This is a genomic window from Bartonella machadoae, from assembly GCF_022559585.1.
GTDB classification, from domain to species: domain Bacteria; phylum Pseudomonadota; class Alphaproteobacteria; order Rhizobiales; family Rhizobiaceae; genus Bartonella; species Bartonella machadoae.
The window spans coordinates 1,863,186-1,920,856 of the sequence record NZ_CP087114.1 but is presented as its reverse complement, the minus strand read 5'-3'; the positions used below and the strand labels follow the sequence as shown (position 1 = coordinate 1,920,856).

31 protein-coding genes and 6 pseudogenes (2 of these 37 cut by a window edge) are annotated in these 57,671 nt (G+C 38.6%); 14 read left to right on the top strand and 23 right to left on the bottom strand.

The genetic code is table 11. From position 1 onward, the window contains the following. The 3 genes from parA to LNM86_RS09065 all read left to right on the top strand — a co-directional run. A protein-coding gene (gene parA, locus LNM86_RS09075) for a ParA family partition ATPase (RefSeq protein WP_241437425.1) crosses the window boundary here: on the top strand, positions 1-11 show its 3' portion. It extends 619 nt beyond the left edge of the window; only the last 11 of its 630 coding nucleotides appear in the window; the start codon falls outside the window, past its left edge; it ends in the stop codon at positions 9-11. Further along, positions 8-238 (top strand): hypothetical protein, encoded by a 231-nt coding sequence (locus tag LNM86_RS09070; protein ID WP_241437424.1) that lies wholly within the window; start codon positions 8-10, stop codon positions 236-238. The genes parA and LNM86_RS09070 overlap by 4 nt, the downstream gene beginning before the upstream one ends. A gap of 3,002 nt (positions 239-3,240) precedes the next feature. Then, positions 3,241-3,642 carry a flagellar protein FlgN gene (locus LNM86_RS09065; protein WP_241437423.1) on the top strand — a complete coding sequence of 134 codons (402 nt, stop codon included), beginning with the start codon at positions 3,241-3,243 and terminating at the stop codon, positions 3,640-3,642. A gap of 446 nt (positions 3,643-4,088) precedes the next feature. On the opposite strand, the pseudogene LNM86_RS09060 reads toward LNM86_RS09065, so the two are convergent. The 7 genes and pseudogenes from LNM86_RS09060 to LNM86_RS09030 form a co-directional block, all read right to left on the bottom strand. Further along, a pseudogene (locus LNM86_RS09060) lies at positions 4,089-4,425 on the bottom strand (autotransporter outer membrane beta-barrel domain-containing protein); the annotation flags it as partial. A 30-nt stretch (positions 4,426-4,455) separates the two neighbouring features. Next, the gene (locus LNM86_RS09055) at positions 4,456-7,686 is read right to left on the bottom strand and encodes an autotransporter family protein (protein ID WP_372712431.1); all 3,231 of its coding nucleotides are present in this window, start codon (positions 7,684-7,686) and stop codon (positions 4,456-4,458) included. Between the two features lie 125 nt (positions 7,687-7,811). After that, a complete protein-coding gene (locus LNM86_RS09050) occupies positions 7,812-10,181 on the bottom strand; it encodes an autotransporter outer membrane beta-barrel domain-containing protein (RefSeq protein WP_241437422.1) in 2,370 nt (789 codons plus the stop codon). 163 nt (positions 10,182-10,344) lie between these two features. Beyond that, positions 10,345-12,681 carry an autotransporter family protein gene (locus LNM86_RS09045; RefSeq protein WP_241437421.1) on the bottom strand — a complete coding sequence of 779 codons (2,337 nt, stop codon included), beginning with the start codon at positions 12,679-12,681 and terminating at the stop codon, positions 10,345-10,347. A 675-nt stretch (positions 12,682-13,356) separates the two neighbouring features. Next, entirely contained in the window at positions 13,357-15,678 is a 2,322-nt protein-coding gene (locus tag LNM86_RS09040; RefSeq protein WP_241437420.1) for an autotransporter outer membrane beta-barrel domain-containing protein, read from the bottom strand. 919 nt (positions 15,679-16,597) lie between these two features. Continuing rightward, positions 16,598-16,798: pseudogene (locus LNM86_RS09035) on the bottom strand (autotransporter outer membrane beta-barrel domain-containing protein); the annotation flags it as partial. A 469-nt stretch (positions 16,799-17,267) separates the two neighbouring features. Continuing rightward, a complete protein-coding gene (locus LNM86_RS09030) occupies positions 17,268-20,564 on the bottom strand; it encodes an autotransporter outer membrane beta-barrel domain-containing protein (protein WP_372712456.1) in 3,297 nt (1,098 codons plus the stop codon). 1,562 nt (positions 20,565-22,126) lie between these two features. Here LNM86_RS09030 and LNM86_RS09025 point away from each other — a divergent pair. Both LNM86_RS09025 and LNM86_RS09020 read left to right on the top strand, forming a co-directional pair. Continuing rightward, positions 22,127-22,291 (top strand): annotated as a pseudogene (locus LNM86_RS09025) (phage late control D family protein); the annotation flags it as partial. Beyond that, entirely contained in the window at positions 22,270-23,742 is a 1,473-nt protein-coding gene (locus tag LNM86_RS09020; protein WP_241437418.1) for a replicative DNA helicase, read from the top strand. The pseudogene LNM86_RS09025 and the gene LNM86_RS09020, both read left to right, overlap by 22 nt. 375 nt (positions 23,743-24,117) lie before the next feature. Here the strand turns inward: LNM86_RS09020 and LNM86_RS09015 are convergent. The 8 genes and pseudogenes from LNM86_RS09015 to LNM86_RS08980 all read right to left on the bottom strand — a co-directional run. Beyond that, a pseudogene (locus tag LNM86_RS09015) lies at positions 24,118-24,297 on the bottom strand (hypothetical protein); the annotation flags it as partial. Between the two features lie 77 nt (positions 24,298-24,374). Continuing rightward, positions 24,375-25,058, bottom strand: a complete 684-nt coding sequence (locus tag LNM86_RS09010) for a hypothetical protein (RefSeq protein WP_241437417.1) — start codon at positions 25,056-25,058, stop codon at positions 24,375-24,377. 84 nt (positions 25,059-25,142) lie between these two features. Then, complete coding sequence (locus LNM86_RS09005; protein ID WP_241437416.1) at positions 25,143-25,853, bottom strand: nucleotidyltransferase family protein; 711 nt, start codon at positions 25,851-25,853, stop codon at positions 25,143-25,145. 1,505 nt (positions 25,854-27,358) lie between these two features. Continuing rightward, positions 27,359-32,347, bottom strand: a complete 4,989-nt coding sequence (locus LNM86_RS09000; protein ID WP_241437415.1) for a DEAD/DEAH box helicase — start codon at positions 32,345-32,347, stop codon at positions 27,359-27,361. Between the two features lie 641 nt (positions 32,348-32,988). Next, positions 32,989-34,602 carry a YfjI family protein gene (locus LNM86_RS08995; RefSeq protein WP_241437414.1) on the bottom strand — a complete coding sequence of 538 codons (1,614 nt, stop codon included), beginning with the start codon at positions 34,600-34,602 and terminating at the stop codon, positions 32,989-32,991. Next, positions 34,602-35,513 carry a DUF7146 domain-containing protein gene (locus LNM86_RS08990; RefSeq protein ID WP_241438973.1) on the bottom strand — a complete coding sequence of 304 codons (912 nt, stop codon included), beginning with the start codon at positions 35,511-35,513 and terminating at the stop codon, positions 34,602-34,604. The genes LNM86_RS08995 and LNM86_RS08990 overlap by 1 nt, the downstream gene beginning before the upstream one ends. Positions 35,514-35,614: 101 nt before the next feature. Beyond that, entirely contained in the window at positions 35,615-35,815 is a 201-nt protein-coding gene (locus tag LNM86_RS08985) for a helix-turn-helix transcriptional regulator (protein WP_241437413.1), read from the bottom strand. Between the two features lie 210 nt (positions 35,816-36,025). Continuing rightward, complete coding sequence (locus tag LNM86_RS08980; protein WP_241437412.1) at positions 36,026-37,201, bottom strand: tyrosine-type recombinase/integrase; 1,176 nt, start codon at positions 37,199-37,201, stop codon at positions 36,026-36,028. Between the two features lie 152 nt (positions 37,202-37,353). On the opposite strand from LNM86_RS08980, the pseudogene LNM86_RS12985 reads away from it, so the two are divergent. The 3 genes and pseudogenes from LNM86_RS12985 to LNM86_RS12980 all read left to right on the top strand — a co-directional run. Continuing rightward, positions 37,354-37,554, top strand: a pseudogene (locus LNM86_RS12985) (hypothetical protein); the annotation flags it as partial. A 284-nt stretch (positions 37,555-37,838) separates the two neighbouring features. Beyond that, positions 37,839-38,747, top strand: coding sequence for a cation diffusion facilitator family transporter (locus LNM86_RS08975; RefSeq protein WP_241437411.1), 909 nt, complete (start codon positions 37,839-37,841; stop codon positions 38,745-38,747). 262 nt (positions 38,748-39,009) lie between these two features. After that, positions 39,010-39,211 (top strand): annotated as a pseudogene (locus LNM86_RS12980) (integrase); the annotation flags it as partial. Positions 39,212-39,591: 380 nt separating this feature from the next. On the opposite strand, the gene LNM86_RS08970 reads toward LNM86_RS12980, so the two are convergent. From LNM86_RS08970 to LNM86_RS08950, 5 genes are all read right to left on the bottom strand, one after another. Continuing rightward, positions 39,592-40,494: a metallophosphoesterase family protein gene (locus LNM86_RS08970; protein WP_241437410.1), complete on the bottom strand. Its 903-nt coding sequence runs from the start codon at positions 40,492-40,494 to the stop codon at positions 39,592-39,594. Positions 40,495-40,771: 277 nt separating this feature from the next. Further along, the gene (locus LNM86_RS08965) at positions 40,772-42,868 is read right to left on the bottom strand and encodes a hypothetical protein (protein ID WP_241437409.1); all 2,097 of its coding nucleotides are present in this window, start codon (positions 42,866-42,868) and stop codon (positions 40,772-40,774) included. Beyond that, on the bottom strand, positions 42,865-45,672 hold the full coding sequence (locus LNM86_RS08960) for a DUF4159 domain-containing protein (RefSeq protein ID WP_241437408.1): 2,808 nt from the start codon (positions 45,670-45,672) through the stop codon (positions 42,865-42,867). Before LNM86_RS08960 ends, LNM86_RS08965 begins: the two co-directional genes overlap by 4 nt. Then, positions 45,669-46,580, bottom strand: coding sequence for a DUF58 domain-containing protein (locus LNM86_RS08955; RefSeq protein WP_241437407.1), 912 nt, complete (start codon positions 46,578-46,580; stop codon positions 45,669-45,671). The genes LNM86_RS08960 and LNM86_RS08955 overlap by 4 nt, the downstream gene beginning before the upstream one ends. A gap of 1 nt (position 46,581) precedes the next feature. Continuing rightward, positions 46,582-47,613 (bottom strand): AAA family ATPase, encoded by a 1,032-nt coding sequence (locus LNM86_RS08950; RefSeq protein ID WP_241437406.1) that lies wholly within the window; start codon positions 47,611-47,613, stop codon positions 46,582-46,584. Positions 47,614-47,872: 259 nt separating this feature from the next. Between LNM86_RS08950 and LNM86_RS08945 the strand changes: the two genes are divergently transcribed. Further along, a complete protein-coding gene (locus LNM86_RS08945) occupies positions 47,873-49,126 on the top strand; it encodes a CCA tRNA nucleotidyltransferase (RefSeq protein ID WP_241437405.1) in 1,254 nt (417 codons plus the stop codon). Between the two features lie 411 nt (positions 49,127-49,537). Here the strand turns inward: LNM86_RS08945 and LNM86_RS08940 are convergent, their stop codons facing one another. After that, on the bottom strand, positions 49,538-50,032 hold the full coding sequence (locus LNM86_RS08940) for a tRNA (cytidine(34)-2'-O)-methyltransferase (RefSeq protein WP_241437404.1): 495 nt from the start codon (positions 50,030-50,032) through the stop codon (positions 49,538-49,540). Between the two features lie 1,159 nt (positions 50,033-51,191). Between LNM86_RS08940 and petA the strand changes: the two genes are divergently transcribed. The 4 genes from petA (at position 51,192) to LNM86_RS08920 (ending at position 54,421) form a co-directional block, all read left to right on the top strand. Beyond that, complete coding sequence (gene petA / locus LNM86_RS08935; protein ID WP_241438972.1) at positions 51,192-51,740, top strand: ubiquinol-cytochrome c reductase iron-sulfur subunit; 549 nt, start codon at positions 51,192-51,194, stop codon at positions 51,738-51,740. A 4-nt stretch (positions 51,741-51,744) separates the two neighbouring features. Continuing rightward, complete coding sequence (locus tag LNM86_RS08930; protein WP_241437403.1) at positions 51,745-53,001, top strand: cytochrome b; 1,257 nt, start codon at positions 51,745-51,747, stop codon at positions 52,999-53,001. Further along, positions 52,995-53,873, top strand: a complete 879-nt coding sequence (locus LNM86_RS08925; protein WP_241437402.1) for a cytochrome c1 — start codon at positions 52,995-52,997, stop codon at positions 53,871-53,873. The genes LNM86_RS08930 and LNM86_RS08925 overlap by 7 nt, the downstream gene beginning before the upstream one ends. A 107-nt stretch (positions 53,874-53,980) precedes the next feature. After that, positions 53,981-54,421 (top strand): PRC-barrel domain-containing protein, encoded by a 441-nt coding sequence (locus LNM86_RS08920; protein WP_241437401.1) that lies wholly within the window; start codon positions 53,981-53,983, stop codon positions 54,419-54,421. Positions 54,422-54,526: 105 nt separating this feature from the next. On the opposite strand, the gene ychF is transcribed toward LNM86_RS08920, so the two are convergent. Then, on the bottom strand, positions 54,527-55,630 hold the full coding sequence (gene ychF / locus LNM86_RS08915) for a redox-regulated ATPase YchF (RefSeq protein ID WP_241437400.1): 1,104 nt from the start codon (positions 55,628-55,630) through the stop codon (positions 54,527-54,529). A 257-nt stretch (positions 55,631-55,887) separates the two neighbouring features. Here ychF and LNM86_RS08910 point away from each other — a divergent pair, with 257 nt between their 5' ends. Beyond that, the gene (locus LNM86_RS08910) at positions 55,888-56,628 is read left to right on the top strand and encodes a L,D-transpeptidase (RefSeq protein WP_241437399.1); all 741 of its coding nucleotides are present in this window, start codon (positions 55,888-55,890) and stop codon (positions 56,626-56,628) included. Positions 56,629-57,406: 778 nt separating this feature from the next. Here LNM86_RS08910 and pth read toward each other — a convergent pair. Beyond that, positions 57,407-57,671 carry the 3' portion of an aminoacyl-tRNA hydrolase gene (gene pth / locus LNM86_RS08905; RefSeq protein ID WP_241437398.1) on the bottom strand. The gene runs 317 nt beyond the window's last position, so only the last 265 of its 582 coding nucleotides appear in the window; its start codon lies off the right edge, out of view — the gene reads right to left on this strand; its stop codon occupies positions 57,407-57,409.

Genomic DNA, 57,671 nt, shown 5'->3' with positions numbered 1-57,671 from the left:
TAGCGCAATGAATAAAAAAATTAAGATTGGCACGAAGCCAACCCATAAATCAATTCCTTTAACAGCTGATGCATGGGTAGAAAGCCATAAAGATAAAAGGGACGGTGCTATGAAGCGTCTTACTATTGATGTTCCAGAAAGTTTACATCGCTTGATTAAGATGAGTTGTGCAAGTCGTGGAACAAAAATAGCAGATGAGGTGCGCGAATTGCTTTCACAAAAATACGGGAAATTATAAAAAGAGGGAACAATAAGTTGCCATTGATTGACTGTGGCTTTCTAAAAAGCAAAGAAGGTATAAATACAGGTCGAGTATCTGGTGATTGTATTTACACGGCTCTGTTTTTTGTATTGAAGGCTGGATTGTGTAAATTGCGTATTGTCTCATACTTTTTATGGGGATAGTGGATATAATATCGACCTCCTTATCGTGAGAGCGCCAATGTTAAGCGCTTTGTGAAAGGGAGCACTTTTGTATGGCCTAGATTCTTATACACTTTGCTTGCCATGAAGATTTTTTCCTTAAAGCGCATGATTATTAAACAACAAAAAGACGAGGAAGAATATCACCAGCTGTTATAAGCGCACTTTCAGTGTTGATAGAATGGATAACATGTAAAAATGTATCACATTTAAAATCTTTACAACTGTGTGTGACGATGCGTGTCATGAAACAGCTGAGAAAGTCTATTGATCAATGCATTTTAGATTATGCTGACAATTGCAAAATCAAATTGTGCATGTAAAATCAAGTTGTATCATTTTGTGCTGTTTAATGTGCAGGTGAATTTTAAGAGGGCGTATTTCTCTCTATCATATCGGAGAATTTTGTCCTTTAGAATGGTGAGAGAGGGCGCCTATGAGGCGATGCTCTTTCTATTTGCTTCTTATTTTCTTTGTATCAACCAAATGGAGAACAATAAAGTTGAATGTGATATTTAGAGAAGAATTTGCTTGTTGCGTTTAGAGATTTATTAAATGATTAACAGGTGTCATCTTTCTTTCTCAAAAATTCGTTTTTCATCAGATGGAATGGGAAGGGTTCTTCATTTTTTTAGGCAGAGAAAAAGCAGAGTCCTTGTTTGTTTCATTGCTATGGGTAATGGAAAGAGGTGTTGTTTTTTTGTCAAAACTTTCATGATTTTGTGCGTTTGGGCGTATAAGATCAATTTTAATGAACAAAATGCTAGCTTTTAGATGAAAGAATTCCTTTTATAGAAGGGAACAGATTTATATTTAAAAGATAAACACCTGTGTACGGCATAGATCTTTTCATAAGAAATCAATAAATTGCAGGTGGGTTGTTTTTTATTCTCAAGAGGGAGTGGAAGATGTAAAACTATTCTGAAAGGAATAAATATCATTTAATATTGATAATATATTGATTTTGAAGACAAATAATCGTTTTTATGATTTGTGTCATAACCCTAAAAATTGTAAAATTTTCTCATCTTAAGGCTTCTTATATTGAATTAAGGAAAATTATGTATCTGCATGTTGCAAGTGGGGTTGATGTGTAGATAAAAAATTCTAAGGGGTAAAAATGCCTATTATGAATCGTCGCAATACCAAGGGCTATTGCAAGATTGAGGGCTGGTAAATACAATGATAGATGCCGGCGTGCTCATTTACAAACGTAAAGATGACGGTGCATGCAGTAGCTTTTATGGTAGAACGTTCCCATCGAGCTTGATTTTGTTAAAAATGCGTGGGCAAGGCAAAGGTTAACATACGCAAGTTGAAAGTGACAGCTGGAATTGATGGAGAATTTATCTGCTATTTTAAAATTCTTTTTTCATTTTGTAAGAATTTGCAGCATTTATTTGCACAATTTACACAAAAGTTAAGAGAGCTCTTTCATGTATTCCTCTTAAAAAAGCCAAGGGGGTAAAAATATTAATAAAGTATTAATGATGACACTCAATGTCCAATTAAAACAGAGCAGTTTTTATGCTATCGACCATAAGAACCTCTTTTGTTCTTTGTGATATCAGTTTTGTGAAGTGTATAATGCTACAGTTTGTATGTATGGTGATACAAAATAGCTTATCAGCTTAAATTTGTTTCTTATGAATATTTGCAGTATTCTAGCGTTATGGGGCATGAAAAAGTGAAGCTTTGTTGTGTTCCTTCGTTTTTTATATGCTAAGTTCGTGTGCTAAAAATTCTTTTATACAGATTTTCTGATTGTTTCTACGCTATAATGCAATGGGCGCAAGTTGTTTTTTGTGAAGCAATAGCAATATGATCAGTGAAATAGAAGAACGGCTATAGAATGTCATTCTGAATTGGAAGCAAAAAAATTGATAGTAGAAGATTTGTTTGGCAGAGGAAGCTATTCTTTCTATAACTTTTTTGTTCGTATCGTTTAAAGATTCGAAGCGATATTCATAAACGTGCTTGATGTTATTGAGTGCAATAATCTACAAAAAGATGAATTGTTAATCAAATACGGAAAACATCAATATGGAGATGTTTTAAGAATTTATGGTGTTAAAAGACGATAGAACGGTGTTTTTTTAGAAGCTCTTGAAAGGGTTAAGAAAATCCTATATAGTCGCTTACTGCAAAGAAAAGCGAATGATAATTGAAAAGGGTAATCATTGATTATTTTAAATTATCTTTTTGATATTATCACGTGACTATGTTCAGAAAGTGTCTTTTGTGTGCTGTTGAGAATGCTGCTCGTATAAGCAGAAGAAGCCAAGTAAAAAAGGGTAATCTTTCTGAAAGAAACGCGCACTGGTTCTGTGAGTGCTAAAAAGCGTACAGATGTCAGGTGTAGAGTGAAATTGAAAAATGAGGAGGGCAAAAGTTGAAATCTTTAAGGAGCTTAACTCTTTATATTATATGCTAAAAAATTGTTGGCATCAGCACAATGTTGTTTTTTAACGCAATGTCGTTTTTTATTGAAGAGAGGCAGAATATATTTAAAGATTTCTGATATCCATCGCGCGTTGGTTTGAAAATTTGCCGCGTTTTGGCAAATGGGTATCGCGCTAATGGTGGTTTTGGAGCAAAGAAAAAGTATTTTCATATCATGCATATCATGCATTGAGAGAGAATGTGTTTCATACATTGAGAATTGAAGAGATATACGCTTTTAAGGATTATCGTGCTTTTTGTCGGGGCAATATTCGCACAATGAACGCAATTGAGTGTATCAACATTGAAGAGAAGCTGTTTGATCGCCCTTATTTGAGAACAAGATTGAACAATATTGTGGAAGGGGAAATAAAAATGTCTGTAATGCAATACGGTGATGATAGTTTTGCATCAAAAGCAAAGGTCTTGAATAATGATCTTATTGATCGTGAATGGGCAATGACAAAATTTGTAGCTGCTGTTAATGGGTTGGCACAAGTGGTCGATTATGAAAGCAATATGCTGGAAAGCAGTGGTATTCCAGATTATGAAGAAATAAATTTATGCAAAATACGTGGACTGCGTGATCTAAATAAATCTATGAGTGATATAAAACGCTACATGAATGAAGAGATTGTCAGTGAGGTCGAAAATTTATTATCCGATTTACAACAAAAATTAAATCGTAATAGCGAATTGCTGCAAAGCCATTTGACCGCAGTAAACAATCTTTCGCAAACTATGCAGGGTGCTGGTGGCATAAAAGAAACAGATTGATCAGATATCCATTTGGGTCAATGTTGGATTTGATAAAGCTTAGATATTCTCAGGGATAAAAAATGACAGAGCGTGTTGGTTTTGTCAGAGCTGTGGGGGTGACTTTTCAGTATTCTCATATTTGCTGTATAATTTCTTGCAATTGTGATTTTTATATTTTTCATTTTCATCGTGCAGAAAATTTATCCTTTACAATAAATTATTCCTGACAATAAAAAAGTGATTTGAGAGAGAAGGGCGGCAAAAACTTCAAAAATCCGGTATCTAAAGTGTATATTCCTCTTTTGTTGAATGAAAAAATCTTTCTCTGTTAGTGGATGCTTTTTAGCATTGTTATCGTTTTAGTATTGTTATGACAGTGTTTTGAGAAAAAGAAATTTAATAATAAAAAGCAGCACAAGTGCTGCTTTTTGCTTTTTTTACTAAAATTAATACTGATTTTTCTTTTAAAAATGGTAACGCACTCCACCAGAAAAACTGGTTCCAGAAACACCGGCTTTTTGAAGTTTTCGCCGATAGCTGATATCACCATGGAGAACAATATTCTCAGAGAGAAAGGCATTAACCCCAATACCTCCTTCAATGGAGGAACCGGTAGGGATCAAGATAGAATGCGTCCACAACCTTTATCGTTTCATTCTCACCAAAAGCTTTAAGAATATTCAATTTACCATAGAAAGAGAAGGCATTGGTTTCTTCAGTTTCTCCTTCTGTGGTGATAGCCTGTGTCAAACGTCCACCAATACGTACCAACCATTGACGTGGATTGTTCATATCAACTTCTTTGTACTAAAATTAATACTGGTTTTTCTTTTAAAAATAATAACGCACTCCACCAGAAAAACTGGTTCCAGAAACACCGGCTTTTTGAAGTTTCTGCCGATAGCTGATATCACCATGGAGAACAATATTCTCAGAGAGAAAGGCATTAACCCCAATGCCTCCTTCAATGGAGGAACCGGTAGGATCAAGATAGAAGGCATCCACAATCTTTATCGTTTCATTCTCACCAAAAGCTTTAAGAATATTCAATTTGCCATAGAAAGAGAAGGCATTGGTTTCTTCAGTTTCTTCTTCTGTGGTGATAGCCTGTGTCAAACGTCCACCAATACGTACCAACCATTGACGTGGATTGTTCATATCCACTTCTAAACCATTGGCATCTGAGAGTCTCTTGAAAAAGAGATTTTGATAAATCAATTGTGCTTGTGGTTCAAACACCAACCCCTTAGAACCCGTTGCTAATTGTTGACCAATGGTCGCAGAGACATTTAATGTTTCAGTTCCATCTAATTTTGCGGCATTGCCAACAAGAGCTGTGGTAATATTTCCTTTTACAGCTCCATAGGAAAGAAGTGCGTTTACGTATAGACCACTGCTGTGCTGGATGCCGCTATAAGCTGTAAGTGACCACTTATCAAGGGTTGTCTTTTCAGAATCTTCCATCCCCTTTGGTGTAAAAGCAAGCTTTCCATATGTCCCTAAAAGACCAACATGCGTCTGGATGTTTTCGCTTTCTAGTGCTGCCAAGACGACACCTAATTGCAAAGCAGTATAGTTCACATCCGCATCGTAGCCATAGTGTAGTGGATCACGGTTGGAAGATAAGGTGACTTTCTCACCATAAGAAGACAAGAAAAGAGCACCATTTTTATTGTTTTCGTTATTATTTCCTGCCTCAAACACAGTTAAACGCATATCGTTTAAAAATGTGTTTTGGTTGTTGACATCAGTCAATCCAGCAGAAAATAGAGCATTGGGCATGACCAAATAATTTGCAACCTGTGGCAAAAGCGCTCTAATCTTTTTATCCTTATCAAGATAGGCATTCTGCAATCGGAAATCCCAGAAATTTTGATCATTTTTTCCAAAGAGATTTTGGCTTGCATGAGATGTTCCCGGTTTATAGGCTGTGAGTGTGTATTTATAAGGCAAACCACCCATCGTCATATAATCTCCGGCTAACTTGAAGGAATTTTCATTTGCTTTTCCGGAAACTTGAATGATTGAAATCCCATGCGTTTCTGTAGGGAGCGAAGTCATGTGTTCTCCCCAAACAGAACGGCTATCGGCTCTTTTTTTATCCTTTTCCAAAAGATTAATATGAATCATGGTCGTGCCTGATACATCACCATTAATCATAATCCGATCGGTTTCTTGTTCCGTTACCGGAGAACTACCGCTCCATTTTGTGTTTACATGAATTGCTGTGGAACCTGTTGCACTATACACTGCTGGTATATCGGGATTTTTATCCTCTTGTTGTGCATTATAGCCTATAAAGAGAGTCTGGTAATGTCCCTCTTCTGGTTTTTCAAACATAATCGTGCTGTCTGTGAGGTTTAGCATAGAAAGGTTGGAATATGAATTTCGATTAACACCAAACTGCTCATAGACGGGTGAGTCTACGTCATTATCACTGTTTATAATATTTTTATTTGCCTTTAAAAGCCATGTGGTGTTGTCTTTTAGATCAAAGACTGTTTTGCTCGTTTCTAACGTTCTTACGCGTCCTTGCAAAAGGGAGTGATTGGCAGTTAACATAAGAGGAGAGGCAGGACCACTTTCATTTTTTAACAAAATATCAGCATGGATTTGTGAGTTTTTGAGGGTAACTTCATTTTTGATAGATGCGCTATAAGCACTGATACCTGTACCATGTTCAACACTAACCTTTGTATTCTCCAAGAATATTCTGTTAGCAACACCTTGCTCTTCTTTGCGGGCATTGGCTTTTTCTTCAGCATTATTTACATTTCTGGGTATGTAGAATAGATCATCTTTGAGAACGATACCATCAGCTTTATAACGGCCCGTAACATTTACGATCGATCCCTTCAGCTTTATTGTCCCATTTTGACTGATTAGACCAACTGTTTGTGCTGTTGCGACAATATCTGTAGCATCAATTGTTCCACCTTTTGATGTATCAAGTGCAACAAAATTTGCCGTCGCTGTTCCTCCTATCATCTTTAGGAGCGAATTTTCCCCTTCTACAATGATAGCAAAATTCTCATCGTAAATTTGAGGATTGTGCAGCGTTACAGTTTGACCATCTTGAACGCGGACTCCATGTTGAAAAATCTCAATTTGTTTTGGTTTTTCAGGCTGCTTTTCTGGTTGTTTTGGTAGCGGTTTTTCAAGTTCAGATTTTGCAGGTTTTTCTTGTACAGATGCTGGTTTCTCGGGTGTTGGTTGTACAGTTTCTCGCTGTAGAAGCACTGGTTTTTCAGAAACTGTTGGTGTTGGTGCTGAATTTTCCGGTATTGATTGTGGAGGTCTCGAAGGGAGTACTAAATCTTCTCCAGAGACAGGGGGTGTGGAATCAGATTTTACAGGTTTTTCTTGTATAGATGTTGGTTTCTCAGGTGTTGGTTGTACAGTTTCTCGCTGTAGAAGCTCTGGTTTTTCAGAAACTGTTGGTGCTGATGCTGAATTTTCTGGCATTGATTGTGGAGGTGTTGAAGGGGGTGTTGAATTTTCCCCAGAGACAGGGGGTGTGGAAGAAGAGAGAATTGGACGTCTTCTCGATTTTGCGCCTTCTTTTGTTGTCGGTTCTGTCGCTTCTTCTGAGAGGTTAGGTTTCGGTAGGTGTTGTTCTCTGCTTACCATGGAGTCAGTTTCACTATTTGGTTTTTCTGTACCGCTTCGAGCAAGTTGAGGCTCTGATCCAGAAGCAGAGGTCGTAGCAACAGTTGTCAAACTTGTAGATAGAGTTCCTTCTTTATGGCTTTGAGAAGAAGCTTTTTCAGTTTCTGTAGAAGGAGTTGCTGGTATTGCATTGCTTGTTGAATCTGTTGATCTCTTTCTTGAAGTTGTCGTTTCTGGAGATTCAAGTGTTCCAGTAGGAGGTACTGTCGTGGGAGATGGTCTGATTGCCGATATACCCTGTTCAGGGGGCGTTTTTAAGCTGTTAGAAGGAGGTTGTGGAGAGGAAAGCTTTTCGGTCGATGATGAAGGTATTACAGAGAGGGCATAGGAGAGGCTGGAAGAGTAAAAGAGAACGCTAGAAAGTGTGCAGAGTAAGAAGCTTTTTTTTATCATTGAATATATTCCTCAATATCGGCTGCCCCCTCTCTTAATTTTTTAACCCATTATGTTTCTTTTTAAATTGCAAAAAGAAAAATATAGGGCACGCGCTCTCTTTCAAGATGTGAATTAAAGTATTTTTAAAAACAATAACGCATTCCAGCAGAGATATTTATTCCAGATACGCCCGCCTTTTTGAGGGGATGTTGATAACTGATAGCGCCATGAAGCGCGATATTTTGCGATAAATACGCGTTCATACCCATCCCACCTTCAATTGCAGTTCCCATAGCAGTCGGTTGAGAACTTTCACTCCTTTCTATGGTCTTGTTATGTTCAAAAGTTTCAATAACGTATAATTTACCGTAAAAGGACACGGCATGACCTTTATTTTGTGTTAAACGGCCACCAATACGCAACAACCATTGAGAAGGATTGCTTTGGTTCATTTTCAAGCTATCGGTTTGTGAAAGCGTGTCAAAAGAGTGCCAAGGAGAAGGTTCGGAATGTGTGCCAAGCAGGAGATGTTGATAAACAAGCTGTGCTTGTGGTTCAAGGGTTATTCCTTGAAAATTGGTTGGTAATTTTTGACCAACGGTAGCAGAGACATTCACTGTTTTTGTGTCATTTGCTTTTTTCGTCTTTCCGATAAAGGCAGTGGTGATATTGCCTTTGAAAATTCCATAAGAGAGGAATATATTTGCATAGAGGCCACTGTCATGTTGGATGTTTCCATATGCGGTAAGGGACCACTTATCAACACTCGTTTTCTCAGCATCTGCTCGGTCTGTTGTGAGGAAAGCCAGTTTCCCGTATGCCCCCATAAGACCAAAACTTGTGGTGGTATTTTGATTTTCTCTTGCGGCTAATGTCACGCCTGCTTGTAAGGCCGCATAGCGAATGTCCGCATGAGCGTCATCTTGTGATGACTGAGGGTTGGCAAAGAGTTTCAGTTTGTTGCCATAAGTCAATAGAAAAATTCCCTTTTCTTTAAGATCTTTTGCTTCAAACATTGTTATTCGTATGTTGTCTAACAATGTGTTTTGCGCGTTTACATCGGCAAATCCAGCGGCGAACATCGCATCAGACATCACCAAAGAGCTTGTTATTTGTGGTGTGCGCGTTTTTTCTTCAGAAACATGAGAGCTATGCGATAAAGCTGCGGTTGCTTTATCGTCCATAAGCTTAGATGATTTTTCAGTATTCGCGGTGGTTTTGTTCGCAGATTCAACCTTTGAGGGCAAAGCCATAGAAGCTTCTGGTGAAGTTTTAAGAGTGGTTTTTGATGAAGAAGAAGGGGTGTTTTCACTTGGATCAATACCAACACTTGATTGGGCATTTTTATGCGTTTGAGGTTGTCTGGTATTTTGATGATCTGTGATCGGGGATGAATTTTCCTTATCCTTATGTTGTGGGGTATGAGTAGGATGGAATTGATTGACAGCACGTCCTTTTTCTGTGGTGGAGGTCATGAGAGGTGGTTGATGCTCTTTAGGTGAAGAAGAGGATAGTTGAGATTCTACTTCTCTCTCCATTTTTGTTGTCGTACCGGTGTTCAAAGCCTTTTTTACTTCTGCTCGTAAGGTATCGGAAAGCGCCTTGTTGTGTCCTTGTAAAGCGTTATCTGCTACTATTGCTTTATGGAGTATGTCGGCTTTCTTTTGCAGCTCATTCCAGTCGCGATTGTCTTGCCTTTCCCATTGTTTGCGCTCCGCATCAATACGTTGTTGCTTATAGGTATCGCGATTTACGGCACTTTGTAAAACATTCATAGCTGCATTGCTTTGTTGTCGTAAGGCGTCCTCTGCTGCTTTTAATTGGTTTTTATTGCGTTCGGCAAGTATTGCATTGGCAAGAAGCATGTGTTTTACATCTTGATTATATTGGTTAGCCATAGCACGGGCACGTGCATCACTGAGACTCTTTTGTAACGCATTTGTATGTGCACTAGAACCATACATACCGCTTCCCACAAAATGGCTATTAACTCTCTTTTCTACATCATCCATTCCTTCGCGAAGTTGCTGGCTGAAATACGAATTCTCTCCCATCATACCACCAGACGCTATCTTCTCAAGCTGTTCATTTGTTGCTCTTGGAATGCTATACAAAACCTCACGATTGGATTGTCTTGCCAAGGCGTTTGCATATGCATTGTCAAGTTCTTCCAACGCATTGGCATGTGCACCAGACCCACCACGACCAGCAGCAGTGTAATAGCTGTTAATTTGATCTCTCCTCCGATTGAATTCATTTTGAATTGCTTTCTTAAAATGGGGATTTTCTCCAACTGTAGCAAAAGAATGTGTCGTTTGATGGTTGTTTGTTACCGCTCTTGGGTTGTTGTTAAACCCCCCTTGCGGATATTGCCTTTGCGGATGATTGTATCCCGCGAGTGTATAGTGCGTTTGAGCATTTAAATGAGAGGCGGTGCTGGTATGTGTGAGGTTAAAATAACAAAAAAATAAAGCACAAGCGGTTGTACATAAAAATAAAGGTTTCTTATGCATAAAGATGCTCCTTAATCTATCGTCTTCTTTTTGATGAAAAGTGCATAATTTCTTGACGCATTATTTCTTGACGCATTACGCTTTTTCGTAATGCGTAAAACAGATACAGCGCTGTTTATCCTTCAGCGCTGCCTATAAGTTTAAAAAATTAGATTACATTTTTTTAAAAACGGTATTGTATTCCACCAGAGACACTTATTCCGGAGATGCCGGCTTTTTGGAGTTTCTGTAGGTAGTTAACATCGGCATGAAGTACAACATTTTGTGATAAATGTGCGTTAACACCAACACCACCTTCAAGTGAAGATCCCAGCGTATTGAGGTGGAAAGTATCACCAATCTGTATCGTGCCATTATCACCAAATGCCTTTAGGAAATTGAGTTTGCCATAGAAAGCAAAGGTGTTGTTTTTTTCAGCAGACATGATCTTTTGTGTTAAACGTCCACCAACCCGCACTAACCACTGATGAGGATTGCCCATATTGACTTCAAAACCATCAACATCGGAAAGCGTGCCAAACATGAGACGTTGATAAACAAGTTGTGCTTGTGGCTCAAAAACCAATCCTTCAACGCCCGTTGCCAATTTTTGTCCAACGGTAGCAGATGCACTCAATGTTTTGGTATTATCCACGTTTGCGGTGTTTCCAACGAGAGCGGTGGTGATGTTTCCCTTTAATGCTCCGTAGGAAAAGAAGGCATTGAGATGTGTGCCATTGTTATGCTGGAAGCTACCATATGCAGCAAGGGACCATTTATCCAGCGTGCTTTTTGCAGCGCCGTCCATATCTTTTGGCGTGAAAGCCAATTTGCCATATGTTCCCATAAGACCAAAATTCGTGGTGATCTCTTGATCTTCTATTGCTGCTAATGTTACGCCTGCTTGTAAGGCCGCATAGTGCATGTCCGCACCATAGCCATATTGCAATGGGTCACGGTTGGAAAACAAAGTGTTTTTATTTCCATAAGAAGAGAAATGAATTCCCTTGTTTTTGTTATTTCGCATTTCATCTGCTTTTGATCGCATATTGTCTAACAATGCATTCTGATTGTTTACATCAGCCATTCCAGCAGAGAAGAGCGCGCTTGGCATCACTAAATAGCTTGCTACTTGAGGAACAAGAGCGCGGATCTTTCCTTCATCATCAAGCGTGGCTTTTTGCAAGCGGAAATCCCAGAAATTTTTATCCTCTCCCAAGAAGCTTTCTGTAATATTCGCTTTTCCACGGCTAGATGTTGGTCCGTAGGCATTTAGCGTATATTTGTAAGGTAATCCACCCATTGTGACATAGCCATTTGCAAGCTTGAAGGCATTTTCATCGACCTTTCCAGACACTTGAACAAGCGAGAGACCATACATATTCATGGGGATGGAATGCTCTGTGTCTTTTATGCTCTCATCTTTTGAAAGGCTGGTGAAATGAATTTCTGTCGTACCGGATACATCGCCATAAACGAAAAGACGGTCCGTCTTTTGCTGTTCTTTTGGTTCTCCATCGCTCCATTTGGTGTTGAGGTAAATCTTTGCATCGCCCACTGCATTATAAACCGCTGCTCCATGAGGATTTTGCGCTTCTTGTGGCTCAGATTTTTCAGTTTGTGGCTTTCTTCCTACAATCAAGGTTTGATAATGATTGTGTGCCAGCGCATGTGGCGCATTAAATATGATAGAGCTATTATTAAGGTTGAGAACTGAAACGATTGATTGCGCTCGTTGCTTAATGTCAGGGAGTTTATAATTAAATAGACTAAAACCCTCCTCCACTTCAAAGAGACTAATTTTTAAATGCCACTTGCTGTTATTGTTTAGGGTAAAAACCGTTGTACTTTGAGGAAGTATTTTTGCTCTTCCTTCTATAATCGAGTTATCAATATCTAATGTAAAAGTAGTAGGTTGAGGCACAGTGAAGGGCGAAACTTCGTTTTTTAATAACATATCGGCACGAATTTCTGAGTTCTTAAGGTACACTGCATTAGCAACAGCTTTGGAATAATAAGGTCCGAGAATAGCTATACCGTCGTTTACAAGAAGTTTTGTATTGTTAAGAATCGCTTTGTTAACAACTCCTTCTCCTTCTTTTATTTCATCGTCTGGAATATAACCGAAATTGATACCATAGGCTTTGCTGTGGCCCATGACGTTTAATGTTGAATTCTCAATATGGATTATGCCGTTTGTGAGTGATAAACCACGCTCTTGAGCTTCTCCCACAATTCCTTTGGCATGAATTTGACCACCTGACTTTGCAGAAAGCAAATTAAAGCCTGAGTGCATTATTGAGTTTGTAATGGTAATATGACCTTTTTTAGCAACCACGGCATCATACTTACCATGAACAAAAACATTATGAAGGTTCTTCTCTTCTCCATTAGCTACTTGGACCGTAGAAATCTCAAGAGGTTGTCTATTTGCATAGGTTGGAGCAAAATGAGAAAAAATGAAAGTTCCAGCAATTGTACATAACAAAAAATTTTTCTTATAAATATATTTCTTACACATAGATATGCCTTTAGTATTTGGTATGCTTTGATGCTTACTTCATTCCCCTGATGGCGCAAGTACCCAGCCAGTTTTTATACCATTATGTTTTTATTGTAAATAACAAAACGAATATTATATTTGTAGTGTTCTCTATCGTTTAAAAATTGATCTTAGAAGAGCATTTAAAATAGAAAACGCAATGCAGTGAAGATGGGCTTTAGAAAACCTAGCTTGATAAGTATTTTTGTTTTAAAATGTTAAGAATCAAAATATTTTGCAATGATATTTGTTGCTTAAGGTTGTTGTTATGAAAGCTCTACAGAGTTTTTAGAGAAGATTTGTTGCGCGTTTACAAAAAGCTTTCAGTTAATTTGTTTGCATATAGAACTATTCATTATGGATTTTTTATGTAAAAAAGATAAAATATTTTGTATTTTTTATCAATATACAACAAGTTTTATTGAATCCATTCGGTTTTTATAAATCAAAAATGTTGCTTTCTAGAGACTTTGACAGGGATTGAGAGATAGAGAGCTTTGTTGCATTTGGTTTGAATGAAATTAATCCTTTCAAGAAAGTTGTATAGAAAGAACCGTTATTGATGGCTGTTGCCGAAAGATTGCAAAAAAAAGCAGTACATTCATACTGCTTTTTTATTAAAAGAATAGATTATAAGTGGTTTTTTGCTTTTTCTTAAAAACGGTATTGTATTCCACCAGAGACACTTATTCCGGAGATGCCGGCTTTTTGGAGTTTCTGTTGGTAGTTAACATCAGCATGAAGCGCGATATTTTGTGATAAATGTGCGTTTATACCAACACCACCTTCAAGTGAAGTCCCTAGCGTATTGAGGTGGAAAGTATCACCAATCTGTATCGTGCCATTATCACCAAATGCTTTTAGCAGATTGAGTTTGCCGTAGAAAGCAAAGGTGTTGTTTTTTTCAGCAGACATGATCCTTTGTGTTAAACGTCCACCAACCCGCACTAACCACTGATGGGGATTGCCCATATTGACTGCAAAACCATCAACATCGGAAAGCGTGCCAAACATGAGACGTTGATAAACAAGTTGTGCTTGTGGCTCGAAAGCCAATCCTTCAACGCCCATTGCCAATTTTTGTCCAACGGTAGCAGATGCACTCAATGTTTTGGTATTATCCACTTTTGCGGTGTTTCCAATAAGAGCGGTGGTGATATTTCCCTTTAAAGCCCCGTAGGAAAAGAAGGCATTGAGATGTGTGCCATTGTTATGCTGGAAGCTACCATATGCAGCAAGGGACCATTTATCCAGCGTGCTTTTTTCAGCGCCTTCCATATCTTTTGGCGTGAAAGCCAATTTGCCATATGTTCCCATAAGCCCAAAATTTGTCGTGATATCTTGATCTTCTATTGCTGCTAATGTCACACCTGCTTGTAAGGCCGCATAGTGCATGTCAGCACCATAGCCATATTGCAATGGATCACGGTTAGAAGACAATGTGCTCTTATTTCCATAAGAAGAGAAATGAATTCCCTTGTTTTTGTTATTTCGCATTTCACCTGCTTTTGATCGCATATTGTCTAACAATGTATTCTGATTGTTTACATCAGAAAATCCAGCAGAGAAGAGCGCGCTTGGCATCACTAAATAGCTTGCCACTTGAGGAACGAGGGCGCGGACCTTTCCTTCAGAATCAAGCGTGGCTTTTTGCAAGCGGAAATCCCAGAAATTTTTATCCTCTCCCAAGAAGCTTTCTGTAATATTCGCTTTTCCACGGCTAGATGTTGGTCCGTAGGCATTTAGCGTATATTTGTAAGGTAATCCACCCATTGTGACATAGCCATTTGCAAGCTTGAAGGCATTTTCATCGACCTTTCCAGACACTTGAACAAGCGAGAGACCATACATATTCATGGGGATGGAATGCTCTGTGTCTTTTATGCTCTCATCTTTTGAAAGGCTGGTGAAATGAATTTCTGTCGTACCGGATACATCGCCATAAACGAAAAGACGGTCCGTCTTTTGCTGTTCTTTTGGTTCTCCATCGCTCCATTTGGTGTTGAGGTAAATCTTTGCATCGCCCACTGCATTATAAACCGCTGCTCCATGAGGATTTTGCGCTTCTTGTGGCTCAGATTTTTCAGTTTGTGGCTTTCTTCCTACAATCAAGGTTTGATAATGATTGTGTGCCAGCGCATGTGGCGCATTAAATATGATAGAGCTATTATTAAGGTTGAGAACTGAAACGATTGATTGCGCTCGTTGCTTAATGTCAGGGAGTTTATAATTAAATAGACTAATTATGTCGTATTGACTTACATTTAAATACCATTTGCTATTGTTGTTTAAATTAAAAACAGTCGTATTTCCTGCTAAGGTGTTTGCTCTTCCTTCCATAGTTGAATTATCGGCGGTTAATACAAAAGTCATAGGATCTGAATCTGTTGCCTTTTTTATATTATTTTTTAACAATACATCAGAACGAATTTCTGAATTTCTAAGTTGAACTTCGGAAACAGATTTTGAATATGATGGTCCTAAAATACCGATACCATTTCTCACAAGAAGTTTTGTATTGTTAAGAATTGCCTTATTGATAACCTCTTCACCATCTTTCAGAGAAAGATCTAAAATGGTATGGAAAATAATACCGTGTTTTCTTTTGATTTCTATGAATGAATCTTCAATGTTAATGATACCGTTTGCAATTGATAGACCCGTATGCAAAGCATTGACTTTCACTTCTTTAGCATTAATACGTCCACCTTGTGATACAGAAAAAGCAAATGAACCTGAATGTATTGTTGAGTTCGTAATTGTGGCAATTGCTTTCTCAGAGGCGTTCACTGCGCTCAATTCATTGCGGATAAAAACGTTATTAAGAGTTTTTTCTTTTCCTTTTTCCATCCTAAACTCATTAATAATCTCAGGAGGTTGTCTATTTGCATAGGTTGGAGCAAAATGAGAAAAAATGAAAGTTCCAGCAATTGTACATAACAAAAAATTTTTCTTATAAATATATTTCTTACACATAGATATGCCTTTAGTATTTGGTATGCTTTGATGCTTACTTCATTCCCCTGATGGCGCAAGTACCCAGCCAGTTTTTATACCATTATGTTTTTATTGTAAATAACAAAACAAATTATATTTTATGGTGTTCTCTATGCTTTGAAGTTTTTCTTAAAAAGTTTTTTCATGATCATAAAGACGATATTTTTAAATATTTGGTACTGCCAAAAGCTTGTTGGTGTTAAAGATCTAAAGGATTGGAGCGTGAGATATTACTTTATGCACGACTATCAAATGAGCAAATAAAAATTTTGAAAAGATTATTTACATGTGGATGCAATATGAGGGAGGTATGAAGAAGCAAGGAGGGTTGTCGTGCTTTATTCAATGTAAAACAAAGGAATCCAAATGGTTTGTATCTTTTGTGGGGCAAAAGGGGTGAGGGCTATGATAGAGAAATTCGGATTCGTGAAGAGAGGAGAGAGAATTCTTTAAGAACAAAGAACTCTTTAAGAGAAAAGAAAAATGTTTCCAAAAGGAGTTGTTTACAAGAGCGTTTTATAGCGAACAATAGATGCGATTGTAAAGCAATAAGTTTTATAGATGATGTAGGAAGAAGAGGTAGCATAGCAAGAATGGGCGTCATTTGATTGATCTTTAATGACAGCATTTAACAATAAACAAGGCGTAACAGTAAAGGCAGCGTAGTGTCTTGCCTTTTCTTTTTGATGTCTCTCAGTGTCTATTCAACAGAAGAGCTAAAAATCTTGGTGCTTCTATTTATGGAGGGCATAAACAAAGGATAGAGGATGCTCGTTTTTACGTCCCCATTTAATTTACAGCTCTGTTTTAAGATTTACAGTCGGAACCCGCCCCCACCGGAGCCTGAGCCACTTTGTCTTAAAGTTTATAGCCCCATCTTAAAACTGCTCGCTTTGGTTTAAAACTGATAGCGGATACCTCCTGAAAAACTTGCTCCGGATATGCCGGTTTTTTGTAGTTTTTGTTGGTAACTGACATCACCATGAAGGGACAAATTGTGTGAAAGTTGTGCATTGATGCCAACACCGCCTTCAATCGCAGTCCCCACTGGATCAAGGGGAAAAATATCGCCAATTGTGATGTTTCCATCTTTATAAAAATTTATCGAGAAACAACTTTACTATATCACCAAAGATTTTGATAAAGTTTACTTTTAAACCGCGGATCAATCTCAATTTACTCTAGAAGGCAAAGCGAATATTGCTAAAGACAGAAATGCGTGCTTTGATCTCAAAAACAAGACGACATGGTTCATAAAACCAGCACACAAGAAAAAGATGATGAGGGCAATCTGCTCCATAGAAAGACAGAGGATGGTTGTCTTCAACAGAAGCGCCAAGTTTTTTGGCGCTTCTGTTTATAGGAGAGGGGATAAAAACGAAGGATAGAAGATGCTTGTTTTTACAACCCCATATTCAATTTACAGCTCTGTTTTAAGATTTACAGTCGGAGCCTGAGCCACCAGACCCTGAACCACTAGGGTTTGAGCTACCAGAGCCTGACCCAGCGGAACCTGAGCCACTTTGTCTTAAAGTTTATAGCTTTATTTTAAGACTGATCGCCTTGGTTTAAAACTGATAGCGTATTCCTCCTGAAAAACTTGCTCCGGATATACCGGTTTTTTGCAGCTTTTGTTGGTAACTAACATCACCATGAAGAGACAAATTGTGTGAAAGTTGTGCACTGATACCAAGCCCACCTTCAATCGCAGCACCCATAGGATCAAGGTCAAAGTCCCTGCCAATTGTGATGGACCCATCGTCACCAAATGTTTTGATAAAGTTGACCTTCCCATAGAAAGACAGAGGATGGTTGTTTTCAGTGGAAATGGTTTTTGTCAAACGTCCACCAACACGGATTAACCATTGCGAAGGGTTGTTCATATCAATGATCAGATTATTGGCATCTTCAATGGATTTAAACATCAAATGTTGATAGGCAAGTTGTGCCTGCGGTTCGAATGTTAAACCTTCCATTCCGGTGGCAAATTGTTTGCCAAGGGTGGTAGAAACACTCACCATTTTGGCATTTTTCACTTTTGCGGTTTTGCCCATGATGGCATTGCCGATATTGCCCTTGAAAATACCATAAGAGAACAGTGTATCAAGATAGAAACCATTGTCATGCTGTAGGCTGCCATAGGCTGTTAGCGACCATTTATCCAATGTGCTCTTGCTTACATCTGCCATGTCCTTTGGAGTGAAAGACAGTTGTCCGTAAGTTCCAACAACACCGAAATGTGTGATGATATTCTGTCCCTCGATTGCTGCCAATGTTGCCCCCGCTTGGAGAGCAGCATAACGAATATCAGCGCCATAACCATATTTGAGAGGACCACGCGCAGAAGATAAGGTCCCTGTGCTTTCATAGGTGGAGAGGAAGAAACCGGTGTTTTTCTCCTCTTCCTTTCCTAGGATGGATGTTCTGATATTGGCTATCAGTGCGTTTTTCTTGGCCATATCGGTTAATCCACTATAGAAGAGAGCATTTGGCATGACCAAGTAGTTTGCCGTTTGTGGTACAGGGGCGTTCACACTTTGACCAGAGCCTGTTTCAAGCAGTTTAGGTTGCAAACGGAAGTCCCAGAAGTTTTTATTTTTTTCATCAAACAGATTTTGCCCAATATCGGCTTTGCCTTGGCTTGACTCTGGTCCATAGGCACGCAGTGTATACATATCCGGAGAGCCATCTCTTGTGGTATAGCCATTTACCAGTTTAAAAGAGTCTTCTTTTGCTTTTCCAGAGACTTGAATGAGTGACAGACCACGGACATTGGCAGCAGCAGAGGTGTTTGCTTTCCCATTGTTTCCTTCTAAATGTCCCGTGACATAAACGGCTGTTGTTCCTGATACATCGCCATCAATGAGCAATCTGTCGGTTTTTTGATCAGCTATCGCTGCACCATCACTCCATTCGGCATTGAAGTAAATTTCTGCGTTTCCTGTGGCATTGTAGACTGCGGTATTTTCTGGCTTACCAGAACCTATATGCAATGTGTGATAATGCTCTTCTATTGGTCCTTGGAAAACAATCTTACTGTTGTTGAGATTAAGGACAGAAACATCAGAACGTGCTCTTTGAGCGATATCAAGCAGATTGCCATCCTTATCTGTTTCTTTTGTGCTGGTTTTTAAGGTCCATGTGGTGTTGTTGATCAGATCAAAGCGGACATTTCTGTCTTTAGCAATATCCGCTCTGCCCTCTAGGGTAGATTGATCTGCGGTTAATGTGAAGGTGCCATTGGAGATCGTCTTAACATATTTTCCTTCGAACAAGTTTTTATCCCAAAAAATACCATCTCCTAATAAAACATCAGCATGGATTTTTGATTTATTAAGCTTGGCTGTACCGATTGATAAGTTTTGAGTGTCTTCAGTGTCATTTTTACTGAGAGCTCCAATGAGAATTGCTGAACCATCTTCAACGTGAAGATCGGCATTGGTTAAATTGATTTCATTGCTTTGATGTTTTTGTGGATTCTCTGGTTTATCTTTATTAATATTAGGGACAGTTAAGAACTGTAAACCGATGTTTCCTGATGTTATGGAAATATTTTTGAGATCAATTTGCCCACCAAATGCTGCGACGAGTGCAAGCTTTTTTACTGCTATTTTATTTTCTAATTTACCCTGTGTTGTTTCACTCTCACCATTCATCATTTTAATTGTGCTATTATTTGCTGCAGCAAGACCAACATCAAAATTTTCAATGGTTGTTTTACCATTTAATTCAATTGCACTACCAGGCTCTGCAACGTTTACAGCAAGGGTTTCTTTTTTATATTCACCACCGGTTATTGTTAAATCTCCGCTAATGATTTTACTTCCACCATCTGCGTAAAAACCTTCACCAACGTTTTCAATAATTGTTTTGCCCGTTAACTTCACTTCACTACCAAGATCTGATGTCCATACACCAGAGTGTTCTTTGTTGAGGGCTTGATCAGTTGACTTACCACCGATAATTGTTAAATTTTCGCTGGTAATTTTACCACCATCAACGGCTTCAAGACCATTTAAAGTATTGTTAATTGTTGTATTGCCATGCAATTTAATTGTGCTATCTTTACCAGATGCAACTGCACCGGTTCCTTTCCCCTCTGTTGTGAGAGAAACATTCGTGGCATCAATCTGTCCGCCTTCTTTAACAGATAATGCAGATTTTTCATTCTTTGTTGTTACGGTTCCTCCTGTCATTGAGATCTGAGATCCAGCTCCCTCTGCATAGACCCCATCACCATCAGATGATGTAATTTGTGTATTATCGGTTAAAGTAATGGTGCTGTTATTTGTGGCACTTATTGTTGCATTTTTCGCTTCAAATGATCCTCCAGAGATTGTAACTTGAGATTGATCATTTGCGAATACGCCGTTTTTTGCTTTTGTGATGGTGACATTGTCCAACGTGACCGAACTTTTTTTGTCAACACTGACACCTTTTTCCATAAGAAAATTCTCTTTATCCGTCGATATTTTTACATCTTTCAATTTATTTTCTTTACTGTTGGTGTCAGAGAAAAGCGCACCTATTGCATCACCTCCTGAAATTTCAATGGACCCTCCTGTCATTTTGATTGTAGCGTTATTTGTTTGTGCTATAACACCAACGGAAGCATTTTTAATTGTTGTGTTTCCATTCAACTCAATTGTACTGGAGTTCTTTGCAAAGGCACCGAATTTTGTTCCATTGCCATTTGCTATCATAGAAACATCTTCGACATGGATATATCCACCACTCTTTGTGTATAACACACTGTTACTACCGGTTACTGTTCCATCTGTCATGAAAATTTTTGATTTCTCATCAACGGCATGGAGTCCATCACCGTTAGAGGATACGATTTGAGCCTTGTTGTTTATAGTAATTGTACTGCCATTTTCAGCGTTGACTGAATCTTTTTCTGTTTTAAGTGATCCACCAGAGACTGTGACTGCTGATTGATTATTTGCGACTATGGCATTTTCTGCTTTTGTGACCGTTACATTGTCCAAAGTAACGCTGCTTTCCTGATCAGCTTTTATTCCAATGGAGAGAGGTTTATCTTCGCTCTTGCTGGTTATCTGTACACCTTCCAGCTTGTTTTGATCGCTTTTACTCTTTGTGAACGAAGCCCCTATTTCGGAAACAGCAATGGATCCACCGGTCATGCTGATTGTGCCACCCTCTTGTGCATCAAGGCCGATTTTAGCCTCTTCAATTGTGGTATTTTGCAAATTAATCATGCTGTTAGGACCAATGGCACTTGCGCCTGTTCCTTTGTTATATGCGGTGAGAGTGATATCTGTGACATCAATATATCCGCTATTTTCTGCCAACAATGCAGCTTTTTTCCCGGTGACTTCTCCTCCTGTCATGGTGATTTGAGATTTTTCACCATCGGCATGAAGCCCATTATTTTCAGATGTTACTTTAACGTTATTACTTAAAGTGACGGTACTTCCGGTATTCTCTATCATTCCACCGAATGATCCCCCAGATATTATTACGCGAGTATCAGATTGTGCATGTACAGCGTATTTTGCTTTAGTAACAGTGACATTGTTCAAATTAACAGTGCCTTTTTGAACACTTACACCTTTCGTCGCTGTATTGTTCTTATCACCGGATATTTTTACGTTTTCTAGTGTGCTTTTGCCACTGTCGTCGGTGTGGATAATAGCACCAAATCTAGCTGCAATAGAGCCCCCAGTCATTTTGATTATGCTACCGTGCCATATTTCAATACCAGAATACATTTCAGTATCGTTAGCACTTTTAATAGTTGTGTTTTTTAATTCAATCGTACTGGCGTTCGACGCATACACAGCCATCAAACTGTCATTTGCTGGATGTCCCCCTGTAATTATTAAATTTTCACCAGTGATTGTGCTGCCACCTGCTGCTTGAAGATATTCATAGGTTTCTCCTGGTGTTGCTGTTTTTACTTCTCCTTTATCAGCTTTAAGGCTTCCAGCTTGTACATTGAGATGCGTGCCAAATAGCAAGATTGTTGCGGCGGCTGTGCATAATAAGAGGGCTTTTTTGGACATCATGCTTTCCTCACTTATAATCCCTCAATTAATCCCTCAATGTTTTTCCCGCTTAATAAATGCGTTAGAAGAATAACAATGGATATTTGAAATATTAACTACAGTTAATGAATTTACTTTAATTTGTCAAATGCAGTATTAATATTATATTATGGTAATTTATACTTAAAATACATAAAGAATTAAATATACTTTATAGAAAGAGTGCAAATTTATACAAAATTTATTTATAATATATTGTCTTAAAAGAATTTTATTGTAAATATTTTGAATACATTTTCAGAAAAACAAGTGTGGTATAATTCTAAAGTTAGATTTAATTTTTATTACAGTTTAATATTTTATCAAATTGAAGCATGACGATACTATTCAGTATTGTTGATTATTTCTCATAAGATTCTTCTCAACCTCTCATTTTGCGCGGATTCCGAGAGCAAATCAATGGTCCATGGAAAGCCGCAACCGTGACCCACCGCTATGAGAAACAAAGCGGCTATACCACAGAAATCACCTTAGAGGCACCAGAGAAGGGAAAACAGCCATGGGAAAAGTCAACCTCGTAGAATGCCGTGCACAAGAAAATCAAAGGGATAACATGCTCTCTTCATTTCGAGAGGTCCCACACAATCTTGAAGCGGAACAAGCCTTGCTCGGGGCAATTCTCATAAACAATGATGCGCTTGATTGCGTTTCGGACTTTCTTAAAGCAGAGCATTTTTTTGAACCCTTGCATCAAAAGATCTTTGAGATTGCCTCACAGATGATCCATAAGGGAAAACTTGCCAATCCCGTGACCATGAAACCCTTTCTTCCAGCAGAAGAAAAAATTGGTGATATCACTGTCTTTCATTACGTTGTACGTCTCGCTAAAGAAGCGATCACCATCATTAATGCACAAGATTACGGGCGGATTATTTATGATCTTTTCCTGCGACGCTGTTTGATTAATCTTGGCAATGAAATTGTTAATAAAGCCTTTGATGCTCCTGTAGAATTGAGTCCCTCACAACAGATTGAAATGATCGAGCAGCAGTTGTTTGAATTAGCAGAAAAAGGAAAATATGGCGGTGGATTTGAAAATTTTGCAGGCGCTCTCACAAAGGCGCTTACCATGGCAAGTGCTGCTAAAGCGCGTTCCTCAAGGCTTTCAGGAATCGCAACCCATATCAAAAACCTTGATGAGAAAATGGGAGGGTTACAAAAATCTGATCTCATTATCATCGCTGGTCGCCCCGGTATGGGGAAAACCTCTCTTGCAACCAACATTGCCTTTAATATTGCCAATGCTTACAAGCGTGATGACCAAACACAAGAACAAGACAATGGGGGAGGCATTGTTGGATTCTTCTCCCTAGAAATGTCCTCAGAGCAGCTAGCAACCCGTATCATTTCTGAGCAAACGGAGGTCTCTTCTTCTGATATTAGGCGGGGCAATCTCTCAGAACAGCAATTTACTAAACTCATCCACATGACACGTTCTCTGCAAAAAGCCCCGCTTTATATCGACCAAACGGGTGGTCTGTCTGTTGCTCAATTGGCAGCGCGTGCAAGGCGCCTCAAACGGCAACATGGTTTAGATGTGTTGATTATTGATTATATCCAGCTCGTGACGGGTCATACAAAGCGTTCCTCAGACAGCCGTGTGCAAGAAATGACAGCTATTACCATGGCTCTTAAAGCGCTAGCAAAAGAACTAAATATTCCTATCATTGCTCTTTCACAGCTTTCACGGCAAGTTGAAAACCGCACCGATAAACGGCCACAACTTTCTGATTTACGTGAATCCGGTTCGATTGAACAAGATGCTGATATTGTTTTGTTTGTCTATCGTGAAGAATATTACTTAAAAAATGAACAGCCAAAGGAAGGCAGCGTTGAATCTGTTAAATGGCAAGAGAAGATGGATCAGGTGAGGGGGCAGGCGGAGGTGATTATCGCCAAACAACGCCATGGTCCCACAGGCACTGTTCCTCTTGCTTTCCAAGCTGATTTTACACGTTTTAGTGATCTATGAAGAAAATCATAAGAGAAAAACATGCATAAAAGGGGCAATAAATGGCCTTTGAAAGGCCTTTGAAGACCCTTTGAGAGCTCTTTAAAAAAATGAAAATCCTTTGAAAATGAAGTTATTTTTACAAAATATGATGCAAATGATACAAAATTTACTGCTCTCTACATGCATATCTTACAGATTTTAGATATCAAATAAGGGGATTGTTGGAAAAGATGAATCGCCTCAAATTGCGATTCTGAGCCAATAAAAATAAGACTCATGAAAGCGGCTCTAGATACCTCTTAAAGCTTCTCTGAGAACCGCTTAAAAGCTCTGTGAAAAAAAATGAATTGCTGCAAAACCCAGTGTCAAATTATGCAAAACCTAGTGGCAAGCTACAAGAGCATTACCATAAACCCAGCAATTGCCATCATGAGATAAATTGCTTTCATTTTCGATAAAACCACCGAGTTGACCAGCCTTGACATCAGAAAAGCTTTTTAAAGCCTGAATGCGATACAATATGCGATTAGCAAAGAGACGCGTTTCATTTGTAAGTGCAAATTTCTTTTGCATAGAAACAATCCTTATAGAATGAGATTTTAAATGAAAGATTTGGAAAGCAGGCGCCCCCGCCGCGCCCGTGGTGTTATTTATGCTGCTTGATTTATGATTTGATCACAAATTTTGATTTTACCATTCAATTTTTTTGTATCTATATATGAATTACCAAAAACACTCACTTTATTGCAAATGTATGTACCACCTGTAATTTTAGCATTGTCATAAATACAAGCATCATCACAAACCACAGCAAAAAACCAAACTTGTGCGTTACCAAAAATCTTTGCATTCCCATAAGCTTGCGCATAGCCAGTTAGTAAAGCGTTCTCATAAATTTTTGCATTGCCTTTTATAACAGCCCTGTCAGAAACTTCAGAATTATTCAAAACACAGGCATGATTGTAAACAAAAGCCCTTCCCAAAACCCTAGCATTATCAGCAATTTTTGCATTGTCATAAATTTTTGCATAATCACAAACCTTTGCATTGTCACAAACCTTTGCATTATCGAAAACGCTAGCATAATTGGAAACTTGCGCATTATCAGACACGACGCCATTGTCAGCAACCCACGCATCATCATAAACCCAGCAGTTACCATCATGAGAGAGATTATTTTCATTCTCAATAAAGCCCCCCAATTGACCAGCCTTGACATCAGCAAAATCTCTTAATGCACGAATGCGATAAAGGGTACGATTACCAACGACATGCGTTTCATTTGTTAATTCATATTTTTTGGATACAATTTTAGATACAGTTTTAGTGGTCATAGGGAGCTCCCAATCTAAATAATGGATAAAATTTGAATGAAATGTTCTTAAGAAGGGGCGCCCCCGCCGCGCCCACGGTGTTATTTACGCAGTTTGATTTGCATTTTCAAAATTGTAATCATAACTATAATCATCATAATATTCATGACGATAATAATCTTCCTCACTACCAAACCTTGGAATTGCCTCATCATGAAGTTGATCATCAGGAGTTAACGAGGCGGCGCTATGAACACAAGAATCTCCTGAGACAAGAGAGCCACAAACCACGGCATCATCAACGACATAGGAATAATCACATATATAAGCACCATCACTTATTTTTGCATTGCCACCGACATGGGCATTATCGCAAATGACGGTCATATCAGAAATATGGGCATGCCCACTTACAGAGGCGTTATCATAAATTTTAACATTGCCTTCAATTACAGCAGCATTTTGCACATGGGCATTGCCATAGACCTCACAATAATCATTTATAGACATGCCTTCAAAAATCGCATTTCCATAAATTTTTGCATCCCCATAGACATCAACAAAATAACCTTTTATTTTTGCATTCTCAAAGACCCGAGCATTTTCAAAGACACGAGCATGATCATAAACCCAGCAATCCCCATCATGAGAGAGGTTATCTTCGTTTTCAATAAAGCCACCAAAGTCACCTTTTTTGACATCAGCAAAGTCTTTTAAGGCACGGATACGGTACAATAAGTGACCATCTATGCATTGCATATCATCAGTTAATTCATATTTTTTGGATGTTGCTTTCTTATTAACAGTAGCGTTCATAGCTAGTGTCTCCTTATCAATACTGTTTTTCATTGACACCCCTATAAGGGCACCGGGCGTTGAAAAACACGGTGATAAGTCCGTTGTTACGCTTTTCTCATAAGAGTCTTGTATGACGTAACACACCCGGCAAAATCTTAATATACTAACAAAAGCATAAAAGATAGTTGCTTTTAAAAGGTTTTGGAAAGGTTGTTTCGTAACCTATCCGCTTATCATTAAGTGTTTTTCATCACTTGATTATTTATATAACAAAATACGTATTTATTGTCAACTATCTTTTATTCTTTTTTGTGTTTTTTTATAATTATTTTTTATACCATTGTGTATAAATATGCGTCATATGCTTATAAATATTTTCTGTTTTATTGACTTTATTTGACTCTATATTACGCAATTGCGTTATTTTTCTCTTTTAAACATCATAATAACTAAAAACGCTCTCATAATGCCTATTTTTAACTTTATAACGCATCATTATTTTTATGAGATAACTTGTGAATATTTTTGTGAATTTTTTATAAGAGGTTTGTAATTTAGACAGCTTTATAGAGACCGCGTCTTTATACACAACGCTTTTGATTCAAATCTAGTGTTTTGATTCATTCTCTATAGCCACCGCATCATTCTCATAAAAAGGATAATATGATCATGCGGTTTTGATTTTTATAAAAACATTTTGAATTCTTATATCCTTATCAAAATGCCTTTTTATGGGCTTTTGTCTCTTGTCAGTTATTAGCAGTCATTTTACCCCCTCATTTTAAAAAAAACTTTTTGATAAAAATAAAAACCATTATATTTCAATATGTTAGTATGTTTTGAGAAATAATCAGTGCTAATAAGATGATTTATAGTGACAATTGATATCAATTGAACAAAACTTGTCAGTATCTGTCTAAAAATTTAACAGACAACATTTATGATTAGAGTGCGTGTTTAAATCATGTTTTATGAGAGGGTATATAATCCTTTAAAGCCTTTCAAAAAACAGCTTGTGATTATAAGAAATGCTATCAAGGCTTTTATAGCTATTAATTTTATAGGTTTTGAGGGTTTTGAAGGTTTTGAGGGTTCTTTTTTAGCCTCACTTTAAAAAAAATTTTTAGTAAAAAATAAAAAGTGTTATATTTCAATAAGTTAATTTTTATCAATTTTCAAAAAACAACTGATAATTGACGATATATCGTATAAATGCAACCATTACTATATGTTTTGAGGGTTTTTGAGGGTTTTGAAGGTGTCATAACGTAAAGATAAAAACATTCATTCTTCTCTTTAAAGAGAGCTTTTGAAAGATATGATGCTCTCATTTGAGATTGCGATATAATCTTTTAAAGGCAATGTAAAAAATCTTATCTTCTCTTTTTAGAATAGCGCACGGTAAATCATTCCTTTTAAGATTGTACATAAGCAACATAACAAGAGAAGTATAGATTACGGTTATAAGATCTATACCCCTTATGAGATTGGCATGTTCATATGATAGGCATGCTTCATAAGTCTTAAGTCTCTTCAGTTTCTCTTAATTCCAAATTTGGTAGGTTCTTAACAATCTTCATTGTTTCTAAACTCACTGTAATAACCCTTTGGAACAATTCCAATGGATAAGCAGGATTGCCAACGGTCTCAACCGCATAGCGATTGGCATCATTAACAATGCCACTCTTTTTATCAGTCTTTACACATTGCCGCCCCATAACCCATTCAAGAGCAGATTTACCATTTACGATATACTCATAAGCTTCCTTAGGTATATCTGTTATTATGATATTGCTATTGTAAATAACTGTAGACTTATCCTTTTCCTTACTATTTTTGATTTTTGCGAATTTCATTTCTGTAACGTAATAAAACTTTTCGGGATTAGAGATATCTTTCAGTTTTGGATTGCCTTTTTTAAAGGTCACGGGATAAGGCTCTACGGTTTCATAATTAACGTGCAAATTGCCTAATTCACGACCCGCATTAACAAATGCCCAGAAATCTTCAGTGCTCTTTACGCAAGGGATGCGAGGCAATTCTTTAGAGAGATTATCAGCATAGCGAGCACGGTAATCTTCAGAATGCAAGATCCCGTAAACATAATAGAAGATATCATCTTTCGTTATGGTTTCATTAGGATAAGCAGCCTTAAAATGTGCTAAACCTTCGTCAGTAATGGCATCACGGCGTTGTAAACCAGCTGCTTTGCTTTCCTCTGTAGAATTTGCAAATAAATGGGATTGTTTTTCGTTCTTATCTTTTGAAGCCACAACATCTTCATAGAAATATCGTGGAAAGCATTGTCCAGTATCCATCGTGTGATAATTAGGTACATCTTTAGCCATAAAAACAGAAAATCCTGATTGAGTTCCTGTACCTGTAACTTGTATCACCCTATTATCAACCGTTTTTCCCATAGGGAATATACGCGGCATTTGATAAACTCTTTCATTGAAAGTACGATTGTAGTAAAGCCATTGTCGTGTGAAAGGGCGGTACAAACTTTGCGCAAGGCAAGTTTCTTCAAATTTGAAGTGCTTTCCTTTCAGCAAATCCTGTTTAACATTATGGCTCCAACTGATCTTCTTTTCATCCGAATTGACAAAGTTGTTTACGGCATTGATATGTGTTTTACGGTCAGTACGTGGATAGGTCTTATTAAAACGTTTTACTTCGCAATTATAGAAAGCAATCATATTGTTCATATTTTTTGCTAAAATTTTACGACTTGAGTTATATGCCCACGCATCACGACTGGTTACGATACCGCAAGAAAAAGTTTCAAAGAGTTTTTTATCATGCCCCTTTTTAACACCTATAGCTAGGAATGTTTTAAAGCTGTCATCACGTTGATTTATCCAATCACCATGCTTGTCTGGTGTAATTATTTTCCAACCGTGTTCACTCCGTGTAATGCCATCAATACTACCAAAGAATTTGAGGATAGACAGCTTCTTTTCCGTCGTGAGATTATTACCAATGTCATGATAATAAATCTTACAGGACTGTTTTTCTTTTGGATTACGCACAAAAAGGGTTATCGCTATTCCATTTTGGCTTCCTGAAGCAAAAACATTTTCTCCTTCTTTTGAAAGTTCTTTGGATTTTATGTTTTTTCGAATATCACCACGAAGATTAATAATGTAAATAGAAGAATATTCATTCTGTAAGCACTTTCGCATGCCATCGGCAAATGTTTTATCTATCCATCCATTGCCAGAAACATAAGCTACGACACCACCTTGCGGACTTAAGCGATTACTTGCCCAACGAATGGCTCTAATATAGCTGTCATAGAGATTTCTTTTTAATGTTGCTTGAGATTTCAAAGCATATGTATCTCTAATACTTGTATCAAGTGTTTCATATTCTACATTCGCATTATTATCATTTTCACTTCTTTGCCCTGTTGAATAAGGGGGATTGCCAACAATAACTTGGATATCAGTTTCCTGTTGTTTTTTACACCGTTCCGAATTCTCAAACATATAGTGTGTAAAGAAGTCCTTTTCTTCAAGCATCAAAAACGTATCAGTTAAACAAATCCCTTCAAACGGGATATAATCTCCTTTCATAAGACTATGATAGGTTGCTTCAATATTAATCGCTGCTATGTAATAAGCTAAGAGAACAATCTCATTGGCTTTGATTTCATGACGGAACTTATATTCCATATCTTCTGGTTTTATCAGATTAGAGTGTAAAAGCCGTGTGATAAAGGTACCGGTACCGGTAAAGGGGTCAAGGATAGAGACACCTCGAGTGCTTAAACTTTTTCCAAACTCTTGCTCTAACACATCATTGACGGAATGTAAGATAAAGTCGACAATTTCAATCGGTGTATAAACAATCCCAAGCTTATCGGTTGTCTTTTTAAATGCCTTAGTAAAGAAATCTTCGTAAAGCTTGATAATCAGATTTTGTTTTGCGTGCGCGTCAATAATTCCATCCGTATCTTCTTTCACACTATTATAAAACTTCTCAAGATCTTTGGCTTCTTCTTTGATATTCATTTTATCCAGTTCAGCTAAGATCTTTTCCATCGCTTGCGAAATGGCGTTTTTACTCACAAACTCATTGCCATCAAACAAAGATTCAAAGATAGGACGCGTCACAAGATGTTGTGCAAGCATCTCAAGAGCATCTTCTTGCTCGATACTATCATTTAAACCGTTCTTTAATTCCTTATGAAAGGTGTTAAAGGCATCGTAAGCTTCACTCTTTTTATCAGCAAGCAAGCTTTTGAGACGGATAATGTGATTTTGTGCAATCTCTGCTACATTGCCCGCCCAGTTTCCCCACTGATTAGGTTCCGTACATTTGTCGGCAATGATTGGTTTAATAGCACGCGAGAATTGATCAATGTAAACATCTAGTTCTAATTCTCCTTGTCCGTTATCTTCATGAGACGTTTCACGGGCTAATGAACCAATATGCAGCCCCGCACTTTCAGATCTTGCGTGAAAAGATAGTTCATCAACAACATCCGTCATTGCTTTTAAAGCAGGGTTTAAAGTTACCCCCACAACCTCAAACAAATGACGAATATCTTGATTAAGCTCTAAGGCTTTCATTTTATTTTTAAAGTGGTCATCATGAGCGCGTAAAGCATTAAGAACTTGCCAAATGACATCATATTTTTTATTGTTTTCTAAAGCTTGTGCTGGTGGAATATTGAAGGGAATCCCTACTGGTAAAATAATATAGCCTGTTTCCTTATTGGGGGCACGACGCATAACGCGCCCCACGGCTTGTATAATATCCACGTGACTTTTGCGCGGGTGTAAAAACATTACCGCATCAAGAGAAGGCACATCCACCCCCTCAGACAAACATCTTACATTGGTTAAGATACGACAGCTATTCTCATCGGTGTCTTCTTTAAGCCAATCAAGTAATTTATTTCGGTCCTTACCATTAAAAGTCCCGTCAATATGTTCAATTTCAAAATTAAGAGAGGTTTTACTTTCAGGAACAAATTTATGATATTCATCAATCGCTTGATTGAATTTTCTGCTAATTTTGTCAGAAGTTTCGATATCTTTACAAAAAGCCAGAGAACGCCGCATGGGCTTTATATCATCATCTTCATCTTTCTTTTCTATTTGAGCAAGAGCTTTGTAGCAACCAATAATCTTTGTTGTATCATCAAGAATGAGTTCAGAGTTTTTATCTTTAAGGCGTTTCTGAATCGTTGCGTTGATAATAGCTTCATCAACAGCTAAAACGATAACCTTATAAGGTGCTAACAGTTTATCTTTTAAAGCTTTTGAGAAGGTATAAGTGTAAAGGTTTTTGCCATAGAAATCTTCATTATCCATAGAGGCAAGAACAGCATCAGATAAGTCAGCTTTCCTTTTCAACTTGTCCGTAAAGATACGAGGTGTTGCGGTCATATAGAGGCGTTTTTTGCCCTGAACAATGCTGTTATCATGAACTTTGACAAACTCAGATTCCCTTTTATCTGATCCCAACACAGCACCCGTTGTACGGTGAGCTTCATCACAGATGATCAGATCAAATTCGGGTAATCCATAATCTTTTTGTGCATCGGATATCACTTGTATCGAATGATAAGTCGAAAATACCACCATCATTGCATCTGCTTGGTTTTCACAAGCTTCTTTGGCAAGTGCTTGTGCATCCGTTGTTGCAGGCAATGCAAGATCTGATGTTTCCATTTCAATAATATCATCTTGATTTTTACGACGCTTGCCAACTTTTGTATCCGAACAAACAGCAAAGGAATGCAATGGAATTTGTGCATCCGCTGTCCATTCTCGTATCGTTTGCGAGACTAATGCAAGAGAAGGCACTAAAAACAAAACACGCTTACCTTTTCCGGCTATTTGTTCTGCTATCTTAAGACTTGTAAATGTTTTACCCGTCCCACACGCCATAATGAGCTTGCCACGGTCTGCTTCTTGTAATCCCTCACAGACTTTCTGAATTGCTTCTATCTGATGGGGGCGTGGTTCTTTTGTCGATTTAAGAACGACTTCTTTTTTTGTTGCAAAGATTTGCCAGTCTATACGACTGTTTTCCATATGACGAAGGTCAATACGATAAACCGGTATCGCTTGTCCTTTAATCATTGCATTCACATTGTCACTTAAATTCACTTCAGTGCTATCAACCAGAAGGCGATATTTGAAGATATCTTTCCCAGAGGCAGCAATAAAGCTATCAATATCCTTTTTACTGATCTGATGGTCTGGTTTATAAAACTTACATTGAATAGCTACATACCCATCTCGATTACGGAGTTTAGCAACCAAATCAATGCCGATATCATTTTTATTCCAACCCTCATGTTCTTTAGCCCACTCGTAATAGCTCTGAACCTTTTCATATCGCCCATAATGAAGCGGGTCATGCATAAGATATTTCGTCACAAAACTTTCAAAGATTTTTCCTTTTTTTGCATTTGAGGTTGCCTGTTGGCGATAAGACTGTAAGAGAGAGCGTAAAGAGGATTGTTTATTATCAGAATTGAGAGATTGAGACATTATTCAATAAACTCCATTGCCTTATGAGACTCAAAAAATCACAATGGCGTTTCATAAATACATTTAGAACAAATATCGAGTACCCAATAAACCAAAATGGCGCAAAAACCTATCAAATGCTTTAAAAAAATTTACAAGATGCAATTATAAACAGCCTATAAACAGCAAAGTAGTAAAATTTACTATTCATTTTATGGAAATCAAAACAAATTCGAACCGTGTTTAAGAAATCAAAATGAATAGTTTGATAAATATCAAATGAAACCTTCAAAACCCTCAAAAACCCTCAAAACATATAGTAATGGTTGTATTTATACGATATGCCGTCAATTATCAGTTGTTTTTTGAAAGTTGATAAAAATTAACATATTGAAATATAACACTTTTTATTTTTTACTAAAATTTTTTTTAAAGTGAGACTAAAAAAGAACCCTCAAAACCCCTCAAAACATATAAGAAAAGTTGTTTTTATGATTCCTATATCTCTTATTACTTGTAAAAATCTATAAAAAAGGTAAGGATAGAAAAGAATATGTTTTATCAATAAGTTATATTGAATTGCCCAATAAGCGTTAAGTGGTGTTGTAAAAGCAATTTTTACACTTTTTGCTATAGGTTTTGAGGGGGGGTGAAAAAGTGCTTCATTGTTGTGTTCTCTGATTTTTCACCAAAGGATGCCATTCATAGCGTATGGTAGGACGACCGCCTTTTTGCGCCTTGTCTTCACAGATTTCACGAAGATAGTTGCAACGGCATAAAAGCTCTAAAGCTTTTTTAATGGCTTCCTTGTCTTTTAAACGCGTCCAGTTACGCTGGAGAATATCACGAGCAGTAAAGACACTAGGCAAGTATTCACAACGCTCTACAAGCAAATTTGCATGCTCTATTGTTAAGCTATCATCCGCCGCATAAAGACGTTTCGCATGGCTTAAAAGATATTTTGACCAATGCAAAGCCATAAAAAGATAAGGGTAACTTACTTCAAAACGATTACCATCAACAAGTTCGAAGATTAAGGCAAGACTTGCTATGGTTTTTGGCATTTTTAAAAGATAGGATTGTAAGGTTTCAGAGAGATTATCCTCTCTCACTTCTTTATGAAGATTTTCCCACCATTCACGAAATGCCTCTTGTGCTTCGGGAGAAAAATGTATCACCCGCGGCTGTTCAGGAGAGCCTAACGGTTTATCGCGAAAAGAACGAAACACCTCTTCATAGTCTTTATAGGCGTCTTGTAAGGGGGCTCTATCAATCCATTTGCATTCTTTATTGTTATCGGGCCAAACGATTATTTGAAAACGTTGCAATAAACCATCATCGTTTATCCCACGCTTTATCGCTTGTACAATGGGAATAATCCGAGAAGGTTGAATGCCCCCAATCATAGAAACCGTTGCATTTTCAACATGGATTGTACCACGCCCAATACGGTCATGGGTATAGGGTATATCACCATTGAAAGATTGCAAATAAAAACCACGGTCTGTTTGATATTCCTTACGATTTAGATTTTCTAAAAAACCAGAAAGTTCATCACGGACTAACAATAATCCATGCGGGTTTTCTTTGAGTAATTCTCCAAGCTTTTCAACCGTTGCATCATTGACAAGAAGACGCCGCTTTGTATCGTTCTGATTACTTTCTTCCTCATTCTCAATCATTTCTTCTAAAAAGGCACGGGTTGCGTCATAATCACCCTTTTTAAAAGCCTTTGCTGCTTTTTTATTTACTTCTTTTTTACGCAAGGTCTCAAAAGCTTCCTTCACTTTTGCTTGTTTATTCTTTTGTTGACAATTTTTATGCCATTCATTTTGTAAGCTATAGAGCGGTGAGAGAGCGGCTTGCATAGCAGGTGTTTTTCGTGCAGAAGGTTCTCCAATAATCATCCCCCATAGATTAGGAACAATGTACCAATTATCAAACTGTCTTGGCGCGATACGAACCCCATTGCCAATCACAGAGGCTAAAGCACAGATAGCAGAGACAGCCACAAAATCGATAGGCGATTGTTGACGGTCAGCAATATCATAAATATACCTTCCCAATACCAATGGAACTTGTTTAGCGTGAAAAGGTTCAACCGGTAAAAGCGCTTTGTTGATTGGTTTTAATTCACCCCAGCCCATTTGTTGCAAAGCCTGTTCATAAGGAATGGCTTGTAAACAGGGATGCTCCTTTAAAGAGACAGGGGTGTTATCATTATCAGTATTCTTTACAGAGCTATTTTCATTATTATCAAGACTATGTTTTTTCATTATTTTTCTCTTTCATAATTTAATAATAAAACGTTAAAATCAGCTCCTTCGGGAGCTTGCATCATCAAGACTTCAAAGCCTTGGCATTGCGCACGGGTAGCAAGGGCAAAACCTGCTTTACGACCCGCCTCATCGCCATCCATAGCTATGGTGAGATGGGCTTTTGATTTGATATGGGGTAAATTCACATGCGTCATGCCACTGGTTGAAAGGGATGCCCATAAAGTCACAGGCTCTGATAACAGACCAGACAGCAGAGAAAGACCTGTTTCAATTCCCTCACAAATGACCAGATGTTGATGATTGGCTTGGCTTAAATGTACAGCACCGCCCTTAACAGAGCCCAGCATGGCTTTTGTTGGTAACTGTTCTGTTTTGCATCCATTGTCTTGTAAAAAGGTTCTATGGATTGCAAAGGAGCCACCACCCTCAACAAGAGCAACCAATGCGGGGATGGTTTTCCCAGAGGGATGAGGGCATTTGCTATGAAAACGTAAATTGGAGGGTAATTCACAAGTGATACCACGCTTGCGTAAATAAAGCTCTGCTATGGTCCCTTTAATGGGTTGACTTTGCTTCCAAATCTCTTGTGCTTTAGCAACTTTCTGTATTGCTGTTTTCTGCTCTAATAAAGAGCGATTGTAACAAGAGGTTTTATGAACGAAATATGCTTGCTTCTCTTTTTGACAGTAAGCATTTTTATCAATCAACCCAATATTCTTAAGAGCTTGTAAGATTTCTCTAAAAGAGCAGCCGGCATAACAATAGAGTAAGAGACGCCCATCATTTCCATTGGCAAGAGCTAAACTAGGTGACCTATCATCATGGGCAGGACAACGGGCAAGTCCATAATGCCCGTGCCAAACACCATGCAAGGCACAAACCATGCTTTGAGCATTTGTACAATGCATAAAATACCATCCTGCTACTTGCATTACAGGACAGATTTTGTTATTTCAGAATTTGTGAGACTTGAAATACTTTTGTCTGTCCTATAAGGCAAAGTTTTTCTTTAAGCGGCGTTGTTGCTACGTTGGTTTTTAGCCTTCTCGATTACATCATGAAGGTCTGATGCTAACCAACGGGATAAGGCACCAATTTTTAGAGGTTTTGGTACCGTTCCATCAGCAACACGCCGCCAAAGTGTTGTAACGCTTATACCAAGCAGTTTTGCACTCTCACGAGTTGTGAGAAGTCCTTTATTTGTATTCATGGAATCCCCATTTATTTAAACATTCAAGTGACCGAATCACTATTTAATGACCGTATATAAATAGCATTTTGTATCAAACATTACCAGCAAAAACATACGTTTCTTGCATAAAAAACAATATGTTGTGGTTGTGGTCTTCATAATAAGCAATAATTTGTGGTTGCTATTATTCATTATGGATATAATAAAGGCAAAGACATAGAGTTATTCTTAACTTTTATGATTTTGCCCCGTGACATAAGCCGCCCATTTATCCATATAAACACGGCGCTGTTCTAAATAATCAGTACGACGGTAAGCACGCTCTACTTTACCCCCGACCGTATGACCTAGAATGGTTTCTGCTACCTCAAAAGGGGCATCAGTTGTTTCTGCTAGCCAATCGCGTAAACTAGACCGAAAACCATGCGGGCAGGCTTCAAGTCCAATTTTTTTCATATATTGTGACATACAAGTATCAGCAAGGGAACCTCGACCTGTTGCAGAAAAAAGGAACCCATTACGAGAAAGCAAACGCGCTTGTTTTAAAATTTCCAATGCCTCTGATGATAAAGGCACGCGAAACTCTGTTGTAGTATCACGCCTTCCTTTCATATTTTCAGCAGGGATGGTCCAGATATCATCTTTAATCTGATCTTCACGAATATGGCGCAAAGGATAGGTACGAACCCCTGTAAGGATAAGCAAACGTAAAGCCAGTTGTGTTAGGGTTGTTGTTTGGCAAAGCGTTTTATAAAAAGCCGGTATATCTTTCCAATCCATTGCAGGTCTATTTTGCGTTTTATGGCGTTGTTTCCCCAGCAAAGCTTTTGCTTTTGCTGTAGCCTGTAAATCAACATCCAAACCTAATGCAGCGGCATGTTTAAAACAAAGATTGAGACGCATCAGTGCTGTATTAGCTGTCCCAGCTTTTGTATGCCAGATGGGAGCAAGTGTATTGCGTATATCAGTTTGTGTAATCTCTGAAACCGGCATACAGCCTAATTTAGGGAGAATATGAAGTTTTAAAGGTGAAAACCAATCTCCATTTTTACCATCTCCTTTTAATTCAGCTTTACGGCTTTCAAAAGCATCCAAAGCGATATCTTTGAGATAATGCAGATTACGCATTGCCTCACGCTTTTGTTTCTCACGTTCTTTAATGGGGTCACGACCCTCACGTAAAACAGAACGCCATTGGGTTGCACATTCACGGGCTTGTTTTAAAGAGACATCTCTTAAAGCCCCCAATCCCATTTCACGACGGCGTCCGTGGATGGTATAGCGTAAAAGCCATTGAGCACCACCATCTTTACGCTTGTGAAGTAGCAAGCCGGCACCATCATTATATTTGCCAGCTCCCAATGTTGCGACAGCCCTTGCATTAAGACGATTCATTAAAGGCATTTTTGCTCCTTTCTAAACGGTTTTCTACCCACACGATAACCCCGCTTATGATGTGCAAGTAAGTGACTTTAATTGATACAAAATGAAATGATTTGAAATGAGAGAATCTTACAATATTCGGGGGTATGATACAAGTTGAAAAAGGATGATTTATCTTTATAAATCAATACGTTGTATACCTTCGTAAGCGTAAAGATGGTGGTGCTCAGTGGATTTATCACTGTACCCTTCACGGGCAGCGGCGTAAAGTGGGTTTGGGGGTTTTAAGAGATGTTTCTTTCAAATAAGCGTGTGAATTAACAACCCGATGGCGTTTTGTTCTTCGTGAGGGGCGTGATTCCATTGAGAAACGTCGTATCGTTATCCTATTCAAAAAAATTATTGATGATGAGGGATATGCATTTGATTTTTCTTAAAGATTTGTTTTTCTTGTTTGCGTTATACCGGCATTATTTTATTTGTCATCTATATCGTATAGCTGGACAGTTATTGCAATAACAATGGTGGGGGTGCGGGTTGTGCCATATATTGTGGTATTTCTGTGATATTGAAGAAAGATTGGTGGTATGTCAAAAATATCATAGGATATATGGGTGAGAGTATTATTCCTTATTGGATGGAGACCAAGGGTGTAGATATGGCTGTAAAAATTAATATACAAAGCTTAACTTTATACTCTATTTTTGTTGCATGTATCGTTTTTGCTTTAAAATATTGGGCATATTACATTACTGATTCGGTTGCACTTTATTCAGATGCATTGGAATCGATTGTCAATATCCTTGCTGCATTGGCTGCGTGGTGGGCTGTTAAAGTCAGTCTGAAGCCGGCGGATCATGATCATCCTTTTGGGCATCATAAAGCCGAATATTTTTCTGCGATTCTTGAAGGAATCCTGATCATTATTGCGGCAATGATTATTTTAAGGGAAGCATGGATTGCTCTTTCGACCGTTAAATTGTTGCAAAAACCTGGAATATGGATCGTTATGCATCTTAGCGCGAGTGTCATAAATTCCCTTTGGGGATTTGTGCTGATTCGGCAGGGAAAAATTCACCGTTCACCAGCTCTTAAAGCCGATGGAGTGCATTTCATAACAGATGTTTTTACCTCTTTTGCCATTTTAGTTGGTTTGATTGCTGGTTTTATGGGGGGATGGAATATCTTGGATCCGATTTTAGCAATCATTATTGCCATTAATATTCTTTTGCAGGGCTGGAAGGTGATTAACAGTGCCGTTCAAGGGCTTATGGATGTTGGAGTTGAATTGAATGAAACGATGCGGATTCGTGAGCTTATTTCTGCAAATGCACAGGGTGCACTTGAAGTCCATGATTTGCTTACACGTGTTGCTGGTAGAGTGACTTTTATAGAGTTTCATTTGGTTGTACCAGCCGCAATGTCGGTCGGAGAGGCACATCAGATTTGCGATAAAATTGAAGATGTTCTGCAAAAAGAATTTGATAATGTGCGTGTTTCTATTCATGTCGAGCCTGAAGAGGAGGCGAAGTTGCCTCTCGGTACAACGGTTGTTCCTTTTATATAAAAATTTTTCTCAATTGTTTGATAGTGTAAAGCATTGTATTTTTGGATGATAATACAGAGTACACGCATCCTATAAAATACAACATATTGATTTATGAAAATAATTTATCGTTTTGCATGTTGAATGAGAGTTTCGAATATCCTGAGATTCTCTTATTTCAAACGTGCTTATGTTGAAGCAATCAAAATCATCCCCTTGCACGCCACAAGTGGGATTATTGTGTGGATAAAAAATAGAAAAGAAAGGAGTAAAAATATCTTTTATGAATTGTTTAAATACCAAGGGTTGCCGCAACATTGGAGGTTGGTAAATAGTATGATAGTGCCGGTTTATTACTGCACAAACGTAAAGATGGTGGTGCTCAGTGGATTTATCGATATATCATCCCTATATATCATCCATGGGCGGCGTGAAATGGGTTTGGGTGCTCTTTAAGAGATGCTTCTTTAAAGCAAGCGTGTGAATGAGAAACTCAATGGCGTTTTGTTCTTCGTGAGGGGTATGACCCCATAAATACAATGGTTGTTTCCATCTGATTTTTATTTTTTTCATCAATTAAGCATAGAAAAGTGAAGTTCAACGGAATATTTTTGATACGGATTTTTTCAGCGGATTTGTGATATGAATCATATTGACTGAGGGGGGCTGGGACAATGATGAGGGGGGCTGGACTGATGGGTGGAATATGATCTCAAGAGAAATAAACTTGTTATTAGATTGGTCTTAAGAATTTTTATTTCCTTAGTATAAAGCGGAAACTAAGCTATTCTTTAAAGGGATATGAAATAAAGAGATTTTCATTTTTTGCTGTTTTTGCAGCTTTGAGGTTGTTGTTAGCACGTGTTTAAAGATCAATTGTTTCTGTACAGGCTATTTCATTGTTTTGATTGATAAGGCGATAACGTTGCAATTGGCAGCGCCATCGATGGTGAAAGCTTTCAATGGCAAATAAATTGAAGCCTGCTGGTGGCTTTTTATTACCAAAAGCTTGTGATGCGGAAGTAACACCAACAATAGGAATTGTTCCCATTGTTCCTGTAATAGTGTGCAATGTGGGGAGATGGGTATGGCCGTGAAGAACAAGTTCACAACCATGGTGTTTGATAACGTCTAGAAAACGATTGATACCCCATAATTTTTTATGCCAAGAGGTTGCATGGTGAAAGGGGGGATGATGTATCATGACAACACGAAAAAGATTGCGTGTTGCAGCTTCATTTAAAAGTTGTGATAAAGCTTGCGCTTGTCTTTTGCCAAAATAACCAAAAGCTTGAAAAGGTGGTGTCGCAATAGCTGAGGAAGTTCCTATAATGGCAACATTCTTGCGAATGCGCATATAAGGAAAGGGCAGGGCAGGATTTTGAGGGAAATCACCTGTAATCCAAGGTTGAAAGAGAGTACAGGCTTTTTGCAATGCACCACGAACGTAGGCGTCATGATTGCCAAATGTTAAAGAAATATCTTGAGGCTGCCCTTGGTTAAGCAACCAAGTGTGTGCTTGTTCAAATTCTTTATCGAGAGCAAGATTAACAAGATCACCAGAAATGACAAGATGATCAGGATTTGTTTTTTTTAAGGCATCCATTAAAGTTTCTAAAACATCGGTTGCCATTTTGTGTTTGCGTTTTTTTTGCCAATTGAGATAGCCAGTAAGACGCTTTCCACAAAGTTCAAATAGGGAAGGTTGTGGTAGGGGGGAAAGATGCACATCCGATATATGAGCGAGATAAAACATAGGCGTTAGCATAGCGCGGAAAACGATTTAGGCAATACAAAAGAGTATAAGAGTTGCCATTATAAGAACTTCCTCAGCTAAAGCGCGTTCATTTTTTTGAGAGAAGAGAAGATTATAAAATAAAAAGACAATTTGCCGAAAAGGTAAGAAAAGTTTTTAGGAAATTTATACTTATTGGTTTTAAATAAAACAAGACAGCATACCCCATCATATTATTCTTTATTTTATTGGGGGGTATGTTGCGTATCGTGTGCTGTCTTGTAAAAGCGTCCTATAATCTTTGAGTTTTTTAACGGCTTTCACGATACCACAGACTGTTCAATAGTAAAAGACATGCAAGCAGTGCAAAGAAACCAGAAAAGATCGGAAAATAGAAAGAATTTATTAAACGGGTTTCTGTTGCTTCTTTCAAAACAATTGAAGGGGTACGAGAAGGTGCGCGGTCTTTTTGTGATTGAATCAGTTTGAAGGGAGGAAGATGAATAGCTTGTTTTTCTTTGTCGTGTAAACGCACGGTATAACCTCCGGTATGTTGACTGATGGGAGCTAGTTTTTCTTTTGTTGAAATTAGGTCAAACAGTTCGAGATTATCAAGCATTCCTACAGCAGAAAAGGCTGTTAAATCATCATTTTTGATCGTAAAAATCCCTGTTTCATCGGTATCAATCGCGGCTGTAAAGACACCTTCTTGCTCTTTTGTAAGGGTGATATTCTCTCTCTTTCCAGAAGGAAAAGTGATTTCCGCTGGTTCTGGATGATCTTTGAGTGTTTGGCGACGAACGGTTAAACGATAATGGTTGCTGGTAGCGCTTAACTTTTCCTCTTCAAGTTCGGGTTCTTTCATAAGCCAATGAGCAATGCGGCGATAAAGAGCAGCATAAGGACCTCCACCCTCAAAACCTCTTGCCCAAAGCCAACTTTCATCGGAAAGCAGCATGCCCACACGTCCTTTGCCAACATGGGAAAGAAGCAAAAGTGGTTGGTCATCAGCTCCTTTCATGAGAACCTTGCCTTTGTGCATATTTTGAATGGCAATTTGTCGTAGCCAGCGTCCCCATTGCGAGGCTGGAGTGGTAGAGGTTGCAAGATCTCTGGTCACAGGATGACGTTCGCCTTGTTTGGTTAATGTAGGACGAAAAGGTTTTTGAAGGATAGTGCCATTGGGCAATGCTGGAAGAACGCTTATTAAAGGTGTCTTTGCAAGCGAATTTTCTTTAGTAAATTCAGGCCCTGTTACGATCAGCAACGCACCACCCTTTTGTACATACTGAGCAATATAATCATAATAGATTAATGGCAGAACAGCAGAATGTTGATAGCCATCAAGGATGACGAGATCAAAACTATCAATCTCTTCAACAAACAGCTTTTTTGTGGGAAAGACCACAAGTGATAATTGGCTTGATGGCGTATTATCGGCTTTGTTGGGAGGACGCAAAATAGTAAAATGAACAAGATCTATGTTAGAGTCACCTTTCAGAAGATCGCGCCATGTCCGTTCCCCATTGTAAGGCGCACCTGAAATAAGAAGGACATGCAAACTTTCTCTGATGCCTTCAATAATAGCTATAGAACGGTTGTTTTCAAAGCTTAATTCGCCTTTGTGCGTATCGGTGGAGACTTGAATAATATTTTTTTCAGCGTGAGGAAGGGTGATTTCAGTTTGAAAAATGATACCAGGGGTTACAGAATAGTGACCAACTTCTTGTCCATTGATGCTTACAATAATATTTGCTTGCTTTGGTAGAGTATCTTGGCTGTGTCCTTTATCTTCTACCAATATAGAAAGCATCTGTGGTTTGTTAATAAGAGCAAAACGAGGGGGAGAAATAATTTTGATTTGCCGATCAAACTCTTCTGATCTTCCTGTTATCAGAGCGTTGATAGGTGCTGTAGAGTGAAGATCGGCAATGGGAGGGATATCGTGCACTTGTCCGTCGGTGATAAAAATTGTCCCTGCATAACGAGAGGGGGGGATATCAGATGTCGCTTGTGTTAAAGCATGAAACAAATTTGTTGAGGCTGCATATTGATTATCAGCAAGTTTTCCTGCTTCAATAAAGCGTGGTTCAAATTGTGGATAATGTTTCAGGGCATTGATTAATTGCGCACGTGCTTCATCACTCTCATTGGTACGTGTGCCAAATGTTTGGCTTTTGCTGCGATCAATGACAATGCCTACCGTACTTTTAAGGGGTTCACGCTGCTCTTTTACAATCATTGGATTAAGCAAAGCAAGGATGAGAGATACCAATGCCATAAGGCGTAACAGAGAGCCTTTACGTTGTGTAATAAGACCAATCATGACAAAACAAGCCGATATTCCTCCTAAGAAGAGAATCCAAGAAAGAGGCAAGAAAGACTGAAAAGTAAAGAATGGTATCATTGCTTTCTTTCTCGCTTAAAGCGTTCTAAAAGTGCTGGAACATGAACTTGGTCAGCTTTATAGTTCCCTGTAAGGACGTAGATAACTATATTTAATCCTGCACGAAATGCCCAGAGGCGTTGCATTGGATCATTGGGAATAAGAGGGTATTTCCACATGCCTTTTTCATCGAGTGCCCAAGCACCAGCAAAGTTATTGCCGGTAATCAGGAGAGCACTTACATTATCACCAAAGCTTGGAGAATTGTTTCCTTTTTTATTGGTTGATGATGATTCAACCCACAAAGGTGAACCACGGTAGAGACCGGGAAAATCTGGCATAATATAAAAAGAACGCGCAATTACATGATCTGTTGAAGCGGGTTCAATAGCGGGGATATTTAATCCTTTTAAGATGGTTCGTAATCTTTGTGTTGCTGGGGTCGCTTCTCCTTCAAGATTAAGGCTGGCGTTTATTTGATCACGCGTGTCAAAGAGAATTGTGCCTCCGTGTTTCATAAAGTTATTGATTTTTTCGAGGCTCTTTTGTGTTGGTAAAGGACTATTCGCATCAATGGGCCAATAGATTAGAGGATAGAAGGCGAGTTCATCTTTATCGAGATCAAGAGCTATCACAGAACTTGGTGAGAGCATTGTCCGTTCTGCGATAAATTGGCTCAGTGCTTCTAGACCATTTTTGCTTGTTGTATCAATTTCATGGTTATGTGTCACAACGTAAGCAAGATGCGTCGCACCTGCTGCTTGTATTATTGTTTCATCGTTATTTTCTGTCTCTTGTGCATGCACTATTGTATTATAGAGAAAAAAGGCAATAAAACTTATTACAAGGGGTAAGAGAAGCAGTACATTACGCCGCCGGTTAAAAGAAAAAGTGCTTCCTCTCCATAACATAAGAAAATTATCAAAGGCAAATAATAAGACGGCTAATCCTAACAGTGGACCAATAAGGTGTTGTTCTTTTGTCTCGTAAGAGAGAGGGTTTTCTTTTAAGAAGGATGGTAACGATGATTGTTTCTTCAAATATGATGAAGGGTTTAAGAGATTGAGGGCATAAAAATTGTTTTTTACACCATAAAGTCCAGGAGGAGTGAGAGAGGAGGGAGAGGGTGGATTTTGGTTCTCAAGGACCAGTGAGGCAACATAAGGGGGAGGCATTTGTAATTGTCCATCAGCGGTCATTGTTCGCCAAGGCTTTTGTATTGTTGTTTGTTCTTTGATGGGTGTTAAATTTGTCTCTTTATAGGCGCTCAAGGTGATCAATTTTTGCAACATTTGCGCAAAAAAGCCAGAAAGAGGAAGATTTGACCATGTGGGATCTGGCGCAATGTGAATCAGAATGAGTGTTCCTTTGCCACGTTTAGACGCTGTAATAAGGGGAGTTCCATCAGAAAGACTAAGCCATGTTTTTTCAAAAAGATCTGGGCTTGGTTCTGCTAGGATTTGGCGTGAGACAGTGACATCTTCTGGAAAAGGAAGATCAAAGAATAAGCTATTTTTTGCAAATGGCGCAAGTTTTTGTGGTTTCGTCCAAGACATAATACTCCCAAGTGAACGCTTGCCATGACGAAGCGGCACCGGAAGCAGACTATCGTAATGTTCTGCAGTACTCAGCTTTTCTCCCGCAAAGCGGATGAGTGTTCCTCCTTTATTGACAAAGTCAGAGAGTTTGTTTTCAGCTTCTTCTGACATGTTGACAATGTCACCCATGATGAAAACAGAAGGATTTTGTTTGAGTAAGTGATCAAGATCGGTCGAAAGCTCTCTTCCATCGGCTGTTATAAGCTGTGTATGACCTTGTAATGCTTTGATAATATAGTAAAATGGAGAGAGCAAAGGTTGTACCATTTCACGCGTGTTTGGTGAGAGAAGAGCAACACGGCTTGCCCTGTTATGGCTGTCTACTAAGAAGGTTGCAGCAGCATGGGTTTGATTGCTCATTTTTATCCAAGCAATGTCATTGCGTAGTTCAAGGGGAACATGAAAAGGTACGAGCGTTGTTGTTTCTCCCTCAAGGAAATTGGTCGTAAAGCGACTAAGGAGTTGATTGTTTGCATCATAAAGGTTCAAGGTGACGGGAGTTTTACCATGGGGTGTTGAACGGATAACGCGTACGGCCATATCGCCATTGTTATTTTCTATAGCTGTTATGCCGGTTAAATCAGAAATATCAGATGAGTACCATAGGAATGTTTTGGGTTTGAGTTGTTCAATAAGAGTGAAAGTTTGATCATCTTCTTCTGTTTGTAAACCATCACTTAAGTAAGCAATATCGAGAGGTTTCCCTTTGTTTATTTCAATCAGCTTTTTTAGGGCATGTATACGATTGACCGGCCATGGTTGGGGTTGCAAATGCATTAATTGTTGTTTGATGACTTTTGCCGGAAGAGGACCTCTATTGGCGGTATCACTTTCGGCTGTTGCAAGAAAATAGATATTTTTTTGCTGTTTTTCTGCTTGTGCAAGGAGGGTTTCAGCAACAGAAATACGTTTTTTCCATTCTCTTATAGATGCCCATCCATTATCGATAATAAGTGCTAGGGGTTGAGAGCCGGAAAGGATAATGGGTTTTTGATTCCAAATAGGTTGCGCCAAAGCGATAATAATGAGTGCTGCTATGGTTAAACGTAATAACAGTAACCACCAAGGTGTATGGTTTGCCGTTTCCTGTTGATGCGTTGGTTTTGGAAGAAAACGCAAAGGAGGAAAAAGTTCTTTATGCGGGGGGGGCGGTGTTATGCGCAACAACCACCAAACGATTGGTAAAGACAGAAGTCCTAGTAAAAGCAGGGGGGAAGCAAAACTCAAGGCAACCTCCTAGAGTGAGATGGAGCATGCCCAATTTTGTTTGCAAGATGCAAAATGGTTTGGGTCAAAGATTGGTTTGTTTTACTCACGTGATAGGTCCATCCTTGGCGTGCGCAAAAGTTTGTTAATTGTTGTCTCCTTGCTTGGTAGAGTTGGCAATAGTTTTCACGAAGATCTTCTGCTTTTCCCAAAATATGCTTTTCTTTTGTTTCGGGATCAAAAAACTCTGTATGACCTTTGTAGGGAAAGGTTTCTTCTGCAGGATCAGCAATTTCAATTAAATGAGCAGTAACCTGTTTTGTCGATAAAAGGGTTAAATCGCGGATAATCTTTTCAGGATGATCAAGAAAATCGCTTATGATAATGGCGTGTGAAAAACGCGTAACCGTTGAAAAGTTTGGAAATGGATTGTCACTTTGATAATTTGTTAGAGCGAGAGCTATGCGTTCTATGACATTGGTTGCCATTGTAGGAGGCATTAAAGTCGGGATAGCAATATGTTCGCCACTGCGTGCCAAAAGTGATGCTAATGCGAGGGTTAGAATGATGGCATAATCACTCTTGGAGATTTTGGAAAAACGCGAACAATAATGCATAGATTCGCTTTGATCAGGCCATAGCCAAACTGTTTGTGTCATTTGCCATTCTTGTTCACGGAGGTAGGTATGTTCATCACGTGCTGAACGACGCCAGTCAATGCGGGTAATGGATTCCCCTTCCATATAGGGGCGAAATTGCCAAAAATTTTCCCCGTTCCCCCGTTTACGTTGTCCATGCCATCCAGTAAGAAGTGTATTGGCGATCTTACGAGCTTGTAAAAGAAGATGTGGCATTTTTGTTGCATCTTCCTGTAGTTTTTCCGTCAGTGATATTGGAGGCTCTGGAGCAACTTTTTTGCCAATAGCCATTTCAAAGAGCGTCTTTCATGAGAGTATTAATAATATCTTTTACGGTTATATTTTCAGCATGTGCGGAAAAATTGAGTGCCATGCGATGTTGTAAGACCGGATAAGCTAATGCTTCAACATCATCAAGGGAGGGCGCTAAACGACCATAATAAAGTGCACGGGCACGGACACAAAGTGAAAGTGCTTGCGATGCGCGAGGACCAGGACCCCAAGCAATATAAGTATTGGCAAGAGTGTTGTCTTTATGAGGGCGGGCCAAACGGACAATTTTTAAAATGGCTTCTACGACATTTTCTGAGAGGGGCATTTTACGAACAGTCTTTTGAATTTTTTGTAATTTTTGGGTTGATAAGATCGGTTTTGTCTTTTGCTTTTTTTCTCTGGTTGTTTCTAAAATAATACGCCGCTCTGTGGTTAGATCAGGATAGTCAATATCAATTTGCATCAAGAAGCGATCCAGTTGTGCTTCAGGAAGTGGGTAGGTTCCTTCTTGTTCAAGAGGATTTTGCGTTGCAAGCACATGAAAAGGTTGTGGTAAATCATAGCGAGTACCAGCTACGGTAACATGATATTCCTGCATGGCTTGTAAAAGAGCCGATTGTGTGCGTGGAGAAGCGCGGTTGATTTCATCTGCCATAAGAAGTTGAGTGAAAATGGGGCCTTGGACGTAGCGGAAAGAACGTTTACCATTTTTATCTAAATCCATAATTTCAGAACCGATAATGTCTGATGGCATTAAATCGGGCGTAAATTGAATGCGTTTTTCATCAAGTCCCAATACTGTTCCCAAAGTTTCAACAAGGCGTGTTTTAGCAAGTCCTGGTGCGCCAACAAGAAGGGCATGCCCGCCAGAAAAAATAGCGATTAAAGCATATTCAATTACGTGACTTTGTCCAAAAATAACTTTGTCAATTTCTTGTTGTAGGACATTCAATTCTTTGTGTGCTGCGTCAATATCATCAATGATCATTTGGGCTTCATTATTGATATTGGCTTTTTTAAGAGAATTGGATGATGTATCACGTTGACTCATATTTTTTCCTTAAGGCGTTTGTCGCAAAATCGATAATTTTCTCTGCATGGTAATGAATATTTTATGATTTGTAGCAGAAAATGAGAAGAAAAGAAGGATAATATGTTATTTTTTAATATTTGTATACCCACAGCGCTCTCTTTGAAACACGCAGGATTGAAGCAAATAAGAGTGTTGTGTAAGGGGATGTATTGGAGATATCATTCTCGTATAATATCTGTTTAAGGCAACGAGAGCAATTTTTTTGAAGGATTCGAGGGTGGGCATAAGACAAAACTTCAAACATGTAAAATGGTTACAGCATAGTGATATCCAAACACTTCTTCGTGTTTTGTCTGTTGGGGGTGAAGAAGCCCGTATTGTAGGGGGAGCGGTGCGTAATCAGCTGTTAGGGCAGCCTATTAGCGATATTGATATTGCGACAACTTGTTTGCCACAGCAGGTTATTATGCGTGTAGAAGAAGCAGGATTTAAAGCCATTCCTACAGGAATTGCATTTGGCACAGTAACGGTGGTTTCTCCGTCATGTTGTTATGAGATAACAACGCTTCGCTCTGATATTGAAACGGATGGTCGCCATGCAAAAGTAGCGTTTGGTCGCGATTGGAAAAAAGATGCTAGACGGCGCGATTTTACGATTAATGCGCTTTATTGTGATGCCGAAGGCCACCTTTATGATGATGTCGGCGGTTTGAATGATATTGCTAGCCGGACAGTTCGTTTTATCGGCATTGCAGAAAATCGTATTCGTGAAGATTATTTGCGTATTTTGCGGTTTTTTCGCTTTTTTGCTTGGTATGGAGCTGGGCGACCTGATGTACAGGGGTTGAAAGCATGTGTTGGTTTAAAAGATGGTTTGCAAAAACTGTCCTCTGAGCGCATTTGGGGAGAGATGAAAAAACTTCTTGCTGCTTCAGATCCAACACGTGCTCTTTTATGGATGCGTCAAAGTGGTGTTTTGACATGCGTTTTTCCTGAAACAGAAAAATGGGGTATTGATGCAATCCACGCATTGGTAAAAGCAGAACAGGCTTTTGGTTGGAACATTGACCCGTTGTTACGGCTGGAAAGCCTTCTTCCTCCTGATCCTATCCGTCTTCATGAAATGGCACAACGTTTGCGTCTTTCTAATAAGGAAACAACGCGATTAAAACAATGGGCAGAGTTAAAAATGACGAGCCAAAACTATTCAGACGCTTTTGTGCAAAAAATGATTTATTTTCATGGCCGTCAGCCGGTTGTAGATCAATTGTCCTTGTGTGTGGCTGCAGCACATTTTGCCGCCCTGCAAGAAGATGAGGCTGCGCAGAAAGTAGAAAGGTATATGCGGCTTTATCAGCTTGCTCAAAAATGGCAAATTCCTACTTTTCCTGTTAATGGCAAGGATTTGATGAAAAAAGGTTTCTCTAAAGGGGTTTTGTTAGGAGAAAAGCTCAAAGAGCTCGAGATGCTATGGATTGAAAGTGGATTTTCAATGGATCGTAATGCATTGTTAGAAAAAATTCATTCGTAATACAGTTCTTTATAAAGAATCTTTGTTATTTTCATAGAGCAAATTGCTTATAGCATTATGATTGCTGAGGGTCATCATAGTGTGATGAAGTAATAAGTCGGTACCATCATACTCTTTGCCAGCCCCCAATGTTGCAACAGCCCTTGTTATTGAGACGATTCATTAAAGGCATTTTTGCTCCTTTCTAAACGGTTTTCACCCCACACACAAACCCTGCTTATGATGTGCAGAAACATCATTTCACTTGATTCAACATAAGGGGATTTGAATTAAGAGAATCTTACAATATTCGGGCGTCTCATTCAACAGGTAAAACAGTAAATTATCTTTATAAATCAATTTGTTGTAGTCTTAAAAGCTTTCTTTTAAAAACTGTTTTCATGGGCAAGGTGTTTGCATTTTTATCAAGATTTAATTTCTTCGTGGTTTTTTATAAAGCTTCTCTTTTTCAGGAAAGCCAATTTGACGAAGTGCTTCTCCTGTTGTGATTGCTACACTCATTGCTAGATTTAACGAGCGTGCATGGGATTGCATAGGAATTTTTAATGCACAATCAACAGCTTCATGAACATAATCGGGAACGCCGGCTGATTCACGACCAAAAAGTAAAACATCATTTTTCTGATAGCCTATTTGCGTATAGCATGTTTGTGCTTTTGTGCTTAAAAGCAAAAGACGACGATTAAAATGTTTCATGGAATGCATGAAATGTTGCCAATCCATATGTCGCTCTAGCGAAGCATATTCGAGATAATCTAATCCTGCACGCTTAAGATTGCGATCTGACAGATTAAAACCTGCTGGCTCAATAATGTGTACATGTAAACCAAAACAGGCGCTAAGACGCAAAATTGTTCCAGTATTACCAGCGATATCCGGTTGAAAAAGCGCAATATGGAGTGTCATATGCTCTATAGTATGTCTTTTTCTTCATGTTTGTAAAGAAGTTCTCTTGATTTATGCAAAGAATATCATTGAAAAGCGCAGAATCTTTATCTTTGTATTTTATTGCCATTTATTCTGTATTTTAGAGAAAGCTCTGTCTCTAAGTTTATTATGGGATACGTGGAATGTAATCAAAGAAAACAACAATCACCAATGCGTTTTAATACGAATGTAAATAGTACAAAAACATATTTTCTTCAGAAGAGGATGACTTTATTTGCGAAGTTTTATTGCATATGAGAGATGCATATTCGTGCCCGTAAATGGTATGTGATTGTGAATGGTATAGTAATAAAGCCATTGTGCACCGCTGTCTTTACGTTTAGAAGGTGCAAGTCGGCTCCATCATACTCTTTGTCAGCCCTCCATGTTATCACAGTCCTTGGTATTTAGACGATTCATAAGAGGCATTTTATGCCTTTCTCAATGTTTTTTATCCACACGCCAATTCCCGTTTATGACGTGCAAATAAATAATTTTAATTGATGCAAAATGAGAGTATTTCAGATGAGAGAAGATTATGGTCTTCGGGGGATCATTCAATATACATAATGATAAGTTATTATAAATCAATGCGTTGTATTGTAAGGTTGCTTGGTCATAAAAATAACAAGTGGTGGCACCGCGGTTTAGAATGGGTATTTGTCACTTTTTATCAGTATTTATAGCGCCAGAACTTATAATTTTGATGGAGTTCTAAAGAGAATTCAATGTAAAATTTAAATCTTTTTTATAGAGGTTGGTTATAAAAATCTCTGTATCAATCTTTTCCTATGAAACAAGAGTTTTGTGTTTCATAAATTTGGTGGTTAAAATATTGTTTTCGTTAAAAAAATCTTGGTTTTTACAATAAACAGCATAGCAATAGCAGATCATATCTGTGAAGAGGGGGCTTTATCGTTGAGGGTTTTGAGGATGAAAGCATCAGAATGGGGGAGAGTTACACTCTTTTTGAGAGTGGGAACTATAAGTTTTGGGATGAGATAACAGATTGCATAAATGGTAAGAAATTTTTTGAGGGGTTTTATGGTTTAGGGAACTCAAAGATCAGGGATTGTACAATGGAAGTTGGTATGGTAAAAGGTCTCTTGGAGCTATGGACGACCTCGTCGTTAAGGGAATGAGTAAGCAAACAAGACGCGATTTTCTGTTTTTGGTAACAGCTGTGACAGGGGCAGTTGGGATGGGTGTTGTTGCGTGGCCTTTTATCCGTCAATTGCGCCCAGATGAGGCTGTTTTGGCATCTTCTTGTGTGGAAGTAGACCTTTCTGGGATTGAAGAAGGCATGTCGATAACAGTGAAGTGGCGTGGACAACCTGTCGTTATTCGTAACCGCACCGCAAAAGAAATTGCTGAGGCTCGTGCTACCAAATTAAGCCTTTTGAGAGACCGTCAGGCACGTAATCCTAATCTTGAAGGTGAAGAAGAGGCAACAGATTTTGCCCGTTCGGCAGGTGAGGGGCGTGAGAATTGGCTTATTATCATTAATCTTTGTACGCATCTTGGTTGTGTAACACTTGGACAATCAGGTAAATTTGGTGGGTGGTTGTGTCCATGCCACGGGTCTGTTTACGATACAGCTGGAAGAGTGCGTTCAGGACCCGCTCATTATAATTTAGCTATACCACCTTATCGTTTCCTTTCTGATACCTTACTCAAAATAGGATGAGGTGATGACAAAATTTCTTCCTTATTGTCCTAAAAGTGCTGTTGCCCGCTGGTTGGACAAGCGTTTACCTCTTCCCCGTTTTTTCTATAATGCGTTTGTTATTTTTCCTGTGCCACGTAATCTTAATTACTTTTATACATTTGGCGGTATTTTGACCGTTATGCTTTTATCACAGCTTTTGACCGGCATTGTTTTGGCATTGCATTATGTTCCGGATGTTCATTTGGCCTTTGAAACGGGTGAGCGCTTTAGGCGTGAGGGGCAATTTGGTTGGCTTTTTCGTCCATGGCATTGTGTAGGATCGTCCTTCTTTTTTATTGCTGCTTATCTTCATTTAGCACGCGGACTTTATTACGGTTCTTATAAAAATATGCGCGAAATGGTTTGGGTTACAGGTGTTTTTATCTATATCACTATGATGGCAATAGCATTTTTGGGTTATGTGCTTGTGTGGGGAATGATGTCTGTTTCAGCAGCTTCGGTGGTTGCTGGTCTCCTAAAAGCTATCCCTGTGGTGGGGACATGGCTACATGAGACACTTCTTGGTGGTTATAGCGTAGGACAGCCAGCGTTAAACCGTTTTTATGTTTTTCATTATGTTTTGTCATTTGTTTTACTTTTTTTGGTCGGGCTTCATATTTGGGCAATCCACCAAGTTGGACAGAGTAATCCAACCGGTCTTGCAATACAATCCGATGAGGAAATTGTTCCTTTTTTACCCTATGCGTTTATTAAAGATCTTTTTGCCATTCTTGTTTTTTTGCTTCTTTTTTCTTGGTTTTTATTTTATATGCCCGATTATATGGGGCAGGCTGAAAATTATAGCGTTGCTGATCCTTTAAAAGCGCCTCTTCGTGTTGTACCAGAGTGGTATTTTTTGCCTTTTTATGCGATATTGCGTGCTATAACTTTTAATATTGGTTTTCTTTCATCAACTTTTGTGGGTGTTCTTCTTTTAGCGGGTTCGGTGTTTGTTTGGGTATTTGTTCCATGGTTAGATCGCTCTCAAATTTGCTCGGCAAGATATAGACCTGTTTATAAAATTTTCTTTTGGGCCTTTATTTTTGATGTTCTTTTTCTTGGTTGGTTGGGGGCAAGGGAAATGAGTGATAGCACTCTTTTATGGACGTATTTGGCAATTGCTTATTATTTTATATTCTTTTTGGTTGTTTTGCCGATTCTCCCTCTTTTTGAAAAGGGGCGCTCTCTTCCTGCTTCAATGACTGAAGATATAAAACAGAGAAAAAATACATTATGGTGAATGTTTTTATTGGATTGATTGTTATAGCGGTGATGAGTTTTCCATTTCAGAGTGTTGCAAGGAACGTCTCTGATAAAGAGAAAGAGTTTAGTTCTTTCCCATTACGTGTTCCTAAAAAACAAGAATGGAGTTTTTCAGGGCCATTTGGGGTTTATGATAAGGCGCAGTTACGGCGTGGTTTAAAGGTTTATCGGCAGGTTTGTGCCAGTTGCCATGGGCTCAAATATGTGACTTTTCATGATTTAAAGGCGCTAGGCTATGATCAGCAACAGATTCAGAATTTCGCCAAGCAATATGAAGTGAAAGATGGTCCTAATCGAGAAGGAAAATTTTTTAAACGTGCTGGTATTGCAACAGACCATTTTCCTTCTCCTTTTGCTAATGAAGAAGAAGCAAGATTTATTCTCAATGGTGCTTCTCCTCCAGATCTCTCGTTGATGGCACGAGCGCGCGCCATATCTTTGCCATTTCCTGCTGTTATTTCCGATGTATTGACGCATTACAATACGGCGGGTCCAGATTATATTACAGCTCTTTTAACGGGATATCAAAAGGCACCAGAGAATAAAAAAATTGCTGGTGGTTATTGGTATAATCCTTATTTTGTTGCAAGTGATACTTTAACTATGGCGCCTCCGTTGCGTGATGGCATTGTCTCCTATGAGGATGGGGCACAGGAAACCGTTGAACAATATGCGCGTGATGTCTCTGCTTTTTTGATGTGGGCTGCAGATCCTCATATGGAGGTTCGTAAAAAAACAGGGTTTCGTGTTATCTTGTTTTTAATCATTTTGGCAAGTCTTGTTTATATTTTGAAAGTCCGGATCTGGCGTGGTTTAGAAGGAAAATTGGGAGAGAATAGGAGAGGCTGAAAAGAAGAGTGGGCTAGAGTGCTGGTTGTGAAAAAGCATGGAACAAATCTGATCATGATGCATTGAGTTTTATCAAGTAAAAGCAAAGTAAAAACGGAGATGTTAAAATGAAGAAAATTGTATATACTACTCTTATATCAGTTTTGATGGCTTCTAGTCCTTATGCCCAGCCTCTCACAGTTCCTCATAAACCTGAAACGATTTCTGCGACAGGGACTGTACAGGTAGGTTCCGATGCGTCTGTGCGTTATGTGACGCCTTTAGCAACGGATTTTGTTGCTTCAAGCCTTATTGGTGCCAATGTATACAATATAGATGATGAAAATATTGGTGAAGTAAAAGATATCATTCTGCGTGAAAATAATATTGCGGGATTTGTTATCGCTGTTGGTGGTTTCCTTGGTCTAGGGGAAAGTTATGTGGTTGTTGCTCCAGAAACAATCCAGATGATAAATGACTATGGTAAATGGAAGCTTATTACCAATGCAACAAAGGATTCTTTAAAACAGGCTCCAACCTTTAAGTACGAAGGACGTTGGGCACGTTAATTTCGTATTTTCATTTTCTATGAAGAGAGCAGTGTTATCATGATCTATGATGGCACTGTTTTTTGTGTAAATCCTTTAGGATGAAATATTGAGATGAAGTGGATATTAGGTATTATGTTTAAAGAGCATAATATCGCCGTCTTGCACAATGTATTCTTTGCCTTCATCACGGGCTTTACCTGCTTCTTTCGCACCATTTTCTCCACCTAGAGCGATATAATCCTCGTAGCTGATGGTTTGAGCACGAATAAAGCCACGTTCAAAGTCTGAGTGGATTACACCAGCCGCTTGGGGGGCTTTGGTGCCACGCACAATTGTCCATGCGCGTGTTTCTTTGGGGCCACAGGTAAAGTAAGTAATCAGATCAAGCAAAGAGTAGCCAGCGCGAATGAGGCGGTTTAAACTCGGTTCAAAGAGTTCTAAGGCATTAAGATATTCTAAGGCTTCTGCATCATCAAGTTGGGTGATTTCTGCTTCGATCGAAGCCGAAATGATAATGCTTTGTGCATTTTGCTCTGTTGCTATTTTTTCAACAGTTTTGGTGAAGCTATTTCCATGAGCGGCATCACTTTCACTCACATTGCATACATAAAGTACCGGTTTGGACGTTAAAAGGTTTAAATTATCAAGGATACGGCGTTCATCGGAGGAGATTTCTTTGAGTAATAACCGGACAGGGCTTCCTTTCTGTAGTAAATCTAATGCTGCTTCCATAATGGGAAGAATGGTGAGAGCTTCTTTTTCTTTGCCGGTTGCACGTTTACGGACTTGTACAATTCGTCGTTCAAGGCTTTCAAGATCTGCAAGCATGAGTTCTGTTTCAACGGTTGTAGCATCAGAAACAGGATCAATGCGGCCTTCTACATGGGTAATATCATCGTCTTGAAAACAGCGTAAAACGTGAACAATGGCATCAACTTCTCGGATATTGGCTAAAAACTTATTGCCTAAACCTTCGCCTTTTGAAGCGCCACGTACGAGTCCAGCAATATCAACAAAACTGATGCGTGTGGGGATGATTTCTTTTGAGCCGGCGATTGAGGCAATTTTTTCCATTCGCAAATCTGGAACAGCAACTTCACCGGTATTGGGCTCAATTGTGCAAAAGGGATAATTGGCAGCCTGTGCTGTCGCTGTTTTTGTTAATGCATTAAAAAGGGTTGATTTACCAACATTAGGTAATCCCACAATACCACATTTAAAGCCCATGAGTAGTCTTCTTTTCTATTGATTTTATGGTTAAGATGAAACATCTTTGACGTTTTATAGCATATTTTAAGAAGAGTTATAGTCTGTTATTGCTGTAGGTAAGAAAAAAGTCTATGTTAACGAATAGGTTGCTTTTTTAAACATCTTTAAAAACTTATCTCTTAAGGATAAGAGATTTTCAAATTAGCGTTAATAATACGCTAAGTTTTTCATAGTATGCAAGTCTGCATAAAGAATTAATTGGAGAGAATGTAAGAGTGTTATCTCATCGTGCTTTTTTAATTGCAGCACCTTTGGCTTTGGTTGGATGTGCTACGCATCAATCAGATATGTCGTTGGTTTCTTCTCAACAAGTTATGCATATTCCAGCAGAAATGCAGGCCTTATACGGTCCTGTAACCAATGAACCTTACTTATTGCCCGCCATTAATCTTACAACGATTGATCCAAAATTTTGGCGTCAAAAAGTGATCTATTATACATCTTATCCACCTGGAACATTGGTGATAGATACGCAGGAGTGTTTTCTTTATCTTATTGGTGAAAATGGGCAAGCTCTGCGTTATGGTATTGGGGTTGGTAAGGAAGGGTTAGCATTTGAAGGTGAGGGAGTTGTCCAGCGCAAGCGCAAGTGGCCAAATTGGGCACCTACCGCGGCAATGATGGCGCGAGAACCAGAACGTTATGGTCATCTGGGAAAAGGGATGCCTCCAGGTCCCGATAATCCTTTGGGTGCACGAGCACTTTATCTGTTCAAAAATGGGCAGGATACGTTTTTCCGTATTCATGGTTCTCATGAGTCTTGGTCTATTGGTCGTGCTATTTCAAGCGGATGTATTCGGTTGCTTAATCAAGATATTATTGATCTTTATGATCGTGTTCCCGTTGGCGCACGTGTGGTGGTGTTGCAAAATGGTGATCGTCAATCGGCTTTAAGTCAACAATCAAGAATGTATGATCCGCTTCAGGAAACTATTAATCCACAGAGTTTCTTTTAATTTCAAGGATGTGATCTTGGTTTGTATCATTGGATGATTTTTGTCAGATGAGAGGAAGCATACTGCGTGTATTGGTTTTCTGTAACCTCTGAGGTGGGGAAACAGACAACTTCATTGGGTAAGGATATGAAGGCGTAAAGGGAAAAATCCGTTCCAGCCTATCACTCTTTAACGCGGCTTTACAACGTTTAAAAGTATCGACAGCTATATCTTTTAAAATAATAGAGATTGCGTATTGCCTCATGTTTTTGTTTGTCACGTTCTTCAATGGAGAACGACCCTGATGTAGAAGAGAGCAACATTGGGTTGCCAATTCGTGCGCTTAAAAAAAATATCTCTCAGTGCACTCAAGCCCATTTCACGACGGCACCCTGTGAATGTTATAATGTAAAAGTCCTTGAGTACCCACTCTCTTTACGCTGATGAAGGTGAAAGCTGGCACCATTATTATATTCTCTCGTCATCCAATGTTTCTGCTTTTGTATTAAGGCGATTTATGAGAGGTGTTTTATTCTTTTCTTCTCGTGTTTTTATCTCCACAATTATTCTGTTTCTTATGGACAAGAAGATGGTTTAGATTGATTGAGTATACCATAGGTGTGAAATGAGAGAATCTGACGGTATTGGGTGATCTCATTTAAGATGAATAACGGTATATTCTCCTTATAAATTCATATGATACTGATTTATCGCTTCATGCTCTTTTTCTTTAAAAACAGTATTATGTGTGAGAATTGTACAATGTGTGATTGACTTTGTGTTTTAGAAATATGAGTTGTTATAGTGGGTTTTCGTTTTTTATTGTTTGTGCGATTTCATTCATAAAAAGGCTTGTATCACCTTTTATGAGGAGCCTGATGTTTTTTGCAATTGCTTGTAAAAGAAGGGGAAGCCATTCTTGATCGGATTTCGTAAAATTTCCCAAAACATGTTGATGAACAAATTCTTTGGAATTAGGGCGTCCAATTCCTAAACGCAGACGATAGTAATCAGTACCACAATGGGCATCAATCGATTTTATACCATTGTGTCCGTTATTTCCT

What these genes read in the sequence shown, in the direction of transcription:
- LNM86_RS09070 (WP_241437424.1), top strand. Translation starts at nt 8, where the DNA reads ATGAATAAAAAAATTAAGATTGGCACGAAGCCAACCCATAAATCAATT.
- LNM86_RS09065 (WP_241437423.1), top strand. Translation starts at nt 3,241, where the DNA reads ATGTCTGTAATGCAATACGGTGATGATAGTTTTGCATCAAAAGCAAAG.
- LNM86_RS09055 (WP_372712431.1), bottom strand. Translation starts at nt 7,686, where the DNA reads ATGATAAAAAAAAGCTTCTTACTCTGCACACTTTCTAGCGTTCTCTTT.
- LNM86_RS09050 (WP_241437422.1), bottom strand. Translation starts at nt 10,181, where the DNA reads ATGCATAAGAAACCTTTATTTTTATGTACAACCGCTTGTGCTTTATTT.
- LNM86_RS09045 (WP_241437421.1), bottom strand. Translation starts at nt 12,681, where the DNA reads ATGTGTAAGAAATATATTTATAAGAAAAATTTTTTGTTATGTACAATT.
- LNM86_RS09040 (WP_241437420.1), bottom strand. Translation starts at nt 15,678, where the DNA reads ATGTGTAAGAAATATATTTATAAGAAAAATTTTTTGTTATGTACAATT.
- LNM86_RS09020 (WP_241437418.1), top strand. Translation starts at nt 22,270, where the DNA reads ATGGGAAAAGTCAACCTCGTAGAATGCCGTGCACAAGAAAATCAAAGG.
- LNM86_RS09010 (WP_241437417.1), bottom strand. Translation starts at nt 25,058, where the DNA reads ATGACCACTAAAACTGTATCTAAAATTGTATCCAAAAAATATGAATTA.
- LNM86_RS09005 (WP_241437416.1), bottom strand. Translation starts at nt 25,853, where the DNA reads ATGAACGCTACTGTTAATAAGAAAGCAACATCCAAAAAATATGAATTA.
- LNM86_RS09000 (WP_241437415.1), bottom strand. Translation starts at nt 32,347, where the DNA reads ATGTCTCAATCTCTCAATTCTGATAATAAACAATCCTCTTTACGCTCT.
- LNM86_RS08995 (WP_241437414.1), bottom strand. Translation starts at nt 34,602, where the DNA reads ATGAAAAAACATAGTCTTGATAATAATGAAAATAGCTCTGTAAAGAAT.
- LNM86_RS08990 (WP_241438973.1), bottom strand. Translation starts at nt 35,513, where the DNA reads ATGCATTGTACAAATGCTCAAAGCATGGTTTGTGCCTTGCATGGTGTT.
- LNM86_RS08985 (WP_241437413.1), bottom strand. Translation starts at nt 35,815, where the DNA reads ATGAATACAAATAAAGGACTTCTCACAACTCGTGAGAGTGCAAAACTG.
- LNM86_RS08980 (WP_241437412.1), bottom strand. Translation starts at nt 37,201, where the DNA reads ATGCCTTTAATGAATCGTCTTAATGCAAGGGCTGTCGCAACATTGGGA.
- LNM86_RS08975 (WP_241437411.1), top strand. Translation starts at nt 37,839, where the DNA reads ATGGCTGTAAAAATTAATATACAAAGCTTAACTTTATACTCTATTTTT.
- LNM86_RS08970 (WP_241437410.1), bottom strand. Translation starts at nt 40,494, where the DNA reads ATGCTAACGCCTATGTTTTATCTCGCTCATATATCGGATGTGCATCTT.
- LNM86_RS08965 (WP_241437409.1), bottom strand. Translation starts at nt 42,868, where the DNA reads ATGATACCATTCTTTACTTTTCAGTCTTTCTTGCCTCTTTCTTGGATT.
- LNM86_RS08955 (WP_241437407.1), bottom strand. Translation starts at nt 46,580, where the DNA reads ATGGCTATTGGCAAAAAAGTTGCTCCAGAGCCTCCAATATCACTGACG.
- LNM86_RS08950 (WP_241437406.1), bottom strand. Translation starts at nt 47,613, where the DNA reads ATGAGTCAACGTGATACATCATCCAATTCTCTTAAAAAAGCCAATATC.
- LNM86_RS08940 (WP_241437404.1), bottom strand. Translation starts at nt 50,032, where the DNA reads ATGACACTCCATATTGCGCTTTTTCAACCGGATATCGCTGGTAATACT.
- petA (WP_241438972.1), top strand. Translation starts at nt 51,192, where the DNA reads ATGAGTAAGCAAACAAGACGCGATTTTCTGTTTTTGGTAACAGCTGTG.
- LNM86_RS08930 (WP_241437403.1), top strand. Translation starts at nt 51,745, where the DNA reads ATGACAAAATTTCTTCCTTATTGTCCTAAAAGTGCTGTTGCCCGCTGG.
- LNM86_RS08925 (WP_241437402.1), top strand. Translation starts at nt 52,995, where the DNA reads ATGGTGAATGTTTTTATTGGATTGATTGTTATAGCGGTGATGAGTTTT.
- LNM86_RS08920 (WP_241437401.1), top strand. Translation starts at nt 53,981, where the DNA reads ATGAAGAAAATTGTATATACTACTCTTATATCAGTTTTGATGGCTTCT.
- ychF (WP_241437400.1), bottom strand. Translation starts at nt 55,630, where the DNA reads ATGGGCTTTAAATGTGGTATTGTGGGATTACCTAATGTTGGTAAATCA.